This window comes from Micromonospora sp. NPDC047620 (assembly GCF_043205005.1).
Lineage (GTDB): Bacteria > Actinomycetota > Actinomycetes > Mycobacteriales > Micromonosporaceae > Micromonospora.
Window position 1 is genome coordinate 280,528 of sequence record NZ_JBIDDG010000002.1, and the last position, 54,182, is coordinate 334,709.

Here is a 54,182-nt window from a genome sequence, read left to right on the forward strand (position 1 = left end):
ACGGCGGCAGTCAGCACCGGTGTAACGAGCCATCTCTCTCTAACCTCTCAGACCCGGCGACGCTTCGGCGGACGGCACCCGTTGTGCGGCTGCGGGGTCACGTCGGAGATCTGACCGACCTCCAGGCCCACGGCCTGCAGCGAACGGATGGCGGTCTCCCGGCCGGAGCCGGGGCCCTTGACGAACACGTCGACCTTGCGCATGCCGTGCTCCATCGCCCGGCGCGCGGCGGCCTCGGCGGCGAGCTGCGCGGCGAACGGGGTCGACTTGCGGGAGCCCTTGAAGCCCACCTGGCCCGCGGAGGCCCAGGAGATGACCGCACCGGTCGGGTCCGTGATGGACACGATGGTGTTGTTGAAGGTGCTCTTGATGTGCGCCTGCCCGTGGGCGACGTTCTTGCGTTCCTTGCGCCGGACCTTCTTGACAGCGGCTCCGGCACGAGCCTTCGGTGGCATAAGTCTGTGCGCTCCTATTTACTTCTTGCCGGGCTTCTTCTTGCCGGCCACGGTCCGCTTCGGGCCCTTGCGGGTCCGCGCGTTGGTCCGGGTCCGCTGGCCACGCACGGGCAGGCCCCGGCGGTGCCGGATGCCGGCGTAGCAGCCGATCTCGACCTTGCGGCGGATGTCAGCGGCGACCTCGCGGCGCAGGTCGCCTTCAACCTTGTAGTTGCCCTCGATGTGGTCGCGGAGCTGGACCAGCTCCTCGTCCGTGAGGTCCCGGGCGCGCTTGTCCGGCGAGATGCCGGTGGCGGCGAGCGTCTCCAGGGCGCGGGTCCGACCCACGCCGAAGATGTAGGTGAGCGCGATCTCCATCCGCTTCTCGCGGGGGAGGTCGACGCCGACTAGACGTGCCATGTGCGGGCGTGCTCCTCGTGGTGTTCTGGCGGAGGTGTGGACCCGTCCCACCCCGCTACCGACCGTTCCGCCTCCGGCGTCGTGCGCCGGCGACCGGAAACGGTCGCTGCCCGAGCGGGCCCCGGCCTCCGACCGGGGGTCAACCACGAAGAGGTACGCGACGCGCACCGCCCGCGGCTGGGACGAGCAAATGATTCGTTGTCTGGATCCGCGGCCCGGACCGATTACGACCGACCGTTGTCACACGGCCGGTCGGAACTGGTTCAGCCCTGGCGCTGCTTGTGGCGCGGGTCGGTGCAGATGACCATGACCCGGCCGTGCCGGCGAATGACCCGGCACTTGTTGCAGATCCTCTTGACGCTCGGCTTGACCTTCACGGTTGCCTTACTTCCCATCTGGCCCGACGACGCGCCGAGGCGCGACACCGGACGTCGAAGACGGACACGGGGACGTCCCGGCCGTCGTCAGGCTTACTTGTAGCGGTAGACGATGCGCCCGCGGGTCAGGTCGTACGGCGAGAGTTCGACGACGACCCGGTCCTCCGGCAGGATGCGGATGTAGTGCTGCCGCATCTTGCCGCTGATGTGAGCCAGCACCTTGTGGCCGTTCGCGAGCTCCACGCGGAACATTGCGTTCGGCAGGGGCTCGATGACCCGACCCTCGATCTCGATGGCTCCGTCTTTTTTCGGCATGTCCTCCGCTGTCCTGACGTCGGTTACTCCGGACGGCCCACAACGTCTTACACGGGCGACCGATCAAGATCAGGAAGCCCGCGCCAGCCGCGGCTCCGACTCCCACCGAAGCGCGGGGTGGGCATGCCGGAGTGGACGCTGTGCGCCGATCAGAAAGTGTACGCCCGCCTGCGGGCCGTCGCCAAACCGGCCACCCTCCGGAGCGTCGGACCACCCGAAAGGCGACAATCAGGCATCCAGGTCACCCGCCCGGCGTTCCGGTCCGGCGGGCGCCTCGACCAGGAACAGGACAGGGCCCCGCCAGCGTCGCGAGCTCCGGCGCCGCCGGGGACGACAGGCGCCGGCGGGCCGCCGACGAGGGCGTCCCGCCGCCCGTACGCCCGCGGCGACCGCTCGTCGTGCTCGGGCGGTTCAGGCCGACCCTCGTCGGATCAGACGGCCGGCGAGTCGGCGGGCTGACGGGAGGTGACGAGTTCGCCGAGCCGGGCGCGACCGCCGTCCGGTGCGGTCAGCACCCAGACGCCGTCCGGGAGCAGCGCCATCGTGTGCTCGACGTGCACCGCCATCGACCGGTCCCGGGTGACCACGGTCCAGCCGTCGGAGAGCTCCACCGTCCGGGGCGAGCCCATCGTGATCATCGGCTCGATCGCCAGCGCCATGCCCGGCACCAGGCGGGGGCCCTTGCCCGGGCGTCCGTGGTTGAGCACGTGCGGGTCCTGGTGCATCTCGGTGCCGATGCCGTGGCCGCCGTAGCCGTCGACGATGCCGTACCGGCCGCCCTTGCGGACGGCGTTCTCCACCGCGTGCGAGATGTCGGTGAGCCGGCCCTTGCCGCTGGCCGCCCCGCGGGCGGCGGCGGCGATGCCCGCCCACATGGCGTCCTCGGCCACCTCGGCCATCTTGAGCAGCGCCGGGTCGACCTCGCCCACGCCGACCGTGATCGCGGCGTCGCCGTGCCAACCGTCGAGCACCGCGCCGCAGTCGATCGAGATCAGGTCCCCGTCGCGGAGCACCTGCTGCGGTGCCGGGATGGCGTGCACGACCTGCTCGTTCACCGACGAGCAGATCGATGCCGGAAAGCCGTGGTAGCCCTTGAACGAGGGGACGGCGCCGGCCTCGCGGATGGTCGACTCGGCGATGGCGTCCAGGTCGGCGGTGCTGACCCCGGGGGCGACCGCCTCCCGCATCCGACGCAGCGCCTCGGCGACCACCAGCCCGGCGGCCCGCATCTTCTCGATCTGGTCAGGGGTCTTCAGCTGGATGTCCAGCTGGGGACGACGCATGGAGCCGTTACCTTTCGTTGCCGAAGCCGAAGAGCGGGGCACGTCGGACGCACCCCGCTCTTCGCACTCTATCCGCCGGAGCCCGGCGGGACGTCAGCCGCCGTACGACCGCAGGGCGTCGATGGCGCGGAGCGTGACGTCCTCCACCGGGCCGGTGGCGTCGATGCCCACCAGCTTGCCCTGGGCGCCGTAGTAGTCGACCAGCGGCGCGGTCTTGTCCGCGTACTCCCGCAGGCGGGTGGCGATGGTCTCCGGCTTGTCGTCGTCGCGCTGGAACAGCTCGGCGCCGCACCGGTCGCAGATGCCCTCGCGGGTGGTCGCGTCGAACTCGACGTGCCAGATCTTGCCGCAGCCCCGGCACGTACGCCGGCCGGAGAGCCGCCGGATCACCTCGTCGTCGTCGACCACGAGTTCCAGCACCAGGTCGAGCGCGGTGCCCAGGTCGGCGAGGAGCTTGTCCAGCGCGGCGGCCTGCGGCGTGGTGCGCGGGAAGCCGTCGAGCAGGAAGCCCTCGGCGGCGTCCGGCTCGGCGAGCCGGTCCCGCACCATGTTGATCGTGACCTCGTCGGGCACCAGCTCGCCGGCATCCATGTAGCGCTTCGCCTCGATCCCCAGCGGCGTGCCCTGGGAGACGTTCGACCGGAAGATGTCACCGGTCGAGATCTTCGGGACCGAGAGGTGCGCGGCGATGAACTCGGCCTGCGTACCCTTGCCCGCACCCGGCGGGCCAACCAGAACGAGTCTCATCTACCGCAGGAACCCTTCGTAGTTCCGCTGCATCAGTTGGCTCTCGATCTGCTTGGTGGTCTCCAGACCGACGCCGACCATGATCAGGACAGCGGTGCCGCCGAACGGGAAGTTCAGGTACTGCTGCTTGTCCAGCCAGATGAAGAAGAAGTTCGGCAGGATCGAGATGATGCCGAGGTAAAGGGCGCCCGGCAGGGTGATCCGGCTGAGGATGAAGTCGAGGTAGTCGGCGGTCGGCTTGCCGGGGCGGATGCCCGGCACGAAGCCGCCGTACTTCTTCATGTTGTCCGCGACCTCGGTCGGGTTGAACGTGATCGAGACGTAGAAGTACGTGAAGAAGATGATCAGCAGGAAGTAGACCGAGATGTAGATCGGGCTGGTCGGGTCGACCAGGTTGTTCTGGATCCACGTCTGGGTCTTGCCCGGGTTGGTCTGGTCGAAGAACTGCAGCGCCAACTGGGGCAGGTAGAGCAGCGACGAGCCGAAGATGACCGGGATGACACCCGCCTGGTTGACCTTCAGCGGGATGTAGGTCGAGGTGCCGCCGTACATGCGCCGGCCGATCATCCGCTTGGCGTACTGCACCGGGATCCGGCGCTGCGCCTGCTCGATGAAGGTGACCGCGGTGATGACCACCAGGACCAGCGCGATGACGAGGACGAACTTGCCCCAGCCGCCGGTCTGCTTGATCTGCCAGCCCTCGCTGGGAAGCCGGGCCGCGATCGAGGTGAAGATCAGGACGGACATGCCGTTGCCGACGCCCCGGTCGGTGATCAGCTCACCGAGCCACATCACCACGCCGGTGCCGGCGGTCATCGTCATGACCAGGAGGGTCAGCGTCAGCCAGTCCGGGATCCCGGTGCCCTCGGGGATGATCGGGAACTGGTCGCACTGGTTCTGGAACAGTTGCCCGGAGCGGGCCAGCGCCACGAACGCCGACGCCTGGAGGACGCCCAGGCCCAGCGTCAGGTAGCGGGTGTACTGGGTGATCTTCGCCTGCCCGGCCTGGCCCTCCTTGCGGAGCTGCTCGAGCCGGGGGATGACCACGGTCAGCAGCTGCAGGATGATCGACGCGGTGATGTAGGGCATGATGCCCAGCGCGAAGACCGAGAGCTGCAGCAGCGCGCCGCCGGAGAAGAGGTTGAGCAGGTTGAGGACCCCGGTGGAGCCGTTCTCCAGGGTGTCGAGGCACTTCTGCACGTTGCCGTACGAGACACCCGGGCTGGGCAGCGTAGCCCCGAGCCGGTAGACCGCGATGATGCCTACTGTGAACAGCAGCTTCTTGCGCAGGTCAGGCGTACGGAACGCACTGAGAAAGGCGGACAGCAACTTCTTCCTCCTGCGCGCGGCGGGCCGCCGGTGAACCCGGGCGGGTCGGGGTGGGTGCCGGGCGAGCGCCCGATATCCATAGCTGGGAAGGGACTCTAACAGCCCGATCCCGGTCCGGGCAGATGTGCCCGGCTACATAAACCGAATCCGATGTTACCCGGCGCACACATGCCGGGGAGACCATGGCGCCCGCCCAGTTGGGACAACTGAGCGGGCGCCATGTGTCGTACAGCTCTTACAGCTCGGTGACGGTGCCACCGGCGGCGGCGATCTTCTCCTTGGCCGACGCGCTGAACGCGTGCGCCGACACCTGGAGGGCGACCCCGCCGAGGTCCCCGGTGCCGAGGACCTTGACCGGCTGGCCCTTGCGGACCGCGCCGGCCTCGACGAGCTCCAGCGGGCCGACCTGGCCGCCGTTCGGGAACAGCTCGGCGAGCCGGTCCAGGTTGACCACCTGGAAGACCACCTTGAACTTGTTCTTGAAGCCCTTCATCTTCGGCAGGCGCATGTGGATGGGCATCTGCCCACCCTCGAACGCCGCCGAGATGTTCTTGCGGGCCTTGGAACCCTTGGTACCGCGACCGGCGGTCTTGCCCTTCGAGCCCTCACCGCGACCCACGCGGGTCTTCGCGGTCTTGGCACCGGGCGCCGGGCGCAGGTGGTGGACCTTGATCGTCATTACTCGACCTCCTCGACCTTCACGAGGTGGTTGACCGCGAAGATCATGCCGCGGATCTCCGGACGGTCCTCCTTGACCACCACGTCGTTGATCCGCTTGAGACCGAGCGAGCGCAGCGAGTCACGCTGGTTCTGCTTGGTCCCGATCTCGGACCGGACCTGGGTGACCTTCAGGCGAGCCATCAGGAAGCCACCCCCGCCCGCGACGCCAGCATGGCGGCCGGCGCGACGTCCTCGACCGGCAGGCCACGACGGGCGGCGACGGCCTCGGGGGACTCGAGCCCCTTCAGCGCCGCCACGGTGGCGTGCACGATGTTGATCGGGTTCGACGAACCGAGGCTCTTGGAGAGCACGTCGTGGATACCCGCGCACTCCAGCACGGCACGCACCGGACCACCGGCGATGACACCCGTACCGGCGGAAGCCGGCTTGAGCAGCACCACACCGGCCGCAGCCTCACCCGTCACCGGGTGCGGGATGGAGGAGGCGATCCGCGGCACCTTGAAGAAGTGCTTCTTGGCCTCCTCGACGCCCTTGGCGATCGCCGCGGGCACCTCCTTGGCCTTTCCGTAGCCCACACCGACGGTGCCGTCGCCGTCGCCCACGATCACCAGGGCGGTGAAGCTGAAGCGACGACCACCCTTCACGACCTTGGCGACGCGGTTGATCGCGACGACCCGCTCGAGGTGCGGGGTCTTCTCGACGGGCGCGTTTCCGCGGCCGCCCTCACGGCGGTTGTCGCGGCGACCACCCTCGTTGCCACCGGACCCGCCGCCACGGCGCTGTTGACCTGGCATCAGCAGCCTTCCTTCTCTCTCGTGACGGGGTTTCTAGAACTCGAGCCCGGCTTCGCGGGCGGCGTCGGCAAGCGCGGCGACCCGCCCCGCGTACCGGTTGCCACCGCGGTCGAAGACGACCTTGGAGATGCCGGCGGCCTTGGCCCGCTCGGCGAGCAGGGCGCCGACCTTGCCGGCCAGGGCGCTCTTGTCGCCCTCCGAGCCGCGCAGCGAGGCGTCCAGGGTCGAGGCCGACGCCAGGGTGTGACCCTTGGTGTCGTCCACGATCTGGGCGACGATGTGCCGCAGGGAGCGGGTGACCACGAGGCGGGGACGCTCGGCGGTGCCGCTGATGTTCTTGCGGACCCGGAAGTGCCGGCGCGCACGCCCGACGGCACGCTTGGCGGCGACGCCGCGGCGGCGCTTGAGCAGCGTGGCGCTCACTTCTTACCTGCCTTTCCAGCCTTGCGGCGGATGACCTCGCCCTGGTACTTCACGCCCTTGCCCTTGTAGGGCTCCGGCGGGCGGATCTTCCGGATGTTGGCGGCAACCTCACCGACGAGCTGCTTGTCGATGCCGGCCACGTGGAACAGCGTCGGCTTCTCCACCGTGAAGGTGATGCCGTCCGGCGCCGGAACCAGCACGGGGTGCGAGAACCCGAGCGCGAACTCCAGGTCCTTGCCCTTGGCGGTCACGCGGTAACCGGTGCCGGCGATCTCCAGGCTCTTGCGGTAGCCCTCGGTGACGCCGACGATCATGTTGGCGACCAGGGTACGGCTGAGGCCGTGCAGCTCCTTGGCCTTGCGCTCGTCGTTCGGGCGGTTGACGTTCAGCTGCCCGTCCTCGGCCCGGTCGATCGTGATCGGCTCGGCCAGGGTGTGCGAGAGCTCGCCCTTCGGGCCCTTGACCTTGACGGTCTGCCCGTCGATCGTGATGTCGACGCCGGCTGGCACCGGGATCGACTTACGTCCAATACGCGACATTTCTACCTGTCTCCCGTTACCAGACGAAGGCGAGGACTTCCCCGCCAACGCTCCGCTTGCGGGCCTGCCGGTCGGTGAGCAGCCCCTGGGACGTCGAAATGATCGCCACGCCCAGCCCGCCGAGCACCCGCGGGAGCCCGTCCGACTTGGCGTAAACCCGCAGACCGGGCTTGGACACACGCTTGATGCCGGCCAGGCTCCGCTCCCGGTTCTGGCCGTACTTCAGCTCGACGACCAGTCGCTTGCCGACGGCGCCCTCCTCGGGCTCCTCGACCGACCAGGTGGCGATGTAACCCTCGGCCTTGAGGACCTCGGCGATGTTCGCCTTGATCTTCGAGTAGGGCATCGTCACCCGGTCGTGGTACGCCTGGTTGGCGTTACGCAGACGCGTGAGCATGTCTGCGATCGGGTCGGTCATCGTCATGGAATTCGTCAGCCTTTCTCGCCGGGGTTCCCGGGGCGGTGAGCCCCGGGCCTACGGCGAAGAGCAATAGCTATTACCAGGAAGCCTTGGACACGCCGGGCAGCTCACCGCGGTGGGCCATCTCCCGGATGCACACCCGGCAGAGACCGAACTTGCGGTAGACCGCCTTGGGACGCCCGCACCGCTGGCAGCGGGTGTACGCGCGAACCGAGAACTTCGGCTTCGCGGCCGCCTTGAGGATCAGCGCCTTCTTGGCCATCTCAGTTCTCCTTGAACGGGAAGCCCAGGAGCTTGAGCAGCGCCCGGCCCTCGTCGTCGGTCGTGGCGGTCGTGACCACCGTGATGTCCATGCCCCGCTGCCGATCGATCTTGTCCTGGTCGATCTCGTGGAACACCGACTGCTCGGTCAGACCGAACGTGTAGTTGCCGTGCCCGTCGAGCTTGCGCCCGTCGAGACCGCGGAAGTCGCGGATACGCGGCAGCGCGATCGACAGCAGCCGGTCCAGGAACTCCCACATCCGGTCGCCGCGGAGGGTCACCTTCGCGCCGATCGGCATGCCCTCGCGGAGCTTGAACTGCGCGATGGACTTGGTCGCCCGCCGCACCTGCGGCTTCTGGCCGGTGATGGTGGCCAGGTCCCGGACGGCGCCGTCGATCAGCTTGGCGTCCCGGGCGGCCTCGCCGACACCCATGTTGACGACGATCTTGACCAGCCGCGGCACCTGCATCGGGTTGCCGTACTTGTGCTGCTCCTGCAGCTGGGCCACGATCTCGTTGCGGTACCGCTCCTTGAGGCGCGGCATGGTCTTGGTTTCGGTAGCCGTGGTCATCACAGGTCCTTACCGGTGCTACGCGCGATGCGGACCTTCTGGCCGTTTTCGTCGATCCGGTAACCGACGCGGGTCGGCTTGCCGTCGGAGTCCAGGACCTGCACGTTCGAGACGTGGATCGGGGCCTCCTGGGTGACGATGCCACCGGTCTTGGCGCCACGCTGGGTGGTGCTGATGCGGGTGTGCTTCTTGACCCGGTTCACGCCCTCGACCAGGACCTTGTCCTGCCGCGGGTAGGCCGCGATGACCTTGCCCTTGGCACCCTTGTCCTTGCCGGCGATGACGACGACCGTGTCGCCCTTCTTGACCTTCACGGTCACAACACCTCCGGCGCGAGAGAGATGATCTTCATGAACCGCTTGTCCCGCAGCTCCCGACCCACCGGGCCGAAGATACGGGTGCCGCGCGGGTCCCCGCCGTCCTTGATGATGACGGCGGCGTTCTCGTCGAAACGGATGTACGAACCGTCCGGCCGCCGCCTCTCCTTGGCGGTGCGAACGACGACGGCCTTGACGACGTCGCCCTTCTTCACACCGGCACCCGGGATCGCGTCCTTGACGGTGGCCACGATGACGTCGCCGATGCTCGCGTAGCGCCGACCGGAGCCACCGAGAACCCGGATGCACAGGATCTCCCGAGCACCCGTGTTGTCGGCGACGCGCAGTCGCGACTCCTGCTGAATCACGTCTATCTCCTATGTCTGCCGGTTCTCCGGCCGCACGAGGCGGCCGGAGCCTGGCGGAACCCGCGCCCGACTGACGCCGGGCGAGCTTGAGCCTTCGCTACTTGGCCTTTTCCAGGATCTCCACGAGCCGCCACCGCTTGGTGGCGGACAGCGGCCGGGTCTCCATGATCAGGACCCGGTCGCCGATGCCGGCGGTGTTCTGCTCGTCGTGCACCTTCAGCTTGCTGGTACGGCGCATGATCTTGCCGTACAGCGCGTGCTTGACCCGGTCCTCGACCTCGACGACGACGGTCTTTTCCATCTTGTCGCTGACCACGAGGCCCTCACGCACCTTGCGGCGGGCCCGCGCGGCGGCGGTGGTGTTCTCGCTCATGATGCAGTCACCTCAGTCGGCGCGGCCGAGAGACCCAGCTCGCGCTCACGCATGATCGTGTAGATCCGGGCGATCTCCCGACGGATGACCTGCAGCCGCCGGTTGTTGTCCAGCTGCCCGGTTGCGGCCTGCACGCGGAGGTTGAACAGCTCCGCCTTGGCCTCGCGCAGCTTCGTGACCAGCTCCTCCTCGGAGAGCTCACGCAGCTCGGAGGCCTTAACGCCCGCTGCCATCAGGATTCACCCACTTCGCGCGTAACAATGCGGCACTTCATCGGGAGCTTGTGGATCGCGCGACGCATCGCCTCTCGCGCGATCTGCTCGTTGGGGAAGGACATCTCGAAGAGGACCCGCCCCGGCTTCACGTTGGCGACCCACCACTCGGGCGAACCCTTACCGGAACCCATCCGGGTCTCGGCCGGCTTCTTGGTGAGGGCCTGGTCCGGGAAGATCGTGATCCAGACCTTGCCACCACGCTTGATGTGGCGGGTCATCGCGATACGTGCCGACTCGATCTGGCGGTTGGTCACGTACGCCGGCTCGAGAGCCTGGATCCCGAACTCGCCGAACACCACCCGGTTACCACCCTTGGACGCGCCGTGGCGGTCCGGGTGGTGCGGCTTGCGGAAGCCCTTCGGGGGCTTGCGCGGCATCAGCATCTGTCAGCCCTCCTGCTGCGTTTCTGCCGCGGCGGAGACGGCGGCGGGATCCACCGCGTCACCACTCGGCGTCTCGGCCTGCTGCGCGATGGTGGTCGCGGCGGCCCGGCCGGCCTCGGTGCCACCGGCGGTCGTGCCGGCCGAGCCGGACCGACCACGGCGCGGCCGCTCGGGGCGGTCGCCGCGCTCACGGCGCGGGCGCGACGGAGCCTCGGCCGGGGTCTCCCGACCCGGCACCGCGTCGCCCTTGTAGATCCAGACCTTCACGCCGATCCGGCCGAAGGTGGTACGGGCCTCGAAGAAGCCGTACTCGATGTTGGCCCGCAGCGTGTGCAGCGGGACCCGGCCCTCGCGGTAGAACTCGGTCCGGCTCATCTCGGCGCCGCCGAGACGGCCCGAGACCTGGACCCGGATGCCCTTGCAGACCGGGTTCTTCATCGCGGACTGCATGGCCTTGCGCATCGCCCGACGGAAGCTGACCCGGCTGGACAGCTGCTCGGCGACGCCCTGGGCGACGAGCTGCGCGTCCGACTCGGGGCTCTTCACCTCGATGATGTTCAGCTGGACCTGCTTGCCGGTCAGCTTCTCGAGCTCGCCACGGATCCGGTCGGCCTCCGCACCCTTACGGCCGATGACGATGCCCGGCCGGGCGGTGTGGATGTCGACGCGGACCCGGTCCCGGGTGCGCTCGATGTCGACCTTGGAGATGCCGGCACGCTCGAGGCCCTTGGACATCATGCGGCGGATCTTGACGTCCTCGCCGATGTAGTCCTTGTAGAGCTTGTCCGCGAACCAGCGGGACTTCCAGTCGGTCGAGATGCCGAGCCGGAACCCGTGCGGGTGAACCTTCTGACCCATTACTCGGCGCCCTCCGTCTTGCTCTGCGTCTCAGCCGGCTCCGCCTGCTTCGCCGGGGCCGCCTTCTTCGCCGCGGCCTTCTTCGGCGCGGCCGGCGCCACGGCCTCGACCGCGACGGTGATGTGGCAGGTGCGCTTGCGGATCCGGTACGCCCGGCCCTGCGCCCGCGGCTGGAACCGCTTCATGGTCGGGCCCTCGTCCACGTACGCCTCGCTGACGAGCAGCGCGTCGGGGTCCAGCCGCTCGTTGTTCTCCGCGTTGGCGATCGCGCTCGCGAGCACCTTGTACACCTGCTCGCTCGCAGCCTGCGGCGCGAACTGCAGCACCGTTAGCGCCTCCTTCGCGGGCAGGCCGCGGACGAGGTTGACCACCCGGCGCGCCTTCATCGGCGAGATGCGCACGTGCCGCGCAACCGCCCGCGCGCCCGGAAGCACCGGAGCGTCGCCCTTTCCTGGCATCGCTGTAACCCCTTGTTCCTCTATCCGTATGCCCGCGGCGTCAGCGCCGACGGCTCTTCCGGTCGTCCTTCTCGTGACCCTTGAACGTGCGGGTCAGCGCGAACTCGCCGAGCTTGTGCCCGACCATCGCCTCGGTCACGAACACCGGGACGTGCTTGCGTCCGTCGTGCACGGCGATCGTGTGACCCAGCATCTCCGGGATGATCGTCGAGCGCCGCGACCAGGTCTTGATGACGTTCTTCGAGCCCTTGTCGTTCTGCGTCTCCACCTTCTTGAGCAGGTGGTCGTCGACGAACGGGCCCTTCTTCAGGCTGCGAGGCATGTCTTATCTCCCTCAGCCGCGCTTACGCGTGGCGTAGCGGCGGCGGACGATCAGCCGGTCACTCGGCTGGCCCTTACGACGGGTGCGGCCCTCGGGCTTACCCTGCGGGTTGACCGGGTGGCGACCGCCGGAGGTCTTACCCTCACCACCACCGTGCGGGTGGTCGACCGGGTTCATCGCGACACCACGGACGGTCGGGCGCTTGCCCTTCCACCGCATCCGGCCGGCCTTGCCCCAGTTGATGTTCGACTGGTCGGCGTTGCCGATCTCGCCGATGCTGGCGCGGCAGCGGACGTCGACCCGCCGGATCTCACCGGACGGCATGCGCAGGGTCGCGTACGCGCCCTCGCGGCCGAGCAGCTGGATGCCGACGCCGGCCGAGCGGGCCAGCTTGGCGCCGCCGCCCGGGCGCAGCTCCACGTTGTGGATGGTGGTACCGACCGGGATGTTGCGCAGCGGCAGGTTGTTGCCCGGCTTGATGTCGGCGCCCGGACCGGACTCGACCGCGTCGCCCTGCTTCAGGTCCTTCGGCGCGATGATGTAACGCTTCTCGCCGTCGGCGTAGTGCAGCAGCGCGATGCGCGCGGTGCGGTTCGGGTCGTACTCGATGTGGGCGACCTTCGCCGGCACGCCGTCCTTGTCGACCCGCTTGAAGTCGATCAGACGGTACTGGCGCTTGTGACCGCCACCGTGGTGCCGCGTGGTGATCCGGCCGTGGGCGTTGCGTCCGCCCTTCTTCGGCAGCGGAGCCAGCAGCGACTTCTCGGGCGTCGACCGGGTGATCTCGGCGAAGTCGGCGACGCTCGAGCCACGCCGGCCCGGCGTCGTCGGCTTGTACTTACGGATAGCCATTGTCTACACCCCTCAGCTGACCGGGCCGCCGAAGGCCTCGATACGGTCACCGTCAGCCAGCTTCACCATCGCCCGCTTGGTGTCCTTGCGCTTGCCGAACCCGGTGCGGGTCCGCTTGCGCTTGCCCTCGCGGTTGAGCGTGTTGACCGTCAGGACGCGGACGTTGAAGATCTGCTGGATAGCGATCTTGATCTCGGTCTTGTTCGCGTCCGGGTGCACCAGGAAGGTGTACCAGTTGCGGTTCAGCTCGCTGTAGCTCTTCTCCGAGACGACCGGCGCCACGATGATGTCGCGCGGGTCGGCGATCGTGCTCACTTGCCACCCTCCTCGGTGGTCTCGGCGGGAACACCGAGGAACTCGTCCAGGGCGTCCTTCGTGAAGACCACGTCGTCGGCCACCAGCACGTCGTACGTGTTGAGCTGGCCGGCTTCGATCAGGTGCACCCGCGGCTCGTTGCGCAGCGACACCCAGTTCAGCTCGTCGGTGCTGCTCAGCACGACCAGGACCCGGCGGGCCTCGGTCAGCTTGGCCAGCGTGGCCAGGGCGGCCTTGGTCGACGGCTTCTCGCCCGAGACGAACGCCTCGACGACGTGCACCTGCCCGGCGCGGGCCCGGTCCGACAGGGCGCCACGCAGGGCGGCGGCCTTCATCTTCTTCGGGGTGCGCTGGCTGTAGTCGCGCGGCACGGGACCGTGCACCACGCCACCGCCGGCGAACTGCGGCGCGCGGATCGAGCCCTGCCGGGCACGACCGGTGCCCTTCTGCTTGTACGGCTTCTTGCCGCCACCGGCGACCTCGCCGCGGGTCTTGACCTTGTGCGTGCCCTGCCGGGCCGCCGCGAGCTGGGCCACCACGACCTGGTGCATCAGCGCGACGTTGGCCTGGACGTCGAAGATGTCGGCGGGCAGCTCGACGGCGCCGCTCTTGTTGCCTTCGACGGAGAGGACGTCAACGGTGGTCACTTGGCCACACCGCCCTTCTTCACCTTGGTCTTGGCCGCGGTGCGGACCAGGACCAGCGCGCCCTTGGGGCCGGGGATGGCGCCGCGGACGAGCAGGAGGTTGTTCTCGGTGTCGACCGCCTGGACGGTCAGGTTCTGGACGGTGTAGCGCACGCCACCCATCCGGCCGGCCATCCGGGTGCCCTTGAAGACACGACCCGGGGTGGCGCAGGCGCCGATGGAGCCCGGCGAGCGGTGCTTGCGCTCGACACCGTGGCTGGCGCGCAGACCGTGGAAGCCGTGACGCTTCATCGGGCCGGCGTAGCCCTTGCCCTTGGTCTTGCCGGTCACGTCGATCGAGACACCGGCCGGGAACTCCTCGACCGTGATCTCCTGGCCGAGCGAGTAGTCCGCCGCGTCGGCGGTGCGCAGCTCGACGATGTGCCGGCGCGGCGCGACGTCGGCCTTCGCGTAGTGCCCGCTGATCGGCTTCTTGACCTTGCGCGGGTCGATCGTGCCGTACGCCAGCTGGACCGCGGAGTAACCGTCCTTGTCGGCGCTACGAACCTGGCTGATGACGCACGGGCCGGCCTGAACCACGGTCACCGGGACAACGCGGTTGTTGTCCCAGACCTGGGTCATGCCGAGCTTTGCGCCCAGGATCCCCTTGACTTGCCTGTCCATTTGTCCGGTCCCTACAGCTTGATCTCGATGTCGACGCCAGCCGGCAGGTCGAGGCGCATGAGCGAGTCGACCGTCTTCGGGGTCGGGTCGATGATGTCGATCAGCCGCTTGTGCGTGCGCATCTCGAAGTGCTCGCGCGAGTCCTTGTACTTGTGCGGCGAGCGGATAACGCAGAAACGGTTGATCTCCGTGGGCAGCGGCACCGGGCCCGCGACCTGCGCCCCGGTACGCGTCACCGTCTCGACGATCTTCCGAGCCGAGGAGTCGACGACCTCGTGGTCATAGGCCTTGAGCCGGATGCGGATCTTCTGTCCCGCCATGGTGGCTTCTGTTCCTTCTCTCGATGCCGCTGTGTTGCGGGCGCCTGTACCGGCTGGTACAGGCCCTCTTCGCCGACCCCCGCGGTCGGGCGTGTCGCGCTCCCGGGCCAGGCTCCGCCCCGGGACTCCGGAGCGATTCTGACCGCGCGGTGGGTCAAGGCGCCGATCGCACTACCGCGACCTGAACGCCGTGCGAGGGTGGTTGGCGGACGCGCCGCCAACCACCCTACGCCCGACTGTCCTGCAGCCCGGAGGTTCGACGAAAGCCGAACACGGGCAGCGAACTGTCGTTACGCAACCTGACTAGTATGCCGCACGACTGGCGGCGGGTCTAATCGGGGTTACCCAGCTCACTTGATGATCTTGGTGACGAACCCGGCGCCGACGGTGCGGCCACCCTCGCGGATCGCGAACTTGAGGTTCTCCTCCATGGCGATGGGCTGGATCAGCTTCACCGTCATGGTGGTGTTGTCACCCGGCATGACCATCTCGGTGCCCTCGGGGAGCGTGACGACACCGGTGACGTCCGTGGTCCGGAAGTAGAACTGCGGACGGTAGTTCTGGAAGAACGGGGTGTGCCGGCCGCCCTCCTCCTTGGAGAGGATGTAGACCGTCGCCTCGAACTCCGTGTGCGGGGTCGTGGTGCCCGGCTTGATGACGACCATGCCGCGCTCGACGTCCTCGCGCTTGATGCCACGCAGCAGCAGACCGACGTTCTCACCCGCGCGGGCCTCGTCGAGCAGCTTGCGGAACATCTCGATGCCGGTGCAGGTGGTCTTCATCGACTTCTCGCGGATGCCGACGATCTCCACCTCCTCGTTCGGCTTGAGGATGCCACGCTCGGCGCGGCCGGTGACCACGGTGCCGCGGCCGGTGATCGTGAAGACGTCCTCGATCGGCATGAGGAACGGCTTCTCGGTCTCGCGCTCCGGCTGCGGGATCGCGGTGTCGACAGCGGTCATCAGGTCCAGCAGCTTGCCGGTCCACTCGGGGTCGCCCTCGAGGGCCTTCAGCGCCGAGACCCGGACGACCGGCAGGTCGTCACCCGGGTACTCCTGCGACGAGAGCAGCTCGCGGACCTCGAGCTCGACGAGCTCCAGGAGCTCCTCGTCGTCGACCATGTCGCTCTTGTTGAGCGCCACGACGATGTAGGGCACGCCGACCTGGCGGGCCAGCAGCACGTGCTCGCGGGTCTGCGGCATCGGGCCGTCGGTCGCCGCGACCACCAGGATCGCGCCGTCCATCTGCGCGGCACCGGTGATCATGTTCTTGATGTAGTCGGCGTGACCGGGGCAGTCGACGTGCGCGTAGTGCCGCGCCTCGGTCTGGTACTCGACGTGCGCGATGGAGATCGTGATGCCGCGGGCCTTCTCCTCCGGCGCCTTGTCGATCTCGTCGAACGGCGTGTACGGGTTCAGGTCCGGGTACTGGTCGTGCAGGACCTTGGTGATGGCCGCCGTCAGCGTCGTCTTACCGTGGTCGATGTGACCAATGGTGCCGATGTTGACGTGCGGCTTAGTCCGCTCGAACTTCGCCTTCGCCACTGGTGTCCTCCTGTGGACTTCTTGGTTCGTTCGCCCCGGCGCGCCGGTCGGCGCTTAGGACTCTGTCGACAGCCTTTCCGGCCTAGCGGCCGGAGAGCTTTGGTGGGTTCTGCGGCGATGAAGCCTACAGGCCCGGTCTCACGCATCCCGACCGAGGTGGCCGCGGGCGGGGAGCACCCTCCCGCGACCGCCCCGGATCATCGGAGCACGTCAGGTGAGGTCACTCACCCGTCGCCTTGGCGATGATCTCCTTCGCGACCGAGGCCGGAACCTCGGCGTAGGAGTCGAACTGCATGCTGTAGCTAGCCCGGCCCTGGGTCTTCGACCGCAGGTCGCCGACGTAGCCGAACATCTCCGACAACGGCACCAGGGCCCGGACGACGCGGGCGCCGCTGCGCTCCTCCATCGCCTGGATGATGCCACGGCGGGAGTTGAGGTCGCCGATGACGTCACCCATGTTCTCCTCGGGAGTGGTGACCTCAACGGCCATCATCGGCTCGAGCAGCGCGGGGTCGGCCTTGCGGGCCGCCTCCTTCATCGCCATCGAGCCGGCGATCTTGAATGCCATTTCCGACGAGTCGACCTCGTGGTACTGGCCGTCCACCAGGGTGAGCTTGACGCCCACCAGGGGGAAGCCGGCGAGGATGCCGTACTGCATGGCGTCCTGCGCGCCCGCGTCCACCGACGGGATGAACTCCCGGGGGATGCGGCCACCGGTCACGGCGTTGGCAAACTCGTAGGTCGGGGCGTCGTTGCCCAGCGGCAGCGGCTCCAGGCTGATGATCACCCGGGCGTACTGGCCGGAACCACCGGTCTGCTTCTTGTGGGTGTACTCGACCTTCTCCACCTTGCGGCGGATGGTCTCGCGGTACGCCACCTGCGGCTTGCCGATGTTGGCCTCGACGTTGAACTCGCGGCGCATCCGGTCGACCAGGATGTCCAGGTGCAGCTCGCCCATGCCGGAGATGACCGTCTGGCCGGTCTGGTCGTCCAGCTTGACGCGGAAGGTCGGGTCCTCCTCGGCCAGCCGCTGGATGGCGGTGCTGAGCTTCTCCTGGTCGGCCTTGGTCTTCGGCTCGATGGCGACCTCGATGACCGGCTCCGGGAAGGTCATCGACTCCAGGATGACCGGGTTCGCCGAGTCGCACAGGGTGTCACCGGTGGTGGTCTGCTTGAGACCCTGCACCGCGATGATGTCGCCGGCCTGGGCAGAGCTGCGCTCTTCCCGCTTGTTGGCGTGCATCTGGTAGATCTTGCCGATCCGCTCCTTGCGGTCCTTGGTGGAGTTGACCACCTGGGAGCCGGACTCGAGCGTGCCGGAGTAGATCCGGACGTAGGTGAGCTTGCCGAGGTGCTTGTCCGTCTGGATCTTGAAGGCCAGGCCGGAGAACGGCTCCGAGACGGACGGCTTGCGCTGCATCGGCGTCTCGCCGTCGGTGGCGGTGCCCTCGATCGCCGGGATGTCCAGCGGCGACGGCAGGTACGCGATGACCGCGTCCAGCATCGGCTGGATGCCCTTGTTCTTGAAGGCGGTGCCGGTGAGGACCGGGTTGGCCTTGCCGGCGATGGTGGCCCGACGGATGGCGGCCTTGATCTCCTCGACGGAGATCTCCTCGCCCTCCAGGTACTTCTCCATCACCGCGTCGTCGACGTCGGCCAGGGTCTCCATCAGCTTCTCGCGCCACTCGGCGGCGGAGTCGGCGAGGTCGGCCGGGATCTCCTCGACCGCGTAGTCCTCGCCCTTCTGGGTCTCCCCGCGCCAGGTCAGCGCCCGCATCTCGACCAGGTCGACCACGCCGATGAAGTCGGACTCGGCGCCGATCGGGATCTGGAGCACCAGCGGGGTGGCGTTGAGCCGGTCGATCATCATCTGCACGCAGCGGAAGAAGTCGGCACCGGTCCGGTCGAGCTTGTTGACGAAGCACATCCGGGGGACGTTGTACTTGTCCGCCTGCCGCCAGACGTTCTCCGTCTGCGGCTCCACGCCGGCGACGCCGTCGTAGACCGCGACCGCGCCGTCCAGCACCCGCAGCGACCGCTCGACCTCGACCGTGAAGTCGACGTGGCCGGGCGTGTCGATGATCTGGATCGTGTGGCCCTTCCACTCACACTTGGTAGCAGCGGAGGTGATGGTGATACCACGCTCCTGCTCCTGCTCCATCCAGTCCATGACGGCACCGCCCTCGTGGACCTCACCGATCTTGTACGTGATGCCGGTGTAGAACAGGATCCGCTCGGTGGTGGTGGTCTTACCGGCATCGATGTGGGCCATGATGCCGATGTTGCGTACGTTGGCGAGCGCGTCTGCGGCGGCCACTTCAATCCCTACTTATCGTCGTCTCGACACAACTGGTGGCGGTTCCGGCGTCACGCGGACGCCGGAACCAGGGTGTTACCAGCGGTAGTGCGCGAAGGCCTTGTTGGACTCGGCCATCTTGTGCGTGTCCTCGCGCCGCTTGACGGCGGCACCGAGGCCGTTGCTCGCGTCCAGCAGTTCGTTCATCAGCCGCTCGACCATGGTCTTCTCGCGACGGGCGCGGGAGTAGGTGACCAGCCAACGCAGGCCCAGGGTGGTCGCCCGGGCCGGGCGGACCTCGACCGGGACCTGGTAGGTGGCGCCACCGACGCGGCGGCTGCGCACCTCGAGGGTCGGCTTGACGTTGTCCATCGCCCGCTTGAGGGTGACGACCGGGTCGGTGCCGGACTTCTCGCGGCAGCCCTCGAGGGCCGCGTAGACGATGCGCTCGGCGAGCTGGCGCTTACCGCGCAGGAGGATCTTGTTCACCAGCTGGGTGACCAGCGGCGAGTTGTACACCGGGTCAGCGACCAGCGGCTTCCGCGGAGCGGGTCCCTTACGCGGCATCTCAGCTCTTCTCCTTCTTCGCGCCGTAGCGGCTGCGAGCCTGCTTGCGGTTGCGGACACCCTGGGTGTCCAGCGAGCCGCGAACGATCTTGTACCGCACGCCGGGAAGGTCCTTCACACGGCCGCCGCGGACGAGCACGATCGAGTGCTCCTGCAGGTTGTGGCCGACGCCCGGGATGTAGGCGGTCACCTCGATCTGGCTGCTGAGCTTGACACGAGCGACCTTGCGGAGCGCCGAGTTCGGCTTCTTCGGGGTGGTGGTGTACACGCGGGTGCACACGCCGCGCCGCTGGGGAGACCCCTTGAGCGCCGGGGTCTTGGTCTTGGTCGTCTTGGCCTGACGGCCCTTTCGGACCAACTGCTGAATGGTGGGCACCGGGCTTCTCCGCTCCCTTCGGCCGCTGTGTGGCGGCCGCGCCTTCTGCCGTAGCCGACCTGATGACCGGCTCTCCTACATTCCGGCCAGGGCCACCTCGCGGAGGTCCCGGCACCCGCGGTCGGGCGTGTCGCCCAGCTCACGGTCCCGGCGTCGGCGCTCGCGCGTGTCGACCGGGGTCTTTCACCGGCACACGGCAGGCCGCGCGCCGGGTCTTTGGCTTTGTCGTGCTCCCGCGCGATCTCCGGCTCGCCGGATCCAGCGCACGCACGAGTCGCCCGGGCTTGCCCGGGCACAAGGGGAAAGAGTACCTACCACAACCGCACAGGTCAAAACGGAGTGGCCGGCGTAGCGTCTCACCCGCCCGCCGATCGAACCCGTCGCGCCTGCCCGCCCGTGATGGGCACCTACGGTCACAAGTGTACCGGCTTCCCCAGGAACCGGCCCGTCGACCCCGGGGCGGCCCCGCTCACGCCCGCCGTCGCGGCTCCGCGTCACGCCAGCGCCACCAGCAACGCCAGCCCCAGCCCGAGCAGGCTGAGCAGCAGTCCCGCCCCGCCGCAACTCACGCCGGCCACCGCCAGCCCCCGCCCGGCGAACCGGACCGCCGGCGGCGGCGCCGCACGGCGGATCTGCCGCAGCCCGAACAGGCCGGCGACGACCGCGCCCGCCCCCGCCAGCACGCCCAGCACGGTGAAGGCGCCGGCCGCCCAGGCGCCGCCCATGCCGGCGACCGCGCCGAAGCAGACCACCAGCAGCGCGACGAGGATCGAGACTATCCCGGCCACCAGAGAACCGACGGCGAGGCCGGAGGTGACCGGGGGCACGTCCAGGTGCACCACGCCGAACGGCGTGCCGGCGACCGCCTCGACCCGCTTCGGCGGCCGGCCCGGCTCCCGCGGCGGCGGAGGCGGAGGCGTCAGTGCCGGGAAGGCGGAGCCGCCACCCCAGCCGGGACCCGAACCGGGAGCCACGCCGGGACCCGGGCCCGGAGGCGCACCCCAGCCGCCAGCTGCGGGCGGTGGCGGGTGTCCCGTCGGGGCGGGCGGGGCAGCCGCGTCGGGCCGCGCCCACTGCCCCGCGTCGGACGGGGCGGCGTCCGGGTGCGTGGCGGGGGGCGCCGCGGGGTCGCTTCCCGGGTAGCGCGCCGGTTCCGTCACGGGTCCTCCTGTCGACGTCTCGGCGTCCACCGCCGCGCGACGGACACCGGGCCAGGCTACCGCCGGCGGGCGGGCAGCCCACTCCCGGCGGGACCCGTTCCCCCGGGCGGTCAGTCCACGTTCGGCGCGAAGTCCTGCCCGTAGGGCGCGTCGGCGAGGCGGACCACCCCGACCACCACCGCGGCCACCACGGTGACCGCGACCAGGACCAGGCCCGTCCAGGCCAGCCGCTCCCCCTGGCGCAGCCAGGCCGCACCGGTCAGGAAGCCCCCCGACGCGTACGCCTCGCGGCGCGCCTGCCGGGCGAGCTGGAGCGCCACCGTGGCGGGCACCACGCCGCCGACGAACAGGCCGGTCAGCGCGCCGATCAGGCCCAGCGCGAAGACCGCCTTCGCCTTGGTGGCCCGGGCCGGGTCCGGGTCGAGCGGGTGGCGCGGCGGCACCGGCGGGGCGACGGGCGCCTGCCCGGGTGCGGTCGTCATGCCCTCCATCATGCCCCGGCCCCGCCGGATCGGGCCGGCCGATCCCCGGGACACGACGAGGCCCCCGGCGGCTGCCGGGGGCCTCGTCGTCCGTGCTGTTTAGCGGTACGACCCGAAGTCGAAGTCGTCCAGCGGAACCGCCTGGCCGCTGGCCGGCCCGAAGCCGTAGTCGGTCTCCGGGTAGCCGGTCATCGAGTAGACCTTGGCCTTCGCCTCCTCGGTCGGCTCGACCCGGACGTTGCGGTACTTGCTGATGCCCGTACCGGCCGGGATGAGCTTACCGATGATCACGTTCTCCTTGAGGCCGACGAGCGAGTCGCTGCGCGAGTTGATCGCCGCGTCGGTCAGCACCCGGGTGGTCTCCTGGAAGGAGGCCGCCGAGAGCCAGGAGTCGGTGGCCAGCGAGGCCTTGGTGATACCCATCAGCACCGGGCGACCGGCGGCGGGCTCGCCGCCCTCGGAGACGAGTCGGCGGTTCTCCGACTCGAACAGCGCCCGGTCGACCAGCACACCCGGCAGGAACTCGGTCGAGCCGGAGTCGATGACCGTCACCCGCTTGAGCATCTGGCGGATGATGATCTCGATGTGCTTGTCGTGGATGAGCACACCCTGCGAGCGGTAGACCTCCTGGACCTCCTGGGTCAGGTGGACCTGGACCGCACGCGGGCCGAGGATGCGCAGCAGCTCGTGCGGGTCGATGGTGCCCTCGGTGAGCTTCTCGCCGACCTCGACGTGGTCGCCGTCGTGGGTCCGCAGCCGGACCCGCTTGGAGATCTTGTCGTAGACGATCTCGTCGCTGCCGTCGTCCGGCACCACGATGATCTTCCGCGACCGCTCGCCGTCCTCGATCCGGATCCGACCCGGGGTGTCGGCGATGGGCGCCTTGCCCTTCGGCACCCGGGCCTCGAAGATCTCCTGGACACGGGGCAGACCCTGGGTGATGTCCTCACCCGCGACACCACCGGTGTGGAAGGTACGCATCGTCAGCTGCGTACCCGGCTCACCGATCGACTGGGCGGCGATGATGCCGACCGCCTCGCCGACGTCCACGGTCTTGCCGGTCGGCAGCGAGCGGCCGTAGCACGCACCGCAGACGCCCAGCTTCGACTCGCAGGTGAGCACGCTGCGCACGCGGACCGTCTCCACCCCGGCGGCGACGATCTTGTCGACCAGGATCGAGTTGATGTCCTGGCCCCGCTCGGCGACGACGGTGCCGTCCGGCCCCTTGATGTCGTCGGCCAGGGTCCGGGCGTGCACGCTGGTCTCGGCGTGCTCGTGCACGACGAGCTTGCCGTCGAGCCGCTCGCCGATCTGCATCGGGATGGCGCGGTCGGTGCCGCAGTCCTCCTCGCGGATGATGACGTCCTGCGAGACGTCCACCAGACGACGGGTCAGGTAACCCGAGTCGGCGGTACGCAGGGCGGTGTCCGCGAGACCCTTCCGGGCGCCGTGCGTGGAGATGAAGTACTCCAGCACGGAGAGACCCTCCCGGTAGCTGGCCTTGATGGGCCGCGGGATGATCTCACCCTTCGGGTTGGCCACCAGACCACGGATCGCCGCGATCTGCCGGAGCTGGAGGAGGTTACCGCGGGCACCCGAGTTGATCATCTTCCACAGCGGGTTCTCCTGCGGCAGCGCGGTGTCCATCTCCTTGGCGACCTCGTTGGTCGCCTTGGTCCAGATCTCGATGAGCTCGCCGCGGCGCTCCTCGGCGGTCATCAGACCACGCTGGTACTGCTTGTCGATCCGGTCGGCTTCCTTCTCGTACCGCTCCAGGATCTCCCGCTTGCGCGGCGGAGCGATGACGTCCTCCATGCCGATCGTCACGCCGGACCAGGTGGCCCAGTGGAAACCGGCCTCCTTGAGCCCGTCCAGGGTGGCCGCGAGGGCCACCTTGGGGAAGCGCTCGGCGAGGTCGTTGACGATCGCGGAGAGCTGACCCTTGCGGATCTCGTAGTTCACGAAGCGGTAGCCCTGCGGCAGCGTCTCGTTGAACAGCACCCGGCCGAGGGTGGTCTCCACGGTCAGCGGGTCGCCCTCGACCCAGCCCTCCGGGGCGGTCCACGGCTCGGCGCCGGCGCCGTTGTCGACCCCGACCACGCCGCGCAGCCGGATCTTCACCGGGGCCTGCAGGTGCAGCTCGCCGTTGTCGAAGGCCATCCGGGCCTCGGCGTCCGAGCTGAACGCCCGGCCCTCGCCCTTCTCACCGGCGGTGAGGTGGGTGAGGTGGTAGAGGCCGATGACCATGTCCTGCGTGGGCATGGTGACGGGCTTGCCGTCGGCCGGCTTGAGGATGTTGTTCGACGACAGCATCAGGATCCGCGCCTCGGCCTGGGCCTCGGCGGAGAGCGGCACGTGCACCGCCATCTGGTCACCGTCGAAGTCGGCGTTGAACGCGGTGCAGACCAGCGGGTGGATCTGGATGGCCTTGCCCTCGACCAGCTGCGGCTCGAAGGCCTGGATGCCCAGGCGGTGCAGGGTCGGCGCCCGGTTCAGCAGGACCGGGTGCTCGCCGATGACCTCTTCCAGCACGTCCCACACGACCGGCCGCTGCCGCTCGACCATCCGCTTGGCGGACTTGATGTTCTGCGCGTGGTTGAGGTCCACCAGCCGCTTCATCACGAACGGCTTGAACAGCTCCAGCGCCATCTGCTTGGGCAGGCCGCACTGGTGCAGCTTGAGCTTCGGGCCGACCACGATGACCGAACGGCCGGAGTAGTCGACGCGCTTGCCCAGCAGGTTCTGGCGGAACCGGCCCTGCTTGCCCTTGAGCATGTCGGACAGCGACTTGAGCGGGCGGTTGCCCGGGCCGGTGACCGGCCGGCCGCGACGGCCGTTGTCGAACAGCGCGTCGACGGCCTCCTGGAGCATCCGCTTCTCGTTGTTGACGATGATCTCGGGCGCGCCGAGGTCGATCAGCCGCTTGAGGCGGTTGTTCCGGTTGATCACGCGGCGGTACAGGTCGTTCAGGTCGGAGGTCGCGAAGCGGCCACCGTCGAGCTGCACCATCGGGCGCAGGTCCGGCGGGATGACCGGGACGCAGTCCAGCACCATGCCGAGCGGCGAGTTGCGGGTGTTCAGGAACGCCGCGACGACCTTGAGCCGCTTGAGCGCCCGGATCTTCCGCTGGCCCTTGCCGGAGCGGATGGTCTCGCGCAGGCTCTCGGCCTCGGCGTCGAGGTCCATGTTCTGGACCAGCGCCTTGATGGCCTCGGCGCCCATGCCGCCGGTGAAGTACTCGCCGAACCGGTCCCGCAGCTCGCGGTAGAGCAGTTCGTCGGTGACGAGCTGCTTCGGCTCCAGCTTGCGGAAGGTGTCGAGCACCTCGTCCAGGCGGTCGATCTCGCGCTGGGCCCGGTCGCGGATCTGGCGCATCTCGCGCTCTCCGCCCTCCTTGACCTTGCGCCGGACGTCCGCCTTGGCACCCTCGGCCTCCAGCTCGGCCAGGTCGGCCTCGAGCTTGGCGGCCCGCTTCTCGATCTCCGAGTCGCGGCTGTTCTCGGCCTGCCGCTTCTCGGCCAGGATCTCGTTCTCGATCGTCGAGAGGTCGCGGTGACGCGCCTCGGCGTCCACGCTGGTCACGACGTACGAGGCGAAGTAGATGATCTTCTCGAGGTCCTTGGGGGCGAGGTCCAGCAGGTAGCCCAGCCGGCTCGGCACGCCCTTGAAGTACCAGATGTGGGTCACCGGAGCGGCGAGCTCGATGTGGCCCATGCGCTCGCGGCGGACCTTCGACCGGGTCACCTCGACGCCGCAGCGCTCGCAGATGATGCCCTTGAAGCGGACCCGCTTGTACTTACCGCAGTAGCACTCCCAGTCCCGCTGCGGACCGAAGATCTTCTCGCAGAAGAGCCCGTCCTTTTCCGGCTTCAGGGTGCGGTAGTTGATCGTTTCAGGCTTCTTGACCTCGCCGTGCGACCACTGACGGATGTCGTCGGCGGTGGCGAGGCCAATGCGCAGCTCGTCGAAGAAGTTGACGTCGAGCACTATGTCCCCTATGTCGTCGTCTGTACTGCTAGCTAGTGGGTGGGGTCGGGAGCCGGCGAGCCGGCCCCCGACCGCTCACCTCAGACCTCTTCGACCGAGCTCGGCTCGCGCCGGGACAGGTCGATGCCCAGCTCCTCCGCGGCCCGGAACACCTCGTCGTCGGTCTCGCGCATCTCGAGGGCCACACCGTCGCTGGAGAGCACCTCGACGTTGAGGCACAGCGACTGCAGCTCCTTGAGCAGCACCTTGAACGACTCGGGGATGCCCGGCTCGGGGATGTTCTCGCCCTTGACGATCGCCTCGTAGACCTTGACCCGGCCGAGGACGTCGTCGGACTTGATCGTCAGCAGTTCCTGCAGGGCGTACGCGGCGCCGTACGCCTGCATCGCCCAGCACTCCATCTCACCGAAGCGCTGGCCACCGAACTGCGCCTTACCACCCAGCGGCTGCTGCGTGATCATCGAGTACGGGCCGGTCGACCGGGCGTGGATCTTGTCGTCGACCAGGTGGTTGAGCTTCAGGATGTAGATGTAGCCAACCGCGATCGGGTCCGGCAGCGGCTCGCCGGAGCGGCCGTCGAACAGCCGCGCCTTGCCGCTGGAGCCGATCAGCTGCTTGCCGTCCCGGTTGGGCAGGGTCGACGCGAGCAGACCGGAGATCTCCTCCTCACGGGCGCCGTCGAAGACCGGGGTGGCCACGTTCGTGTCCGCCTCGGACTCGTGGGCCTCGATCGAGCGGAGCTGGCGCTTCCAATCGGCGTCGTCGCCCTCGACCTTCCAACCCGTCTTGGCCACCCAGCCGAGGTGGGTCTCCAGCACCTGGCCGATGTTCATCCGGCTCGGCACACCCAGCGGGTTGAGCACGATGTCGACCGGCGTGCCGTCCTCCAGGAACGGCATGTCCTCGATCGGCAGGATCTTGGAGATGACGCCCTTGTTGCCGTGGCGGCCGGCGAGCTTGTCACCGTCCTGGATCTTCCGCTTCTGGGCGACGTAGACCCGGACCAGCTCGTTGACGCCCGGCGGCAGCTCGTCGCCGTCCTCGCGGGAGAAGGTACGCACGCCGATGACCGTGCCGGTCTCGCCGTGCGGCACCTTCAGCGAGGTGTCGCGGACCTCGCGCGCCTTCTCACCGAAGATCGCGCGGAGCAGCCGCTCCTCCGGGGTCAGCTCGGTCTCGCCCTTGGGCGTGACCTTTCCGACCAGGATGTCGCCGGGGACGACCTCGGCGCCGATCCGGATGATGCCGCGCTCGTCGAGGTCGGCGAGCATCTCCTCGCTGACGTTCGGGATGTCGCGGGTGATCTCCTCCGGGCCCAGCTTGGTGTCCCGGGCGTCGACCTCGTGCTCCTCGATGTGGATCGAGGTGAGCACGTCCTGCTGCACGAGACGCTGCGACAGGATGATCGCGTCCTCGTAGTTGTGCCCCTCCCAGGTCATGAACGCCACGAGCAGGTTGCGCCCGAGCGCCATCTCGCCCTCGTCGGTGCACGGACCGTCGGCGATGACCTGGCCGGCCTCGACGCGGTCGCCCTCGAAGACCACCGGCTTCTGGTTGACGCAGGAGCCGGCGTTGGAGCGGCGGAACTTGTGCAGCAGGTACGTGCGGCGGTGGCCGTCGTCCTGGTGGATGGTGATGTAGTCGGCGCAGAGGTCCTCGATGACGCCACCGACCTCGGCGACCACCACGTCACCGGCGTCGACCGCGGCACGGTATTCCATGCCGGTGCCGACCAGCGGCGACTCGGCCTTGACCAGCGGCACCGCCTGGCGCTGCATGTTCGCGCCCATGAGCGCCCGGTTGGCGTCGTCGTGCTCGAGGAACGGGATCATCGCGGTCGCGACCGAGGTCATCTGCCGCGGCGACACGTCCATGTAGTCCACGGCCGCCGGCGGGACGTCCTCGGTCTCGCCGCCCTTACGGCGGACCAGGACGCGATCCTCGGCGAACGACCCGTCGGCCGTCAGCGGCGCGTTGGCCTGCGCCTTGACGAACCGGTCCTCCTCGTCCGCGGTCAGGTAGTCGATCTGGTCGGTGACCCGACCGTCGACGACCTTCCGGTACGGCGTCTCGATGAAGCCGAACGGGTTGACCCGGGCGAAGGTGGACAGCGCGCCGATCAGGCCGATGTTCGGGCCTTCCGGCGTCTCGATCGGGCACATCCGGCCGTAGTGGGACGGGTGCACGTCGCGGACCTCGAAGCCGGCCCGCTCCCGGGACAGACCACCCGGGCCGAGCGCGCTCAGCCGACGCCGGTGGGTCAGGCCCGCCAGCGGGTTCGTCTGGTCCATGAACTGGGACAGCTGCGAGGTGCCGAAGAACTCCTTGATCGCCGCCACGACCGGGCGGATGTTGATCAGGGTCTGCGGCGTGATCGCCTCGACGTCCTGGGTGGTCATCCGCTCGCGGACGACCCGCTCCATCCGGGACAGCCCGACCCGGACCTGGTTCTGGATCAGCTCGCCCACCGTACGCAGGCGCCGGTTGCCGAAGTGGTCGATGTCGTCGGCCTCGTAGCCCTCCTCACCGGCGTGCAGCCGGCAGAGGTACTCCACGGTGGCGACGATGTCGTCCTCGGTCAGCGTGCCGGTGGTGATCGGCACGTCCAGCTCGAGCTTCTTGTTGAACTTGTAACGACCGACCTTGGCGACGTCGTACCGCTTCGGGTTGAAGAAGAGGTTGTCGAGCAGGGTCTGGGCGTTCTCGCGGGTCGGCGGCTCGCCAGGGCGGAGCTTCCGGTAGATGTCGAGAAGCGCCTCGTCCTGGCCGGCGATGTGGTCCTTCTCGAGCGTGGTCATCATCAGCTCGGACCAGCCGAACCGCTCGCGGATCCGCTCGGCCGACCAACCGATGGCCTTGAGCAGCACCGTGACGGCCTGCCGGCGCTTGCGGTCGATGCGAACGCCGACCGTCTCGCGCTTGTCGATGTCGAACTCCAGCCAGGCACCCCGGCTGGGGATGACCTTGACGCTGGAGAGGTCGCGGTCGGAGGTCTTGTCCGGCTGCTTGTCGAAGTAGACGCCCGGGGACCGGACGAGCTGGCTGACCACGACGCGCTCGGTGCCGTTGATGATGAAGGTGCCCTTCGGCGTCATCATCGGGAAGTCACCCATGAACACCGTCTGGCTCTTGATCTCGCCGGTGGTGTTGTTGGTGAACTCCGCGGTCACGAACAGCGGGGCGCAGTAGGTCAGGTCCTTCTCCTTGCACTCCTCGATCGAGGCCTTGACCTCGTCGAAGCGCGGAGCCGAGAAGGAGAGCGACATGGTGCCGGAGAAGTCCTCAATGGGACTGATCTCGTCGAGGATCTCCGCGAGACCCGAGCGTGCGTGCGGGTCGTCCGCCGACCGGCCCTGCCAAGCCTCGTTGCCGACGAGCCAGTCGAAGGACTCGTTCTGGATGGCGAGGAGGTTGGGGACCTCGAGGTGTTCGGTGATCCTGCCGAATGAGACTCGGCGGGGAGCGAATGCGCTCGACGTACGACTGGTCTTCGCAGGGCGGGAAGCTGCCAAGATGCGTCCTTCCGAGGACCGGTGCTGCAGAACGGCTGGTACGCGTGCACTCCAATGACCCCGCCAGAATTATCCGTAAACGGACATTTCCGAGCAGGGGTCAAGTCGGAAGGCAGCGCAAACTAGCAGTGTAGCCGAGAGGCTAACCGCTGTCCAGCCCACCCCGCAGGTCGTCGCGGAACGCGCCTCGGGACCCCCTGAAACCGGGTCTCACCGGGCCGCTCGGAACGCGACGTTCCTGCCGGGCCGCTCAGGTGTCGCGGCCGATGGTGCTGCCGCTGCCATTACCCAAGTGGTGGCCGTTGCAAGCGCGGAAGGTCTTGCTGGTGTCAGCGTGCCTGTCGGCCCGGGGCCGCGTCAAGGGCCGGCATCCGGGTCGCCCCGTCTTTCCCACCCACGGGCTACCGCCACACACCGCGTACGCGCCGACGCCAGGCGTGGACGCCCTGCTCACCGCGCTGCGCCGGGCCACCAAGACGGCGGGCGGCGATCCACTGTCGGATCACCGCCCGCCGTGACGCGGTGTGCCCCGGCTCACGTGAGCCGGACGCGCGCCTGGTCGACCTCAGGTCACTTGAGGGTGACCTTGGCGCCCTCGCCCTCAAGCTTGGCCTTGGCCTTCTCGGCGGTCTCCTTGTTGGCCTTCTCCAGGACGGCCTTCGGAGCGGCCTCGACCAGGTCCTTGGCCTCCTTGAGGCCCAGGCCGGTCAGCTCGCGCACGACCTTGATGACCTGGATCTTCTTGCCGCCGTCAGCCTCGAGGATGACGTCGAACTCGTCCTTCTCCGGCTCGGCCTCGGCCGGAGCCGCACCCGGGGCGGCGGCGGCAACGGCGACCGGAGCCGCGGCGGTGACCTCGAAGGTCTCCTCGAACTGCTTCACGAACTCGGAGAGCTCGATCAGCGTCATCTCCTTGAACGCGTCGAGCAGCTCGTCGGTGCTGAGCTTCGCCATGTCTGGCGTCCTTTCCTGAATCTGTTAGGTAAGAACTGGGTGCGCCGCGGGGCCTCAGGCCGCCTCGGCGCCCTCCTTCTCGCGCTTGTCCGCCAGAGCGGCCGCCGCACGGGCGGCCTTGGAGAGCGGAGCCTGGAACAGGGCCGCGGCCTTGCTCAGGTTGCCCTTCATCGCGCCGGCCAGCTTGGCCAGCAGCACCTCACGGGACTCCAGGTCGGCGAGCTTCGTGACCTCGGCCGCGGAAATGGCCTTGCCCTCGAAGACACCGCCCTTGATGACGAGCTTCGGGTTGGCCTTCGCGAAGTCGCGAAGGCCCTTCGCCGCCTCGACGACGTCGCCCGAAACGAAAGTCAGCGCGGTAGGACCGGTGAACATCTCGTCGAGACCGGAGATGCCAGCGTCGGACGCGGCACGCTTCGCGAGCGTGTTCTTCGCGACCGTGTAGCTGGTCTCCTTACCGAGCGAGCGCCGCAGCTGGGTGAGCTGGGAAACCGTCAGACCGCGGTACTCGGTCAGCACCGTGGCACCCGCGTTGCGGAAGCTCTCGGTCAGCTCAGCGACGGCCGTGGCCTTGTCGGCCCGGATCGGCTTGTCCGCCATGTCCCTCCTCTCTCGTTGCTCGAGGCTGGTCACCGTCGTCGGCCGGAGCTTTCGACGGGAGCGGAGGCATCACGAGAACGAGAAAGCCCCGGCGCAGGGCGCACGGGGCGAGGTCCGGGACACGGGCACAGTCGGCGGACCGTGCTCAGCACCGATTTTCGCTTACCGCCCTGCGCGGGTCGCCCGTCGTCGCGGGACCTTCGACCGTGCCGGGGCACGGTGACCAGCGGTCTCTGGGTGGAACTTCGCGCCAAGGTTACGCGAAGAGTGCCCTGACCACCAAATCGCCCCCGGGTGCACCACGTCACCCCTCCGATGGGACCCCGGGAGCGGGCCGCCGGTCAGGGCCGGGTGCGACGCCGCCACAGGTAGGCCGCCCCGGCGCTCGCGCTCCACGCCGCGGCCCAGCCGGTCAGCAGCGCCACGGTCGGCGCGGCCAGGTCACCGGCGGCGGCCCGCGCGGTCGCCATCACCGGCGGCGCCAGCCACGGCGCCACCGAGCCGCTCAGGCCGAGGGCGACCGCGCCGACCCCGCCGAGCGCCAGCACCGCGACGCCGTAGCCGGCGCTGCCCGCGCAGGCACGGCTGGCCAGCGCCCCGAGCGCCACCGCGGCGGGCACAGCCAGCAGGTGCGCCCACAGGCCGACGGCGATGCCGAGGGGCACCGAGCGGTCGTCCGGCCCCACGGGGCCGGCGACCCCGCCGACCAGCCAGGGGAAGACCAGCGCGACGAGCACCGTGCCGAGCCCGGCCACGCCGGCGGCGAGCAGGCCGGCCAGCCGCTCCCGGCGCACCCCGACCAGCGCCTGGGCCAACCGGCGCTGCACGTCGGGCTCCACGTCCAGCAGCACCTTGGTCTGCCAGGCCAGCACCGGGAAGAACACCACCGCCGAGACGCCGTACGCCTCTCCCGGCTGGGCCCGGCCGCCGCCGTAGAGGACGCCGAGGGCCACCAGGCCCGCGAGCAGCGGCGCCAACGCCCGCCCCGTCCGCAGGAAGCCGGCGAGCCGCAGCCGGAGCAGGGCGGTCACCGCGCTCCCCCGGTGGCCAGACCGGTCGGCTCCGCCACGCCGACCTCCGCCGTCCCCTCGGCGGTCGCGACCCCGTCCGGCGTGTCGGACGGGGCCGGCGCCTCGGGGCGTACGCGCAGGACGTGATGGCCCTCGGCGCGCAGCCGGGCGACGGTGCCGGCGACACGCGCGGCCGGCACCGCGACCTCGACCACCGCCATCGCCGCGTCGGCCGGTGGCGCGCCCTCGGTGGCCGTGCCGTCGGCCACCGTCCAGCGGCGGGCGTCGGGCAGCCGGGCGATCTCGCCGCGGTGGTCGCTGACCAGCACCGACCCGCCCGTTGCCAACACCTCGGCGATCACCGCGGGCACCAGTTCCCGGGTGGCGGCGTCGAGGCCCTCCCACGGCTCGTCGAGCACCAGCAGGCCGGGGGTACGCAGCATCGCCTGGGCCAGGCCGACCTTCTGGGCGGTGCCCTTGGACAGCTCCGGCAGTCGGACCCGACGGAACCGGGCCAGGCCCAGCCGGTTGGTCCAGTGGTCGACCGCCCGGCCCGTCGCCGCCGAATCGAGGCCGGCGACCCGACCCATGGCGGTGAGGTAGCGCTCGACGGTGAAGGGCTGGTCGGCCGGGAAACGCTCCGGGACCCACCCGACGTGTCGGGGCCGGTCGATCACGCGCCCCCGGCTCGGCCGCAGCACCCCGGCCGCCACCTGGAGCAGGGTCGACTTGCCCACGCCGTTGCGGCCGAGCACGACCACGACCTCACCGGAACCGACCCGCACATCCGTCGCCCGCAGCACCCACGGCCCGCGCCGCCGGTACCGCAGCCAGACGTTCTCCAGTCGCACCCGGCCGAGCATGCCACAGCGGAAAGGGAACGGGGCGCCGCCACGATGTGGCGACGCCCCGTCACGGGTGCGGGTGCTCAGCCCTCGGCCGAGCCCTCCTGCAGGTTCTTCACCAGGTTCGGGTCGACCGGGACGCCCGGGCCCATCGTGGTGGTGAGGGTGACCTTCTTGAGGTACTTGCCCTTCGCGGCGGACGGCTTGGCCCGCAGGACCTCGTCGAGGACCGCCGCGTAGTTGTCGATCAGCTGGGTCTCGGAGAACGAGGCCTTGCCGATGATCAGGTGCAGGTTGGAGTGCTTGTCCACCCGGAAGGTGATCTTGCCGCCCTTGATGTCCGAGACGGCCTTGGTGACGTCCATGGTCACCGTGCCGGTCTTCGGGTTCGGCATGAGACCGCGCGGGCCCAGGATCCGCGCGATCCGGCCGATCTTGGCCATCTGGTCCGGCGTGGCGATCGCCGCGTCGAAGTCGAGCCAACCACCCTGGATCCGGGCGACCAGCTCGTCGGTGCCCACCTCGTCCGCACCGGCGGCGGCGGCCTCCTCGGCCTTCGCGCCGGCGGCGAAGACGATCACGCGGGCGGTCTTACCCGTGCCGTGCGGCAGGTTGACCGTGCCGCGGACCATCTGGTCCGCCTTGCGGGGGTCGACGCCGAGGCGCATCGCGACCTCGACCGTGGCGTCGAACTTGACGTTGGTGGTCTCCTTGGCCAGCTTCACGGCCTCGGCGGGGGTGTAGAGCTTGGACCGGTCGATGACCTCGGCGGCCTTGCGGTAGCTCTTGCTGCGCTGCATGGTCTGGTAACTCCTGTGGTCTATGGCGGGCCGCGGCGTCCGCGCGCCCTCCCACGAACTGGATCTGGGGGTGACCGGGGTCAGTCGGTGACGTTGAGGCCCATCGACCGGGCGGTGCCGGCGATGATCTTCTCGGCCTGGTCGACGTCGTTGGCGTTGAGGTCGGCCATCTTCTTCTCGGCGATCTCGCGCACCTGGGCACGGGTGACCGAGCCGACCTTCTCCTTGTGCGGGACGCCCGAGCCCTTCTGCACGCCGGCGGCCTTGATCAGCAGCCGGGCGGCGGGCGGGGTCTTCAGCACGAACGTGAAGCTGCGGTCCTCGTAGACGCTGATCTCGGCGGGGACGATGTCGCCCCGCTGGGACTCGGTCTGCGCGTTGTAGGACTTGCAGAACTCCATGATGTTCACGCCGTGCTGGCCGAGCGCGGGGCCGACCGGCGGCGCCGGGGTGGCCTGGCCCGCCGGCAGCTGAAGCGTGAAAGTCTTGACGAGCTTCTTCTTCGGAGGCATGTCTCTTCCTGGGGCTTGGAACTGGGAAAGGTGCCGGCCGCGGGCGCGCACGGTCAGCGCGATGCGACAGCGGCGACGTTCTAGGGTAGCGCAGCGTCCCGCCGCCCCTCCCGCCGAGGTCGCACGGGCGGGTGGAACGAGTACGCCGGCGGCGGACTGCTGCCCACCGCCGGCGACCGGGACCTCAGATCTTGGCGACCTGGTTGAAGTTGAGCTCCACCGGCGTCTCGCGGCCGAAGATCGACACGAGCACCTTGAGCTTCTGCTGGTCGGCGTTGATCTCGCTGATCGTCGCCGGCAGCGAGGCGAAGGCACCGTCGGTGACGGTGACCGAGTCGCCGACCTCGAAGTCGAGGACCTTGATCTCGGGCTTGGCCTTCTTCTGCTCGGTCTCGACGGCCGGCGCCAGCCACTTCAGCACCTCGTCGAGGGAGAGCGGGGCCGGGCGGTCGGCCCGGTCCGTCGCGCCCACGAAGCCGGTCACGCCCGGCGTGTTGCGCACGCAGGAGTAGGACTCCGCGGTCAGCTCCATCCGGACCAGGATGTAGCCCGGGAAGACCTTGGCCTGCACCTGCGACCGCTTCCCGTTCTTGACCTCGACCTCTTCCCGGGTCGGCACCTCGACCTGGTAGATGTAGTCCTCCATGTCGAGGCTCGTGATCCGGGTCTCGAGGTTGGTCTTGACCTTGTTCTCGTAGCCGGCATACGAGTGCACCACGTACCAGTCGCCCGGCGCGTAGCGCAGCTTCTGCCGCAGCTCGGCGACCGGGTCGAAGTCCTCGTCCGGGGCGGGCTCGGTGGTGGGGAACTCCGGCTCGCTGGCGGCCTCGACCGACTCGTCACCAGCCGCCGTCGCCACCGTGGACTGCTCGTCCGTGGTCTCGGCGGTCTCGTCGTACTCAGGCACGCTCGCTCACTTCCGTCACTATCGGCTCAGTCGGCCGGTCAGCTGGGGTTGCCGAAGACCCACAGCACGCCCTTCGCGAAGGCGAAGTCCAGGCCGGCCACGATCGTCAGCATCACCGTGACGAAGGCGACCACCACGGCCGTGTAGGTCAGCAGCTCCTTGCGGGTCGGCCAGATGACCTTACGCAGCTCGGCCACGACCTCGCGGATGAATCGGGCGATGCGGCCGAACAGACCCACGCGATCGGTGTCCGTCTTGGTCTTGGGCCGGCTGTCGGCCGACTCGGCCTTCGCCCGCGACCGCGTCGCGGTGCCGCCCCGGGAGACCGGTTCCTCGGCGTCGGTGGCGTCGTCGTCGGCCACGTCGTCGACGACCTCGTCGTGCAGACGGTCGTCGCCGGCGTCCTCGCCGCGCCGCTTCTTGTCGGCCACTTCGCCCTCCGTCGCGGGATGTCGGGTCGCACGCGGTGGGCGTGCGCAGCGCTTGGTCACGCCGGCCGGACCAACCGTCCCGCGACGGGCCGCGGCCGGTGGACCGGCCGGACGGACCCGAATGCCTCGGAACCACCCCGCCGATACCACCACCACGGGCCGGACGCCGCCCTACGGCGGCGCGACCCACGGGAACGGTCAGGCCTGAGGCGCAGGGGTGACAGGACTTGAACCTGCAGCCTGCGGTTTTGGAGACCGCTGCTCTGCCAATTGAGCTACACCCCTGTGCGGCAACGCTCACCCCGCCCGGTCACAGGACCGTGCAGGGGTCACTTGCCCCACGGCGGACCAGTGTACGGGTAGTCGCACGACTTTCCCAACCGGTCTGCCTATCGCGCGTCGCGGGCCTGGTCAGCGGGCCGTCCGGACGGTCGCCCGGGCCTGCGAGAGCACCTTCTCCCCCCGGCAGGTCGCGGTCACGTCGAGCCTGGTCAGGCCCTCCTCGGTGACCTCCCGGACGACCGCCGTGACCTCGATCTCGGTGCCCTCGTCGTCGTCCGGGACGACCACCGGCCGAGTGAAGCGGACGTTGTAGTCGACCACCGCGTCCGGCCTGCCGGCCCACTCCGTCAGCGCGCGGCCGACCAGCGCCATGGTGAACATGCCGTGGGCGATCACGCCGGGCAGACCCACCTTGGTGGCGAACCGGTCGCTCCAGTGGATCGGGTTGAAGTCCCCCGAGGCGCCGGCGTAGCGGACCAGGTCCGCGCGCGTCACCCGGAACGTCTTGGCTGGCAGCTCCATCTCAGCCCTCCCCGCGTACGACGAGCTTCGACCAGACGGTCACCACCGGCTCCCCGGCCGGCGTGCCGACCTCGGTGCGGGTGGTCAGGAAGTCGTGCCCGCCGCGGCTGCTGACGTCCTCGATGACGCAGACGCAGACCAGTTCGTCTCCCGCCACCACCGGACGGGTGTAGGCGAAGCGCTGGTCGCCGTGGACGACCCGGCTGTAGTCCACGCCGAGGGCCGGGTCGTCGATGATCTGCTGGCTGGCGGCCATGCTGACCACCACGGGGAAGGTCGGCGGGGCGACCACGTCCGGGTGGCCGAGCGCGCGGGCGGCCTCCGGGTCGTGGTGGGCCGGGTCGGCGGCGCCGATCGCCGTCGCGAACTCACGGATCTTTTCTCGGCCCACCTGGTAGGGGGCGGTCGGCGGGTACGTCCGGCCGACGAAGGACGGGTCCAGGGACATGCCGCGAACCTACACGCAAAACAAGATCGCCGATCCGTACGGGGCGGCGACGGCCGGAGCCGCGCCGTCCTGACGGACCGGCGATCGGGAAGTGCGGGGACCGGGCCGGCGGAGCCGGCCGTGGGTCAGCGGGTCTCGCGGTGGACCGTGTGCTTGCCGTCCCGCGGGCAGAACTTCTTCAGCTCGATGCGGTCCGGGTCGTTACGACGGTTCTTGCGCGTGATGTAGTTGCGCTCCTTGCACTCCACACACGCCAAAGTGATCTTCGGCCGGACATCGGTCGCCTTCGCCACGGCGGAGTGCCTTCCTCGCTACGGATAACAACTACGGCGCATCAGCCTACGCGCTGACCACGCGGACATGCAAAGTGGGCGCCTATGGCGCCCATCCCACCGGCCACCGGGATCGAGCCCGGTGGACGAGAGTAGCGGTGGCCGGACTTGAACCGGCGACACAGCGATTATGAGCCGCTTGCTCTGCCATCTGAGCTACACCGCCGTGGCGGGTCCAGCCGGACCCTCTGAGCCCCCTTACGGAATCGAACCGTAGACCTTCTCCTTACCATGGAGACGCTCTGCCGACTGAGCTAAGGGGGCCTGCGCGATCTCCCCGGGGGGTGACGCGCAGGGGATACATTACACGGCCGCGCGGCGGAGATGAAATCGGATCCCCCAGAGCCGCATTTCCACAGCTCAGGGCACGACACGCAGCCGGGGCAGCTCCCCGGCGGAGATCGTCTCCGGATCCACCTGGGCGCCGAACCAGGCCTCCAGCCGCTCGTACGGCAGTGGCCGGCTGAACAGGAAGCCCTGGCCGATCTCGCAGCCGATGTCCTGGAGCAGCTCCAGGGTCAGCTCGCTCTCCACACCCTCGGCGACCACGGCCAGGCCGAACTGCTGGGAGAGAGTGACCACGGCGTTCACGATCGCCAGGTCGCCCGGATCCGTCGCCATGCCCTGCACGAAGGAGCGGTCGACCTTCACCTCGTGCACGGGCAGCCGGCGCAGGTGCGCCAGGGACGAATCCCCCGTGCCGAAGTCGTCCACCGACAGCCGTACGCCGAGGTCCCGCAGCCGCCGCAGCGTCGGGATGGGCCGGTCGGTGCCGTCCAGCACCCCGGCCTCCTTGATCTCCAGCGTGAGCCGTTGCGGCGGTACGCCGTACTCGTCGAGCAGCTCCTGCACGCGGGCCGGGAAGTGCTGGTCGGTGAGCGTACGGGCGGAGAGGTTGACCGCGACGGAGAGCGGCTGGCCGGCGTGCGACCAGTCCCGGCTGCGCCGCAGCCCCTCGCGGAGGACGATCTCGGTGAACCGGCCGAGCTGGCCGGTGTGCTCGGCCACCGCGACGAAGTCCTCCGGGGCGACCGACCCGTGGGCCGGGTGCTCCCACCGGGCCAGGCACTCCACGCCGACCAGCCGGCGGTCCCGCAGCGTCACCTTCGGCTGGAAGTAGACCTTCAGCTCGCCGTCGTCCAGCGCCCGCCGCAGGTCACCGGCGAGGCCCAGCCGCCGCAGCGACCGGGACTCCAGCGCCGGGCTGAACAGTTGCACGCTGCCCGGCACGGACTTGGCCGCCGTCGCCGCCAGGTCCACCCGTTGCAGCAGGGAGGCGGCGTCGCTGCCGTGATCCGGGTGTACGGCGACGCCGACCGCCGTGTCCACGTCCAGGGTGAGGGCGTCGAAGACCATCTCGTCGCGGATCTGCTCGCGCAACTGCGCGGCCAGCTCCGCCGCCGCCTCGGCGCTCTCCAGCCGCAGCGTGACCAGGAACTCGTCCCCGCCGGCCCGGCCGACCAGGGCCGACGACGGGGCGCAGGCGCGCAGCCGGTCGGCGACCTCGGCGAGGACCTTGTCGCCGGCCGCGTGCCCCAGGGACTCGTTGACCTGCCGCAGCCGGTCGACGTCGAACAGCAGCAGCGCCACCACCTCGCCGGGCGCCCGGATCTTGACCGCCTCGTCCAGCGCGCCGGTGATCCGCCGCCGGTTGGGCAGCTTGGTCAGCGCGTCGTGGTACGCGTCGTGCCGCAGCCGGTCGACCAGCCGGGAATTCTCCAACGCCACCGCAGCGTGCGCCGCCACCGTCTCGAACAGGGGCACGTCGGTGCGGACGAAGTGGTTGCTGTCACCGAGGCGGTTGGCAACCTCCAGCGTCCCGATGACCGCCTGGCCGGATCGCAACGGGATGACGATCACGTCCTTGACGCGCTCCGCCGACAGCGCCGCGCGCAGGTCGCCGTCGGTCATCAGGCCCCGCCCGACGGCCACCGTACGGCCCTCGTCGCGGGCGCGTTCGCGCAGCGCGGCCGGCGTCTTGGCGAAGTCGAGCAGGCCCGGGTCGTCGTTGCGCGCGGTGAGCAGCACCTCCGGATGCCGGCCCTGGGCGGGCAACCAGAGGGTGGCGTACTCGGCCTGCATCAGGGCCCGTACCCGCCCGAGGAGGGCGTCGGGCAGGGTGCCGTACTGACCGCTCTCGCTCACCGCGCGGCTCAGTTCGTACATGTCGGCGAGCGTGCGGTGCTGCCGGAAGAACTGGGCGTACGCCCGGTAGACGAGCGCCAGCGCGGCGACCAGGACCGCCAGCAGCAGCAACGACCACCAGGTGGCCGCGATGAGGATCAGGACGATCATCCCGCAGGCGATGTTGATCGCCGCAGCCAGCAGTCCCGGCGGGGACTTCCGGAAGACCTCGCGCCCGGCCTGCCAGCCCTGGAGCAGCGTGTGCACCCCGGCGATCGCGGTGAGGCTCACCAGGTTCACCATGCTCGCCGCGACGAACAGGGTCAGCCAGGTGGCCGGACCCACGCCCTGCACCGGTGGGAACGCCTGGAGCACCAGGACGGCCAGCGACGAGCCGGCGGCGGCCCGGGCCACGTTGAACCAGAACTTCGTGGCGGTGGAGGGGTGCCGCAGGTGGGTGATGATCGCCGAGAGCGTGTAGATGGCGACGACCGTGAGCGGCCGGACGAGGAAGAACGCCAGGACGAGCGGGATCTCGTTGAGCGTCATCCCGATGGACTGCCGCCGGACCGTGAAGTTCAGCACCGGCATGCCGGCAGCCACCATGGCCACCAGCAGCAGCACTGCCAGTGGCCATTCGCCGAACGGTTCCGGGGCGACCAGGCCGACGACCGTGGCGCAGACGACCGCGAGCATCGCCAACGGCCCGGTGATCAGCCAGGCGTACTCCGTCGAGCGGGGACCGGTGCGGCCTCGACCCGCCATGCCGCTCCCCTCACCGGCCGCGCCGGCTCACATCATCGACGTGGTGGTTCGTCAGAGCTTGGGCATGTTCCAGACGAAATCCAACAACTGGGCGTCGCCGACGTTCGAGGCGTCACCGACGAAGACGCCACCAGCCACAGCGGCGAGTACGAAAAACGAGCCAAGCAGCCGGCCCAGCCTTCGACCAGACATGTTTGCTCCTGTCGGGGAAGTGTCACGGGGATGGTGGAGGTTCCACGATCGTGCCACAAGGCAGGTACCCAGAAAAGCCGTGCGCCTGCCGCCGGCCCGAGCGTCGGTGACGTTCCGCCGTTCGGACCGCCATTCTCGTCGCAGCAGGCCAGATCACGAGCCTGCGACGGCCACCACCCACTTCGCACAGTGCCGAATACGACCTTCGGCGCATTCCGCTCGGCGGCCGGCCGGCAGGGGCCGGTCGACCGTACGGAACCACCCATCAGTCGCCCGGGAGGCCGCACCACCCATCCGGACACGCGCCCAGGGCATCGACCACCATACCCGGTCTGCGCCGTCGCACCAGTGTCGAGACACCATGCGTCCGATCGGTGGAGGGCAATGCGGCCGGAGCGGCGGATTCGGACAAGCCGGTCACGAACGGGACCGCGGGAGTGAGCGCCTTCCGTCCGGCGCCGCACGCGCTTCGCCGGCCGTCCGGATGTGCATCGTCTCCCCGTCGATGCAGTTGGCGTAGACCCGAAGCTTCGGGCTGGGGCGGCGCGGTGGCCGACGCCCGCGCAGCACAGCGATGCCGTGCCCCAGACGCCGGGCAACCGCCGCCGACGGACGCCGACATCCAGCCAGAGCGAGGCCGCCGCATGACGTAGGTCGACCTAGTGTGCCGGGGAGGGCGCCTCGGGGGGATGGCCAGCGGCGTGGCGGGCGTCGGCGAGGGCGACGGCGAGCAGCACGAGCGCGGCCACGACCGCAGCGGCCAGCGGTGGGGCGAAATACAGGGGGACGGCGGCGACCGCCAGGGCGGCGATGGCGACGACGCGGCGGATGGAAAGTCGGTCGAACACGATGCGTTCCAGACGGATGCGGCCGTAGAGGAACAGTGCTGGACCGCCGAGGATCGCGACGAGCCACACCGGCTCGGGCCGGCCGTCCGGGTGTTTCAGTACGATCTCGAAGCCGACGGCGGTGGCGACGATGCCCGTCACCATGACGACGTGGGCAGTGCCGGTGGCGTGGCCGGCGGCATACCGGTCCCCCGCCGCGGCGACGGCTTCGGCGAGGATCTGGCCGGAGCGGTAGAAGTAGATGCGCCACAGCAGCACCGTCGACAGGAACGCCACCACGAGCCCCGCGGCGGCCGTCGCGGTGACCGGCTGGTTGGTCAGCGTGGTGCCGACGGCGAGGACGGTTTCCCCGAGGGCGATCATCAGGAACTGTTGGTAGCGCTCGGGCAGGTGATGGCGGCTGTCCATGGCCCACGCACTGACCTGCGCTGGCCGGGCCATCCCCGGCACCGGCCAGCGCAGCTGCCCGGCGACGATGTCGATGGTCACGGCGATCCCCCACAGGGCGGCCCGGGTACCGCCACTGACGGCCGCGCCGGCGAGCCAGATCACCGCCGTGGCCGCGTACCACAGCACTGACCGGAGGTAGAGCTGCCGAAGGGGGTGCCCGCGCAGCGCGGGCATCAGGATGAGCGGCCGGCCGAGCTGCAGGATCACGTACGGCAGCGCGAACGCCCACCCGCGGCCCACGAACGCGTACGGGAGCGAGGTCGACATGACCAGCAGCCCGAAGGCACTGGCCAGCACAATCCACTGGATCTTGCGGCGGCGGGGGTCGAACCAGCTGGTGATGTGCGCGGTCGTGATCCACAACCAGATCAGCGGCAGCGACAGCACCAGCAGGAAGGCCATCGACCGCCACCGGACGACAGCGTCTTCGCTGACGATGTCCCGCGCGACGCGGCTGACCACCCCGGCCAGGGCGAACACCAACACCAGGTCGACGAACAGTTCCAGGAAGTTGGCCTGCCGCACGTCCTCGCGACGTTGCAACAGGTCCTGACCTTGTCCACCGCCTTCCGGATGTCCCATACCGCTCATACTCACCGCCACCCGCCCGGCTCACCGGGGGTTGGACGTCGTACACCCGGAGGGAAGCCGCACACCGGTGACCGGCAACGACTCCTGGCCCGACCAGGATCTCGTACGAATGGGCGACGACTGGCTGAGGCGGGACGATCGCCATCGGTGTTGCTCTCCGTCGAGGGCGGGGCGATCGCTGCCGCGCAGCAGAGTTGCTTGCCTCCGAGTCACGCGGGCACTGTCCGCGGTTCGAGGACGATCAGGACCAGGGCGTGAGCCATCCCCCGGGTGCCCCGATCCTCTACGCCACCCGGCCGGCGTCAAGGGCGCTGCGCGTCGGCGCGCCGATGGCCTACGGCCACCCTCGACCCCGACCGGGCGCCGCAGTCCTTGGCACCTATCCGGGGGATGGGAGCAGACTGTCGGCCACCTTCCGCAGGGAGGCCGGACGGTCTACGACTGCCTCAGACCGGGCCGGTGACGAGAAGGGCTTTGTGATGGCTCCAAAGCCACTGTAGGTACTGCTGCACTTCCTCCGGCGTGGCGACCCATCCGTTGTCCATGTAGTTGAGGATGCGCTTGATCTCGCCGGGTACGAGGTCGTAGGCGGTCGCTCCAGTTTCCGGGACGGATGTGTCAGGGGGGACGGCCACGGGAAGCGGGATCATGGGGAGGCGAAGTCCAGTCCTGGTGAAGGCTTTGAGGACCGTGAGGTAGACGCGGGCCAGGTGGTACGGGGAGACAGCGAGCGCGAGACTGGCGATCCTGCGGGCTTGGACCTGGTTGACGATCCATGCGGCCTGCAAGCCGGTGTTGGGGGCCGGGTCGGCTTGGAGGAAGACACCATTGGTGCGACGAAGGCCGAGGCTCCGCAGGTAGTCGAGCGTGATCTCGACGTAGGTCTCTTCATCCGGATTCCCATTCGCCACCAGAAGGTAGCGAAGCGCTGGGTTCGCCTCCCAGTTGCGGATCGCATGAGTGAGACGCCATTCCTCGCCCTGACCGGTGGCTACCACGAGCGCGTCGACGTGGTCGGCGGCTGACTGGGGCAGGGTCAGGATCACCGTGAGGGCTTTCATCACCCCCACACACTGGCCCGCTGTGAAGCCGGCCAGATCCTCCTCCGCCACAACCCGAGGAGCCGCCTTGTTGGGATTCACCGAACCACCCCGGCCGGCTCGGGAAGGCCCGTGACCAACACCAGGGACACCAGGTCGTCAGGTTGAGGGAGGGAGATCATGCACGCGATCTTTCCAGCCCTCAGGCCGGCCTGCGTGCCCGATACGTGCCCAATGGGCCGGTCGATCAGGCGCAACGGCGGTCAACAACGGCAGTCAACGACAAAGGCCCCTGATCCACGTTTACGCAGGTCAGAGGCCGTGTCGCTGCCTGGTGGCGGGTAGAGGATTCGAACCTCTGTAGCTTTCGCGACGGATTTACAGGGCGTCCGGAATCTTGGCCGACTCAGCGTCTGTCACCTGGCGTTTTGCTCGTCGGGGCAGCAACGAAACGGTCAGCCGCCCACCATCTGCCCACGCCCGCCAGGTTCGCCCGAGCTCTCACGACGCCGAGGGCAACGGCGAATCAGACGGCATCCCAGCCTCATCCGACGAGGTAGGAGAAGCGGTGGGCGCAGGCACCGAAACGGAAGGCGCCACCGCCGGAACGTTTCCCTGTCCAGAGGACCAGACCAGGGGCACAACGATCGCGACGATCGCGACCAGTAGAGCAAAGATCGCAACCACCGCCGAGATCCAAGCCACACGCCGGCTGTCCTTGGCCACCCCGAGAGCCTCAAGCTCTCTCTGCTCGGCGCGCTCAAGTCGTTGCTGGTCGTCAGCCCGGTCGTGCTCGACCTTCGACACGAAGTCCGCGAACTGCTGCGCCAAGGCAGCGTTCCACTTCAGGAGTTCCGTTTCACGTTGCTCAGCCCGCTCGTGGCGCTCCGCCTCCTCAGCTTCCCTCGCGGCTACGGACTCGGCAAGGTCTTCCATCATCCGTTCGGACTCGATGCGCCACTGCTCACGCTCGCGCGCCTGCCGCTCAATGTCACGCTGAAGATTCCTCGGACCAGCCAGGAAATTCATCGGATCAGCCACGAAGCTCCATTGTCCCTTCAGTCATGCCTTCTGTCCCACCAGGCTCAGCCCTGCGGGCAACAACCGGTCATCCGAGGGCATTCCCGATCTTGTCGTTCATGGTGTCGTCGCCGCCGTCGATGCAGTTGGCGTAGACGCGGAGCAGGACGGCGACGCCGTGGCCCAGGCGCCGGGCTACCTCGGTGGGCGGGACGCCAGCATTCAGCCAGAGCGAGGCCGCCGCGTGACGCAGGTCGTAGGGCCGGCGGACGAGCGGCGAGGCGACCTGCGATTCGGTCAGCGCCTTCTCTCGGGCGAGCTTCCACCACCGGTCGTAGACCGACTCGGAGAGCGGCCCGCCGTGCAGACCACGGAAGAACCGACCATCCGGGCCGACGCCGTGGTTCTCGACGTGCGCGCACAGCAGTTCGACGAGCCGAGGCGGGATCGGGACTGCCCGGGTTTCCTGCCGGCCGCGGTGCTTGAGTCCGCGTTGTTCGTGGGAGCCGCCGTCATCGGTCCAGTGGGACCCGACGCGCGGGGCAGTGCCGGCGAGCACCAGGCGACCCCAGCGGTACTCAATCTTCTCGTGGTCGCATGACGGGGAAGGCTTCACCACCGCCAGGTCGTCAAAGTCGGTCCCGCAACCAAGGCAGCGCCCGGGAAGGTCGCAGTCCTCCCGCCGTAGGTCGGCCGCTTCCGAGGGCCGCATGCCCGCGTAGTAGAGGCAGCCGAAGAAGGCTGTGACCTTGTCGGCGCGTTTGCCGAGAGATTTCACCGCCTCCAACAGCGTGGCGACCTGAGCGGGGTTTGCCACCACCCGCCGGTCGATGGACTGCGCGACCTCGGGGGCGGTCCACTGGACCCGGTCGACGGGGTTGGACGCGATCAGTTCCAGCTCGACGGCGTACCCGAGCGCGTTGTAGAAGGTGGCCCGCTTGCGCTGGACGGTGGAGGCAGCCGCGGGCTTGCCGTCGAGGCGTACACACAGGCTGTCGAGGACTCGGCGGACCATCGCGGGCGAGTCCAGCTCGACGACCGGTAGCGACGCGGTTTCCAGCCAGGCGAGTGCCGCCGCGTGGTCGGCCGGGATCTCGTCGGACCAGCGACGCGGGTTCAGCCCGTAGAGGTACAGCGCCTCACGGAGCACGGCGTCATCCGGTCGGCCCCGCTTCGTCGGCCGGGTCAGGGTCACCGTGATCGAGGTCAGCGCCTCGACGATCGACCGCCGGGTCTTGGCCGCCGCCCGGGGCCACTTCATCTCGACGTACGCGCGGCTGTGCGCGTACCAGGTGGTGGGGTTCTTGGTTCTGGCCTCAGAGACCGGGCGCCCGGTGGCCGGATCGAACGGCTCCCCCGCGTTGGCCGCCTGGACCAGCTCGGCGCGAAACGAGTGCGCCAGCGCCTTGGTACGGAACATCTCCTCGAAGCGCTGGCCGCTCACCGCCCAGCGGACCCGCCACGGCCGAGCCTTCCGGTCAGCGCGCTTGCCGATCTCCCAGATCTGAACCTCGTAGCTCTTCACGCGGCGTCCTGCTCCAGCTCACCGAGCCACCGGCCCAGCGCCGACCGGCGGACCCGCAGCTGCCCGTTCGGGAGCTTGATCACCCGCGGTCCCTTGCCGGTCTGCCGCCAGTAGAACCAGGTCGAGCGCGGTACGCGCAGCTCGGCGAGCACTTCCGGCACGGTCAACAACTCCTCGTTCACTGCGTTTCCTCCCCGTGGTGCTGTGCGCTGTGCTGAGTTGCCGAAAGATCTGAGGACCCCTGCGCGGCCCGGTCCTTGGCGGCGAGCAGTTCGGACCGCCAGCGGGCGCGTTCGCTGATCGACCGCATGAGCCGGTAGGACAGGGGTCCCACGTCGGGGTCGTCGGGGCGGGCGAGTTCCCAGGCGTGCCGGACCCGTTCGGTGGTGGCGCCCTGGTCGTCGACGGGCTGCCCGGTCTCGCCGGCTGTGCCGCTGTCGGTGGTGGCGCCGAGCAGTGCCCGGACCCAGGCCCGCGTGTCGTGTTTGTGGTCGGCGAGGGTCTTGCCGGACCAGTCGCGGGAGATGAGAATTCGCCGGCCGCCGATGCCGAGGGTGTCCCGCTGGTGCACCTTGCCCTTGCAGCGGCCCGGCTTGAGCTTCGCGTGCGCCTTCTTCGGCTGGACGCCGTAGAGCAGCCAGTTCGCGCACCGGTCGGTGCATGGCGTGAGCTGGAGTTGCTGCCAGAGCCGGTCGAGGTGCTTGCGCTGCCGGTCGGTGGTCGCCTTGTGGCAGTCGCCGGTGTGCTTGGTGATGTACTTCGTGACGTACCGGATGGTGCGCTCCGCGTCCTCGGTGCCGGGCATGACGCCGCGGGCGTCGACCTGGGCGCCAAAGCGGACGACGTGCACGGGCTCGGCGTCCGGGTCGTCGTCGATGGCGTCGAGTGCTTCCGTCCAGGTGGTCAGAGGCTCGCGGGTGTCGGGGTCGACCCATGCAGCCGCCTGCTCGTCCCAGACCGGGAGCCGGTCGAGGGTGTACCGCTGGACTTCGACCGAGGGCCACCACACCTGGTGATAGGTCGCCGCCGCCACGGTACGCAGCACATCGCGGGGGATGGTGCCTCGGATGGCGAAGTGGGCGTGTGGGGCGAGACGACGTTGCGGCTCGACGCAGCCGGCGTACTGGACGTTCCAGCCCTCGCAGCGACGTAGGTTCTGCCAGAACCGGTCGAGCAGCCGGGGGAAGTGCACGGCGTCCCAGGCGGCGCGGCGGTAGTCGTACCGGTCGGGGTTGACCGGGGTGCCGTCGGGGCGGACCGGCCCGTACGAGTCGAGCGTGAGCGTGAGCCACATGGACGGCCGGAAGGTCGAGCCGTCGGGGGCGGTGTAGGTCTTGCCGACGGTGCGCCGCTCGACCTTGCGCCGGGGCAGGTCGGGGGCATCCTGGCGCCGCCTGGTGGAGCGCTTGCGCCGGCGGCCGGGCTCGTCGTCCTGGTCCTCGTCGACGTTGCCTTGGGGAGGCCCGACGCGCCCGCGCAGGCCCTCAGCGGCGATGGCCTCTTCCACCTCGCGGATTGCCTCGTCGAGATCGGCGACCTGGTCGTACTGACTGGCCCGGCATGCTTCGTCCCGGGCGAACTCGAAGTGCGCCCGAAGCAGGATCAGCGATTTCTGTTCCTCGGTCGCGGGTTCCGGGCCGGGTAGTGGCTCGTCGTCGCGGTGCCAGCCCTCCCGGATTTGGGCCTGGCGCAGCCGGCGGTTCTTCTTCGCGCACGGCGCGCACTTGTCTTCGCGGGTCGCCCCGCAGGGCAGGTCGATGACCTCGGTCAGGCCGGTGTCGAGGTCAGTGCGGCGCATCGCCAGCGGGCGGACGCAGACGCCGTACTCGGCCGCGATCTCTTTCAGCACGTCGACCGAGCGGGGTAGCGCCATGCGGGCCGCCCGCGACCCCGGCCGAGGAGCAACCGGGGTCGGGGCGGCGGGGGCGAGACCGGGCAGGGTCGGAGCAGTCATCGGATGATCCCGACGACCTGGGGCCGGTTGGGCTGGACGACGCCGAGCGGAGGCAGCACCGCCGACGGGGCCGGGCGGACCGCTGGGGCGGGCACGGTCGGCTCAGCCGGTCGCTCCGGTTCAGGCTCGGTGACGACCTGCTCCGGGACCTCATAGGTCCAGTCGATGCGCGGTTGGTCCGGCTCAGGAGCCGGGACGGTCGCGGGTGCGCTGGACAGGACGACCTTCACCAGGGCGAGAAACGCCAGCGACGGAACGGCCGCCACGATCCAGCCCCACACCGACGGTTCGGCTTCCGCGACCTGGGCGGCGAGGGAGAGCAGCGCGAACGCGACCAGGAGCACGCCGACCAGGCCGACGGGACGACCGGCGCGACGGCGGGCGCGGATCTCCAAGCCAAGGTAGATCGCCATCAGCTCGACGGCTACAGCGTTGGCCCAGCCGATCCAGTCGGGCTGGCCGTGGGCAACGGTCAGGTCGTGGACATGGGTGAAGGCGGCAGCACCGGCCATGGTGCCGATGGCGAGGAGGATCAGCACCCGTACGCCGGACTCGGCCCGGTGGCGGATCATCGGCCACCCCGGGGGCTGCGGACGGTGAGGGTAATGCTGATGCGCTGCCCATCGAGGTCGCGGCGGCGGTTGACCATGTGCGCCAGTCCGTGCAGGGCGGCGGCGAGCCGGTCCGGGGAGTCGTTCAGCTCGATGTGCAGCGGCTTGAGTCGGTGGGTGCCGAGGAAGAAGCGCTTGAGGGACGTCATCGGGTTACCTCCGGGCCGGGGTGACGCGGGTGCGGATGTGGTCGGGCGGGTCGCCGAGGGAGGCCACCGCTTCGGAGAGGCAGCGCCACAGCGCCCACGCCTCGTCGGGAGTGAGGTACATGCGGCGCCGGCCGCCACCGACGGCGAGATAGAGCGGGTACGGGTCGGGCCGGTCCGGGTCGACGCGGACGGATACCGCCGTCGGGCCGGTCGGGTTCGGTGCGCGCAGCCGGTAGAAGCGCCGGCTGTCCGTCGGGGCGGTCACCGCGGCTCACCCCCGTCGGCGTCGAGGATGTTGCGCAGCGCGTCGGGCAGCAGTGGCCCGCGACGCGGCCGGGGCAGGGACGGCCGGACCGGTTCGGTGGTCGACTCGCGGCCGACCTGGGCGAGGATGTCCGCCGCGTCTGCCGGGGCCGGGTATTCCCGGGCAAGGTCGCGGATGTGGTCATCGGTGATGTAGGAGAACCGGACCCGCAGGGGTTCGGGGGTGCCGTCAAGGATCACGTAGCCGACGCCCTTGGCCCAGCGGGGCATCTGGTCGGCCAGGGCGCCCCGGTTGCGTGCGCCGTCGCCCAACACGAGGTCGACCTGTGCCGCTTCGGTCAGGCCGAGCGCGATCCGGGTCGGGAACAGGTCCCGGAACGGCAGCACCTCCTTGCGGGGGTCCTGCAACGCGGCCACGACCAGCACGCCGACCCCGGCACCCTGGGACAGCAACAGGCCCAGCGATCCTGCGATGCGCTTTCGCAGGTCGACGTCTTGCAGGTACGCGGTGAGCGCGGCCATCTCGTCGATGACGACCACGACCAGGGGGTCAGCTTCGGTCGGGGTGTGCACCCGGACGGTTCCGGCGAGCCGGGTCTGTCGTTCCCGCATGACCGTCACGGCCTCGTCGAGGAGGTCGGCCATTGCCTCGAAGGACTTGCAGGCGAACCGGGCGAACAGCGGCCGGCCCATGGCGAACTCCATCCCGCCCTTGGGGTCGATCACCCAGAGCCGGACCAGGCCGGAGGTGATGCCGCCGGCCAGCGACCGAACCAGCGACCAGAGCACCGAGCCCTTGCCGGACCGGGTGGCCCCGCCGATGAGGACGTGCGTGGCGAGCAGGTGCAGGGACCATGTGCCCAGGTCTTCCCGCCGCGCGAGGGGAAGAGCGGTGAAGTCCGGGACGGCCGGAGCGTCGAACGGCGCCACGACCGGCCGCAGGGCGTCGGTGCGGACGAGCACCAGGTAGACCACGGTCGGCCGGTCACGGAACCGCACCCGGTCCACCAACCCGAGCACCAGCGCCCAGTAGCCGGTACGGGTCGGCGGGTCCTCGGGCCGCTCGGAGTACACCCGGGCGTGCCGCCGGCCGAAGGCGTACGCAAGGTTCGCCGTGACCTTCTGGAAGTCGGCCGGGGTCTGCCCGCGGACCATGCGGATGGTCAGCACGTCGAGGGCCTGATCCGAGCGCACGCGCAGCAGCTCGGGCAGGACCGCCCGATGGTCGTACGTCTCGGCGAGGCCGCACAGGGTCATGGCCTCACGCCACGCCCGCCGGTACACGAAGACCTGACGGAACCGGCCGAGCAGCGGCCCAGCGCACCACCGCCACCAGGACGCTTCGTCCCGCCACCGCCACACGGCCGACACCGCCGACGCCAGGACCAGCGGCACGACCAGGCCCGCCCAGCCGTGATCGGCGTAGAGGACGACGGCGAGCACGGCCAGGCCCACGGTGACCGGGTGGCGCAGACACCACCAGCAGCCCCGGGCGAGCCAGCGCAGCACCAGGCCGAGCACGACCACCCACATCGGCAGCTCGAACCGCTTTGGCCGAATCACCATCAGATCCCCGGCGGTCGTCATCACCACCTCGCCACGCGGCCGGCGCATCATCGCGCACCCCGCAGCGACACGAACCGACCCGACGAGTCCCGGACCGGAGGAAGGGGAAGAACGAGTTGCCCGACGCAGAGCGGGCAGCGGTCAGCCGCGCCGCCGGCCGGGTCGAACCGGGACTGACAGACGCCGCACCGAGGCTGAGCCGGGGCAGCCGAACGCCTACGCTTGGACACGTCACTACCTCTCTCGACAGAGCAGGGGAAAGAGACAGAGGGCGGGGCTGCCGTCCGCCAAGACCTGACAGCCCCGCCCCCACCTGATGCGGCTACGCCGCCGCCTTCTTGGCCACGCCCGCCGGCGCACGCATCCCGGTCGCCCGCAGCGAGTACGCCATCCGACCGTTGTTCGACACGTACGGCGTGACCGTCATGCCCTCGAACTCGACCGCCTCGAACGGGGCGCCCGTCGGCGGAACCGGCTGGTAGTCCGCCGAGATCTTCACCGTCGTCTCCCGGGAGCGCTTGCCAAGCTCCGGGTCGAGGTCCATCACCCGCACCTGCCACACCCGCTGGCCGGTCAGCTTGTCCTTCGCCGGCGACCGCCGACCCGTCTTCTCGTCGTAGTCCTCCACCTCACCCAGCGACTCGGGCACCAACGCGCACCCCGCCGGGAACACGTCCTCACAACGCACGGCGAACCTCGTACCGCCACGCAGAGCCATCGCTCAACCTCCAGGTTGTTGGCATGTCTGCCAAGTTGAGGCTCCAAGGTAGACGGCACTTGGCAGACAAGTCAACAACCTTCGTGGGCCCCGGGAATGCCGTTAGCGATCGCCTACCTGGACCCTCACTGGTGGGCCGCCCTCAGCTGCGCCCGAGCGACGGCGAAGCTTGCAAGGAGGCGTGCTTGCTAGCAAACTTGCTTGCAAGCAGAGTTGCTAGCGGTATCGGATTGCACGCGCGGAAGCTGGATGCGAATCCAGCGCTCCGGTCGCGCGATTCAAACCGGTGATCGGAAAGCTGCAACAGAGGCCAGCAACTAAGTAGATCAGTAGATACTGCAAGTGTGGCGTGCATAGAACGCCATGTGTGACGTGTGTAGAGTGCACTTCTATAAGCTGAGGTTTGGAAGTTGAGGTGCGTTGCACGTTCAACGCATCGAGCTTCCACCGAAGATGTGGTGACCTGTCGTGAAGAGCGGGAGGTTCCCATGCAGGAACGGGCCCCCGCCGTGCCCTAGGAAGCGAAGGCGGGAGCCCGTCGGGCGGTCGGCCTACCTAACCAACTAGGTGGGCCGGCCCCCATCCCCATCCCTGAACATTTCCATGATCAGCGATGCCATGATGGGCGTGCTGAGCTTAAAGAACCAGCTGAGCGCGTCCACCAGTCGGCGACGCCGGCAGGAATCGTTCCTACGGACCCGACCCCGCGCCTTGCGGGGCCTGGGCCTCTTGGGGGACCTGGTCATACTCCACCTCCTCGCGGCGACATGAACGGATCGCCTCCGACGTTGAGGAGGCGACCGGGCTGCTTGCGCGTCGCAGGTCGGTCGAGTCTGACTCGGAAAGAATCATAGCCATACGGGCGGGAATAATTGCAAGCGACACTCCTCGAATTGACGCCAAACTCTGATCTTGGGAGGGCGATTCTTTGAGGTACCGCGTGGCTCCTTGACCAGGACCGGCATCTCCTGTAGCTGCGCCATTCGCGCTGACGCACTCCGCAGCCCCACGCTTTAAGCTCTCGCCACTGGGTATAGGCACCGCCATGGCGGATAAGCAGGGGAGCCAGGCTGTCGACGAAGGCCACTCGCGGCCGGCGGGCGTGGACGACACGACCGTCGAGGCGCTAGGCGAGTTGAGTAAGGCGCTGGAGACGATCCACCGAGTGCGGGGTCACCTGTACTCCGCGCACCAGCTCGTCGGCGGCGCGGATCTCACCCTCGACCGGGTGGTGAAGCTGCTCCGCGAGGCCAGACACGACGCGATGGCCGACCGGGTCGAGCACGAACTGTTGGGGCGCAACGTGCTACCGGGCCGGTGGACCTTCCAGATCGTGGAGGAGTTCGACGACGGCTACTACGCCGCGTTCCAGGAGATCGAGCGGGATGCGCGGGAGAAGTTGGCCGGCGGGCGCCGGCACATCTACGAGGCAGAGATGAAGCAGCGGCGCCGCACCCATGGCATGCCGGGGCACGAGGCTACGCCAGAGGCGTGAGCGGTAGGCCGTGCGGGAGCATTGAGGCCAGGGCGTTGGCTCTGGCCTCGATGATCCTCATGCGGGCCTGATACTCGGACGGTTCCCGGTGCGCGGCCTGGCTGGTGACCTGGCCGGGCCACTTGCGGTAGAGCAGGCCGTACTCGCGGGTGAAGTAACCTTCGCTGACCGCGTTGGCAGCGAGCAGGAGGCCGGTGTCCTCGCTGGCGGGCAGGGCCATCCAGCCACCCAGGGCGAAGACAAGATCCCGCCGCAGGCAGAGCGTCGCCGGATGCACCGATGCCCGGTAGTCGTTGGCGCGCCAGAAGGACAGGACGGAGCCGCGGGCGACGACTCCGCCGGCCGGGTCCTTCTCCCATCCGGCGGTTGACCCGTCGGGCAGCAAGTCGAGTACCCGCGAGGTGGTCCAGCCGATCTGCGGATGCGCGGTGAACGCGGCGATGTCCCGGGCCAGCGCACCGGGGGTCAACTGGTCATCAGCGTCCAAGACCTTGATGAGTTCCCCGGACACTCGGGACAGGGCCAAGGTGCGAGCCACACCAGGCCCACCGGGACGGCCGGAGCCGAGGCTGATCCGAGGATCGTCGGGCAGCGCGTCGACCAGGGCGCCGGTCTGCCCGTCTTCCTGGACAAGCCATTGCCAGTCCCAACCGGCAGGCATTTCCTGCTTAGCCAACGACTCGTAGGCGCCACCAAGGTGCTCGATGCTGGGCGCGTGGACCGGGGTAATGACCGAGACGAGCTGCGTCAAGTTTTCCACCGTTGGAGTTTGTGGGAGTAAACAAGCTCTGTGCGGTCACCCGGCATCACCGCGTCGGCGACCTCGACGACGCGGCCCGTGGTATCGACCGAGGTCTTCCGCACGGTGAGCACGGAGACGCCCGGGTCGATGTCCAGCAGCTCGGCCTCATCAGGTGACGGTGGCCGGGCCCGAACCTCGTCGTCAATCCGGTCCAGCTCGATGCCTAGCGTGTAGAGCTGGTGCTGCGTACCGCCAGGCCATGGCTCCTTGCTCTCGTCGAGCAGGTCCGGGTTCGCGGCCACCAAGTCGTACGGCAGGTACGAGTACGACAGCGTCAGCGGCGCGTTCTCGTGGCGGGAGGACGTCCAGTAGACCCGGCGCAGCAGCGGCGTACCCGGCTCGACCTGCAAGGCCGCCGCCATCTCCTCGTCCGCGTCGACGCGGGAGTACTCGGCGTGGAACTTGAGGTCGTCGACGGTGAGGCCGGTGTCGTGCTCGATAGCGCCGGTCTTCAACCGCTCGGCCTCGTCGAGCAGGACCCGGTCCTTCTCCCACTGGTACCGCTCGGTGTTGCGACGGCGCACCCGTTGGCGGGGTGCCCGCACGTAGGTGCCGCGCCCCTGCTCGGCCCGGACCAGGCCCCATTCCCGGAGCTGCCGGATCGCGTTGCGCACGCTGGTCCGGGACAGGCCGGACGTCTCAGCTAGCTCGGTTTCGCTGGGCATTAGCGTGCCGGGGGCTAGCTCTCCGCTCATGATTTTCGCCCGCAACTCCTCCGCGAGTTGTAGGTAGCGTGGGCGCCAGTCCCGGCCATGCACACCGGTCACCGTACCCCCTAGACGTTCCAACGTCTGCCAGGTGGTCCCCCCGGCCGGCCGCTCGGGAACCGGAGGGACCACTACCGCTGCCCGCGGCGACTGCACACGGCGCGGGCCGAGAGTGCGAGAGGGGGCTACACCCCGACGGTTGCTGCTGTTCACCGGATCTCCCCCGCCCGTTCGCGTCGACCAACGGGTGGCAGCATCGCCAGACGGGCATGCGTCAGCTCGTCAATGAGCCGGTCCACCTGCGCCGGCGACAGGAGCACTGTCTGCGTTGCGCCGTAGCGGGTCGCGTCGAGCTTCACGGCTAGGTCCCGGCGCGCGAACCGGTCGATTAGCAGTTGGAGGCTGACCCAGCCGGTCCGCTCCCGCCCGATGGTGGTCGGGAAGCCCCGATGCATCGGGTCGTTCGGTCCGCAGCCCCGGCACCACACCGGGCACACGACCGACACGATCGACGACGACGGCCGCTCCGTAACGGGTTCGCCCTCACTCATCGTCGGCCCCCTGATGGCCGCCAGCTTGCTTCATAAGCCCGCGGAGCTGCTCGACCAGTTGGGCAACCTGCGGCAGCGGCAACTCCGCCCAGGCGTTCCCGGCCCGGCACGTCGCATGAACCGCGATCAAGGGCGTCCGGGCGTCGGCACCGATGAGGTACGTAACGATGAGCCCACCCGCCCGGGTGTCACCGACCCGGTGCATCGGCCCGCGATGGCGGCGGGCCATGTGCGTCATCAGCGGCGGCACCAGGTGGCCGCAGCGATCCGGGGCACACCAGTCCGGGTGACTCGTGACGTCGGCCGGTTTGCTCGTGCGGCTCATCGCGGCCACCGCCCACCGTTGCCCCGGTAGGCCTGCGCCCGCGTCATCAATGGCGCATAACGCAGCGCGGGCAACTCTCGCGTCGGCCCCACGGACCACCGTTGCAAAGGCGGTACAGAAGCCGGGCGTGGACTCGACAGAATGTCGGTGCTGACGGCCCGGGTTGACGGGC

General features: G+C 69.3%; 67 protein-coding genes and 3 tRNA genes (1 of these 70 running past the window's edge). 2 read left to right on the forward strand and 68 right to left on the reverse strand.

Going from position 1 to position 54,182, the window contains the following annotated elements; translation table 11 throughout:
• The 37 genes from rpsD to ACGF5C_RS03775 form a co-directional block, all read right to left on the reverse strand.
• Positions 1–33 carry the beginning of a 30S ribosomal protein S4 gene (rpsD, locus tag ACGF5C_RS03595; protein ID WP_350711525.1) on the reverse strand. Its footprint begins 594 nt before the window's first position, so only the first 33 of its 627 coding nucleotides appear in the window; the start codon lies at positions 31–33; the stop codon falls past the left edge of the window.
• Between the two features lie 14 nt (positions 34–47).
• The gene (gene rpsK / locus ACGF5C_RS03600) at positions 48–455 is read right to left on the reverse strand and encodes a 30S ribosomal protein S11 (RefSeq protein WP_007073011.1); all 408 of its coding nucleotides are present in this window, start codon (positions 453–455) and stop codon (positions 48–50) included.
• Positions 456–473: 18 nt separating this feature from the next.
• Positions 474–854 carry a 30S ribosomal protein S13 gene (gene rpsM / locus ACGF5C_RS03605; protein WP_043965541.1) on the reverse strand — a complete coding sequence of 127 codons (381 nt, stop codon included), beginning with the start codon at positions 852–854 and terminating at the stop codon, positions 474–476.
• A 263-nt stretch (positions 855–1,117) separates the two neighbouring features.
• Positions 1,118–1,231, reverse strand: a complete 114-nt coding sequence (gene rpmJ / locus ACGF5C_RS03610; protein ID WP_012184307.1) for a 50S ribosomal protein L36 — start codon at positions 1,229–1,231, stop codon at positions 1,118–1,120.
• Positions 1,232–1,324: 93 nt separating this feature from the next.
• The gene (gene infA, locus ACGF5C_RS03615; protein WP_007073013.1) at positions 1,325–1,546 is read right to left on the reverse strand and encodes a translation initiation factor IF-1; all 222 of its coding nucleotides are present in this window, start codon (positions 1,544–1,546) and stop codon (positions 1,325–1,327) included.
• A gap of 431 nt (positions 1,547–1,977) precedes the next feature.
• Positions 1,978–2,829, reverse strand: coding sequence for a type I methionyl aminopeptidase (map, locus tag ACGF5C_RS03620; protein ID WP_350711527.1), 852 nt, complete (start codon positions 2,827–2,829; stop codon positions 1,978–1,980).
• A gap of 93 nt (positions 2,830–2,922) precedes the next feature.
• The gene (locus ACGF5C_RS03625; RefSeq protein WP_350711529.1) at positions 2,923–3,576 is read right to left on the reverse strand and encodes an adenylate kinase; all 654 of its coding nucleotides are present in this window, start codon (positions 3,574–3,576) and stop codon (positions 2,923–2,925) included.
• On the reverse strand, positions 3,577–4,905 hold the full coding sequence (secY, locus tag ACGF5C_RS03630) for a preprotein translocase subunit SecY (RefSeq protein WP_393296350.1): 1,329 nt from the start codon (positions 4,903–4,905) through the stop codon (positions 3,577–3,579).
• A gap of 235 nt (positions 4,906–5,140) precedes the next feature.
• The gene (gene rplO / locus ACGF5C_RS03635) at positions 5,141–5,584 is read right to left on the reverse strand and encodes a 50S ribosomal protein L15 (RefSeq protein ID WP_350711532.1); all 444 of its coding nucleotides are present in this window, start codon (positions 5,582–5,584) and stop codon (positions 5,141–5,143) included.
• Positions 5,584–5,766, reverse strand: coding sequence for a 50S ribosomal protein L30 (gene rpmD / locus ACGF5C_RS03640; protein WP_007073018.1), 183 nt, complete (start codon positions 5,764–5,766; stop codon positions 5,584–5,586). The genes rplO and rpmD overlap by 1 nt, the downstream gene beginning before the upstream one ends.
• Complete coding sequence (rpsE, locus tag ACGF5C_RS03645) at positions 5,766–6,380, reverse strand: 30S ribosomal protein S5 (protein ID WP_007073019.1); 615 nt, start codon at positions 6,378–6,380, stop codon at positions 5,766–5,768. Before rpsE ends, rpmD begins: the two co-directional genes overlap by 1 nt.
• A gap of 33 nt (positions 6,381–6,413) precedes the next feature.
• Positions 6,414–6,803, reverse strand: a complete 390-nt coding sequence (gene rplR, locus ACGF5C_RS03650) for a 50S ribosomal protein L18 (RefSeq protein ID WP_091102576.1) — start codon at positions 6,801–6,803, stop codon at positions 6,414–6,416.
• Positions 6,800–7,342 carry a 50S ribosomal protein L6 gene (rplF, locus tag ACGF5C_RS03655; RefSeq protein WP_350711533.1) on the reverse strand — a complete coding sequence of 181 codons (543 nt, stop codon included), beginning with the start codon at positions 7,340–7,342 and terminating at the stop codon, positions 6,800–6,802. Before rplF ends, rplR begins: the two co-directional genes overlap by 4 nt.
• A 16-nt stretch (positions 7,343–7,358) precedes the next feature.
• On the reverse strand, positions 7,359–7,766 hold the full coding sequence (gene rpsH / locus ACGF5C_RS03660; protein WP_013288624.1) for a 30S ribosomal protein S8: 408 nt from the start codon (positions 7,764–7,766) through the stop codon (positions 7,359–7,361).
• A 73-nt stretch (positions 7,767–7,839) separates the two neighbouring features.
• On the reverse strand, positions 7,840–8,025 hold the full coding sequence (locus ACGF5C_RS03665; RefSeq protein WP_007073023.1) for a type Z 30S ribosomal protein S14: 186 nt from the start codon (positions 8,023–8,025) through the stop codon (positions 7,840–7,842).
• 1 nt (position 8,026) lies between these two features.
• Positions 8,027–8,596, reverse strand: a complete 570-nt coding sequence (gene rplE / locus ACGF5C_RS03670) for a 50S ribosomal protein L5 (RefSeq protein WP_350681992.1) — start codon at positions 8,594–8,596, stop codon at positions 8,027–8,029.
• Entirely contained in the window at positions 8,596–8,916 is a 321-nt protein-coding gene (gene rplX, locus ACGF5C_RS03675; RefSeq protein ID WP_172896341.1) for a 50S ribosomal protein L24, read from the reverse strand. The genes rplE and rplX overlap by 1 nt, the downstream gene beginning before the upstream one ends.
• Positions 8,913–9,281 (reverse strand): 50S ribosomal protein L14, encoded by a 369-nt coding sequence (rplN, locus tag ACGF5C_RS03680; protein WP_007465279.1) that lies wholly within the window; start codon positions 9,279–9,281, stop codon positions 8,913–8,915. Before rplN ends, rplX begins: the two co-directional genes overlap by 4 nt.
• A gap of 97 nt (positions 9,282–9,378) precedes the next feature.
• Entirely contained in the window at positions 9,379–9,654 is a 276-nt protein-coding gene (gene rpsQ / locus ACGF5C_RS03685; protein ID WP_088998356.1) for a 30S ribosomal protein S17, read from the reverse strand.
• Positions 9,651–9,887 carry a 50S ribosomal protein L29 gene (gene rpmC, locus ACGF5C_RS03690; RefSeq protein ID WP_007073028.1) on the reverse strand — a complete coding sequence of 79 codons (237 nt, stop codon included), beginning with the start codon at positions 9,885–9,887 and terminating at the stop codon, positions 9,651–9,653. The genes rpsQ and rpmC overlap by 4 nt, the downstream gene beginning before the upstream one ends.
• Positions 9,887–10,312: a 50S ribosomal protein L16 gene (gene rplP, locus ACGF5C_RS03695; protein ID WP_073834927.1), complete on the reverse strand. Its 426-nt coding sequence runs from the start codon at positions 10,310–10,312 to the stop codon at positions 9,887–9,889. The genes rpmC and rplP overlap by 1 nt, the downstream gene beginning before the upstream one ends.
• A gap of 3 nt (positions 10,313–10,315) precedes the next feature.
• A complete protein-coding gene (gene rpsC, locus ACGF5C_RS03700; protein WP_393296352.1) occupies positions 10,316–11,170 on the reverse strand; it encodes a 30S ribosomal protein S3 in 855 nt (284 codons plus the stop codon).
• Positions 11,170–11,628 (reverse strand): 50S ribosomal protein L22, encoded by a 459-nt coding sequence (gene rplV, locus ACGF5C_RS03705; RefSeq protein WP_091102565.1) that lies wholly within the window; start codon positions 11,626–11,628, stop codon positions 11,170–11,172. Before rplV ends, rpsC begins: the two co-directional genes overlap by 1 nt.
• 40 nt (positions 11,629–11,668) lie before the next feature.
• Entirely contained in the window at positions 11,669–11,950 is a 282-nt protein-coding gene (gene rpsS, locus ACGF5C_RS03710; RefSeq protein WP_007073032.1) for a 30S ribosomal protein S19, read from the reverse strand.
• 12 nt (positions 11,951–11,962) lie between these two features.
• Entirely contained in the window at positions 11,963–12,802 is an 840-nt protein-coding gene (rplB, locus tag ACGF5C_RS03715; RefSeq protein ID WP_046567215.1) for a 50S ribosomal protein L2, read from the reverse strand.
• Positions 12,803–12,814: 12 nt separating this feature from the next.
• Positions 12,815–13,117, reverse strand: a complete 303-nt coding sequence (gene rplW / locus ACGF5C_RS03720) for a 50S ribosomal protein L23 (protein ID WP_076466668.1) — start codon at positions 13,115–13,117, stop codon at positions 12,815–12,817.
• Positions 13,114–13,764 carry a 50S ribosomal protein L4 gene (gene rplD, locus ACGF5C_RS03725; RefSeq protein ID WP_393296354.1) on the reverse strand — a complete coding sequence of 217 codons (651 nt, stop codon included), beginning with the start codon at positions 13,762–13,764 and terminating at the stop codon, positions 13,114–13,116. The genes rplW and rplD overlap by 4 nt, the downstream gene beginning before the upstream one ends.
• The gene (gene rplC / locus ACGF5C_RS03730) at positions 13,761–14,426 is read right to left on the reverse strand and encodes a 50S ribosomal protein L3 (RefSeq protein WP_357460245.1); all 666 of its coding nucleotides are present in this window, start codon (positions 14,424–14,426) and stop codon (positions 13,761–13,763) included. Before rplC ends, rplD begins: the two co-directional genes overlap by 4 nt.
• 11 nt (positions 14,427–14,437) lie before the next feature.
• Positions 14,438–14,746, reverse strand: coding sequence for a 30S ribosomal protein S10 (gene rpsJ, locus ACGF5C_RS03735; protein ID WP_007073037.1), 309 nt, complete (start codon positions 14,744–14,746; stop codon positions 14,438–14,440).
• Between the two features lie 350 nt (positions 14,747–15,096).
• Positions 15,097–16,290, reverse strand: a complete 1,194-nt coding sequence (gene tuf / locus ACGF5C_RS03740) for an elongation factor Tu (protein WP_357692539.1) — start codon at positions 16,288–16,290, stop codon at positions 15,097–15,099.
• A 220-nt stretch (positions 16,291–16,510) separates the two neighbouring features.
• A complete protein-coding gene (fusA, locus tag ACGF5C_RS03745) occupies positions 16,511–18,607 on the reverse strand; it encodes an elongation factor G (RefSeq protein ID WP_393264992.1) in 2,097 nt (698 codons plus the stop codon).
• A gap of 75 nt (positions 18,608–18,682) precedes the next feature.
• The gene (gene rpsG / locus ACGF5C_RS03750) at positions 18,683–19,153 is read right to left on the reverse strand and encodes a 30S ribosomal protein S7 (RefSeq protein WP_013735957.1); all 471 of its coding nucleotides are present in this window, start codon (positions 19,151–19,153) and stop codon (positions 18,683–18,685) included.
• 1 nt (position 19,154) lies between these two features.
• Positions 19,155–19,529 (reverse strand): 30S ribosomal protein S12, encoded by a 375-nt coding sequence (gene rpsL, locus ACGF5C_RS03755; protein WP_007465318.1) that lies wholly within the window; start codon positions 19,527–19,529, stop codon positions 19,155–19,157.
• A gap of 494 nt (positions 19,530–20,023) precedes the next feature.
• The gene (locus ACGF5C_RS03760) at positions 20,024–20,371 is read right to left on the reverse strand and encodes a hypothetical protein (RefSeq protein ID WP_393296493.1); all 348 of its coding nucleotides are present in this window, start codon (positions 20,369–20,371) and stop codon (positions 20,024–20,026) included.
• Between the two features lie 428 nt (positions 20,372–20,799).
• The gene (locus ACGF5C_RS03765) at positions 20,800–21,171 is read right to left on the reverse strand and encodes a hypothetical protein (RefSeq protein WP_357692544.1); all 372 of its coding nucleotides are present in this window, start codon (positions 21,169–21,171) and stop codon (positions 20,800–20,802) included.
• A 99-nt stretch (positions 21,172–21,270) separates the two neighbouring features.
• Positions 21,271–25,158, reverse strand: coding sequence for a DNA-directed RNA polymerase subunit beta' (locus ACGF5C_RS03770; protein WP_393296356.1), 3,888 nt, complete (start codon positions 25,156–25,158; stop codon positions 21,271–21,273).
• An 80-nt stretch (positions 25,159–25,238) separates the two neighbouring features.
• Positions 25,239–28,670 (reverse strand): DNA-directed RNA polymerase subunit beta, encoded by a 3,432-nt coding sequence (locus ACGF5C_RS03775; RefSeq protein WP_393296358.1) that lies wholly within the window; start codon positions 28,668–28,670, stop codon positions 25,239–25,241.
• A 326-nt stretch (positions 28,671–28,996) separates the two neighbouring features.
• On the opposite strand from ACGF5C_RS03775, the gene ACGF5C_RS03780 reads away from it, so the two are divergent.
• Complete coding sequence (locus ACGF5C_RS03780) at positions 28,997–29,188, forward strand: hypothetical protein (RefSeq protein WP_393296360.1); 192 nt, start codon at positions 28,997–28,999, stop codon at positions 29,186–29,188.
• 52 nt (positions 29,189–29,240) lie between these two features.
• On the opposite strand, the gene rplL is transcribed toward ACGF5C_RS03780, so the two are convergent.
• The 27 genes from rplL to ACGF5C_RS03915 all read right to left on the reverse strand — a co-directional run bounded on the left by rplL (position 29,241) and on the right by ACGF5C_RS03915 (position 50,130).
• Positions 29,241–29,624 carry a 50S ribosomal protein L7/L12 gene (gene rplL, locus ACGF5C_RS03785; RefSeq protein WP_393296362.1) on the reverse strand — a complete coding sequence of 128 codons (384 nt, stop codon included), beginning with the start codon at positions 29,622–29,624 and terminating at the stop codon, positions 29,241–29,243.
• Between the two features lie 54 nt (positions 29,625–29,678).
• Positions 29,679–30,224 carry a 50S ribosomal protein L10 gene (rplJ, locus tag ACGF5C_RS03790; RefSeq protein ID WP_091102532.1) on the reverse strand — a complete coding sequence of 182 codons (546 nt, stop codon included), beginning with the start codon at positions 30,222–30,224 and terminating at the stop codon, positions 29,679–29,681.
• Positions 30,225–30,565: 341 nt separating this feature from the next.
• Positions 30,566–31,255: a hypothetical protein gene (locus tag ACGF5C_RS03795; protein ID WP_393296364.1), complete on the reverse strand. Its 690-nt coding sequence runs from the start codon at positions 31,253–31,255 to the stop codon at positions 30,566–30,568.
• Positions 31,252–32,085 carry an ATP-binding cassette domain-containing protein gene (locus tag ACGF5C_RS03800; RefSeq protein ID WP_393296366.1) on the reverse strand — a complete coding sequence of 278 codons (834 nt, stop codon included), beginning with the start codon at positions 32,083–32,085 and terminating at the stop codon, positions 31,252–31,254. Before ACGF5C_RS03800 ends, ACGF5C_RS03795 begins: the two co-directional genes overlap by 4 nt.
• Before the next feature lie 77 nt (positions 32,086–32,162).
• Positions 32,163–32,879 (reverse strand): 50S ribosomal protein L1, encoded by a 717-nt coding sequence (gene rplA / locus ACGF5C_RS03805; protein ID WP_357692560.1) that lies wholly within the window; start codon positions 32,877–32,879, stop codon positions 32,163–32,165.
• 80 nt (positions 32,880–32,959) lie between these two features.
• Positions 32,960–33,391: a 50S ribosomal protein L11 gene (gene rplK, locus ACGF5C_RS03810; RefSeq protein WP_350711556.1), complete on the reverse strand. Its 432-nt coding sequence runs from the start codon at positions 33,389–33,391 to the stop codon at positions 32,960–32,962.
• 184 nt (positions 33,392–33,575) lie between these two features.
• Positions 33,576–34,298, reverse strand: a complete 723-nt coding sequence (nusG, locus tag ACGF5C_RS03815; RefSeq protein ID WP_393296369.1) for a transcription termination/antitermination protein NusG — start codon at positions 34,296–34,298, stop codon at positions 33,576–33,578.
• Positions 34,299–34,336: 38 nt separating this feature from the next.
• Entirely contained in the window at positions 34,337–34,729 is a 393-nt protein-coding gene (gene secE, locus ACGF5C_RS03820; RefSeq protein ID WP_350681616.1) for a preprotein translocase subunit SecE, read from the reverse strand.
• Between the two features lie 212 nt (positions 34,730–34,941).
• A tRNA-Trp gene (locus ACGF5C_RS03825) sits at positions 34,942–35,014 on the reverse strand.
• 126 nt (positions 35,015–35,140) lie between these two features.
• A complete protein-coding gene (locus ACGF5C_RS03830) occupies positions 35,141–35,533 on the reverse strand; it encodes a MaoC family dehydratase (RefSeq protein ID WP_350681617.1) in 393 nt (130 codons plus the stop codon).
• A gap of 1 nt (position 35,534) precedes the next feature.
• On the reverse strand, positions 35,535–35,981 hold the full coding sequence (locus tag ACGF5C_RS03835; protein ID WP_393296371.1) for a MaoC family dehydratase N-terminal domain-containing protein: 447 nt from the start codon (positions 35,979–35,981) through the stop codon (positions 35,535–35,537).
• Positions 35,982–36,106: 125 nt separating this feature from the next.
• Positions 36,107–36,274, reverse strand: coding sequence for a 50S ribosomal protein L33 (rpmG, locus tag ACGF5C_RS03840; protein ID WP_013288652.1), 168 nt, complete (start codon positions 36,272–36,274; stop codon positions 36,107–36,109).
• A gap of 132 nt (positions 36,275–36,406) precedes the next feature.
• A tRNA-Met gene (locus ACGF5C_RS03845) sits at positions 36,407–36,479 on the reverse strand.
• A 25-nt stretch (positions 36,480–36,504) separates the two neighbouring features.
• Positions 36,505–36,577, reverse strand: a tRNA-Thr gene (locus ACGF5C_RS03850).
• 96 nt (positions 36,578–36,673) lie between these two features.
• Positions 36,674–39,202 carry a putative bifunctional diguanylate cyclase/phosphodiesterase gene (locus ACGF5C_RS03855; RefSeq protein ID WP_393296373.1) on the reverse strand — a complete coding sequence of 843 codons (2,529 nt, stop codon included), beginning with the start codon at positions 39,200–39,202 and terminating at the stop codon, positions 36,674–36,676.
• A gap of 51 nt (positions 39,203–39,253) precedes the next feature.
• Entirely contained in the window at positions 39,254–39,394 is a 141-nt protein-coding gene (locus ACGF5C_RS03860; protein WP_350711563.1) for a hypothetical protein, read from the reverse strand.
• A 659-nt stretch (positions 39,395–40,053) separates the two neighbouring features.
• Entirely contained in the window at positions 40,054–41,235 is a 1,182-nt protein-coding gene (locus ACGF5C_RS03865; protein ID WP_393296375.1) for a low temperature requirement protein A, read from the reverse strand.
• Positions 41,236–41,729: 494 nt separating this feature from the next.
• A complete protein-coding gene (locus ACGF5C_RS03870) occupies positions 41,730–42,425 on the reverse strand; it encodes a hypothetical protein (RefSeq protein WP_393296377.1) in 696 nt (231 codons plus the stop codon).
• A 399-nt stretch (positions 42,426–42,824) separates the two neighbouring features.
• Entirely contained in the window at positions 42,825–43,364 is a 540-nt protein-coding gene (locus ACGF5C_RS03875; protein WP_393296379.1) for a hypothetical protein, read from the reverse strand.
• Positions 43,365–43,431: 67 nt separating this feature from the next.
• A complete protein-coding gene (locus ACGF5C_RS03880) occupies positions 43,432–44,868 on the reverse strand; it encodes a tyrosine-type recombinase/integrase (protein WP_393296381.1) in 1,437 nt (478 codons plus the stop codon).
• A complete protein-coding gene (locus ACGF5C_RS03885; RefSeq protein ID WP_018784531.1) occupies positions 44,865–45,050 on the reverse strand; it encodes an AlpA family transcriptional regulator in 186 nt (61 codons plus the stop codon). The genes ACGF5C_RS03880 and ACGF5C_RS03885 overlap by 4 nt, the downstream gene beginning before the upstream one ends.
• Positions 45,047–46,822 carry a replication initiator gene (locus tag ACGF5C_RS03890; RefSeq protein WP_393296383.1) on the reverse strand — a complete coding sequence of 592 codons (1,776 nt, stop codon included), beginning with the start codon at positions 46,820–46,822 and terminating at the stop codon, positions 45,047–45,049. Before ACGF5C_RS03890 ends, ACGF5C_RS03885 begins: the two co-directional genes overlap by 4 nt.
• Positions 46,819–47,394, reverse strand: a complete 576-nt coding sequence (locus ACGF5C_RS03895; RefSeq protein ID WP_393296384.1) for a DUF2637 domain-containing protein — start codon at positions 47,392–47,394, stop codon at positions 46,819–46,821. Before ACGF5C_RS03895 ends, ACGF5C_RS03890 begins: the two co-directional genes overlap by 4 nt.
• A complete protein-coding gene (locus ACGF5C_RS03900; protein ID WP_393296386.1) occupies positions 47,391–47,582 on the reverse strand; it encodes a hypothetical protein in 192 nt (63 codons plus the stop codon). The genes ACGF5C_RS03895 and ACGF5C_RS03900 overlap by 4 nt, the downstream gene beginning before the upstream one ends.
• A 4-nt stretch (positions 47,583–47,586) precedes the next feature.
• Positions 47,587–47,847 carry a hypothetical protein gene (locus ACGF5C_RS03905; RefSeq protein ID WP_393296388.1) on the reverse strand — a complete coding sequence of 87 codons (261 nt, stop codon included), beginning with the start codon at positions 47,845–47,847 and terminating at the stop codon, positions 47,587–47,589.
• Positions 47,844–49,460, reverse strand: coding sequence for an FtsK/SpoIIIE domain-containing protein (locus ACGF5C_RS03910; RefSeq protein ID WP_393296390.1), 1,617 nt, complete (start codon positions 49,458–49,460; stop codon positions 47,844–47,846). Before ACGF5C_RS03910 ends, ACGF5C_RS03905 begins: the two co-directional genes overlap by 4 nt.
• 274 nt (positions 49,461–49,734) lie before the next feature.
• On the reverse strand, positions 49,735–50,130 hold the full coding sequence (locus ACGF5C_RS03915; protein WP_166456973.1) for a transcriptional regulator: 396 nt from the start codon (positions 50,128–50,130) through the stop codon (positions 49,735–49,737).
• A 1,033-nt stretch (positions 50,131–51,163) separates the two neighbouring features.
• Between ACGF5C_RS03915 and ACGF5C_RS03920 the strand changes: the two genes are divergently transcribed.
• Entirely contained in the window at positions 51,164–51,625 is a 462-nt protein-coding gene (locus tag ACGF5C_RS03920) for a hypothetical protein (protein WP_393296495.1), read from the forward strand.
• Here the strand turns inward: ACGF5C_RS03920 and ACGF5C_RS03925 are convergent.
• The 4 genes from ACGF5C_RS03925 to ACGF5C_RS03940 form a co-directional block, all read right to left on the reverse strand.
• Complete coding sequence (locus ACGF5C_RS03925; RefSeq protein ID WP_393296392.1) at positions 51,609–52,385, reverse strand: glycosyltransferase family 2 protein; 777 nt, start codon at positions 52,383–52,385, stop codon at positions 51,609–51,611. The genes ACGF5C_RS03920 and ACGF5C_RS03925 overlap by 17 nt on opposite strands.
• Positions 52,373–53,194: a GntR family transcriptional regulator gene (locus tag ACGF5C_RS03930; RefSeq protein ID WP_393296394.1), complete on the reverse strand. Its 822-nt coding sequence runs from the start codon at positions 53,192–53,194 to the stop codon at positions 52,373–52,375. Before ACGF5C_RS03930 ends, ACGF5C_RS03925 begins: the two co-directional genes overlap by 13 nt.
• Positions 53,195–53,343: 149 nt before the next feature.
• Positions 53,344–53,685, reverse strand: coding sequence for a precorrin-4 C11-methyltransferase (locus ACGF5C_RS03935; RefSeq protein ID WP_393296396.1), 342 nt, complete (start codon positions 53,683–53,685; stop codon positions 53,344–53,346).
• A complete protein-coding gene (locus tag ACGF5C_RS03940; RefSeq protein ID WP_393296398.1) occupies positions 53,678–54,010 on the reverse strand; it encodes a hypothetical protein in 333 nt (110 codons plus the stop codon). The genes ACGF5C_RS03935 and ACGF5C_RS03940 overlap by 8 nt, the downstream gene beginning before the upstream one ends.
• Positions 54,011–54,182: the final 172 nt, after the last annotated feature.

What these genes read in the sequence shown, in the direction of transcription:
- rpsK (WP_007073011.1), bottom strand. Translation starts at nt 455, where the DNA reads ATGCCACCGAAGGCTCGTGCCGGAGCCGCTGTCAAGAAGGTCCGGCGC.
- rpsM (WP_043965541.1), bottom strand. Translation starts at nt 854, where the DNA reads ATGGCACGTCTAGTCGGCGTCGACCTCCCCCGCGAGAAGCGGATGGAG.
- infA (WP_007073013.1), bottom strand. Translation starts at nt 1,546, where the DNA reads ATGCCGAAAAAAGACGGAGCCATCGAGATCGAGGGTCGGGTCATCGAG.
- map (WP_350711527.1), bottom strand. Translation starts at nt 2,829, where the DNA reads ATGCGTCGTCCCCAGCTGGACATCCAGCTGAAGACCCCTGACCAGATC.
- ACGF5C_RS03625 (WP_350711529.1), bottom strand. Translation starts at nt 3,576, where the DNA reads ATGAGACTCGTTCTGGTTGGCCCGCCGGGTGCGGGCAAGGGTACGCAG.
- rplO (WP_350711532.1), bottom strand. Translation starts at nt 5,584, where the DNA reads ATGACGATCAAGGTCCACCACCTGCGCCCGGCGCCCGGTGCCAAGACC.
- rpmD (WP_007073018.1), bottom strand. Translation starts at nt 5,766, where the DNA reads ATGGCTCGCCTGAAGGTCACCCAGGTCCGGTCCGAGATCGGGACCAAG.
- rpsE (WP_007073019.1), bottom strand. Translation starts at nt 6,380, where the DNA reads ATGCCAGGTCAACAGCGCCGTGGCGGCGGGTCCGGTGGCAACGAGGGT.
- rplF (WP_350711533.1), bottom strand. Translation starts at nt 7,342, where the DNA reads ATGTCGCGTATTGGACGTAAGTCGATCCCGGTGCCAGCCGGCGTCGAC.
- rpsH (WP_013288624.1), bottom strand. Translation starts at nt 7,766, where the DNA reads ATGACGATGACCGACCCGATCGCAGACATGCTCACGCGTCTGCGTAAC.
- ACGF5C_RS03665 (WP_007073023.1), bottom strand. Translation starts at nt 8,025, where the DNA reads ATGGCCAAGAAGGCGCTGATCCTCAAGGCGGCCGCGAAGCCGAAGTTC.
- rplE (WP_350681992.1), bottom strand. Translation starts at nt 8,596, where the DNA reads ATGACCACGGCTACCGAAACCAAGACCATGCCGCGCCTCAAGGAGCGG.
- rpsQ (WP_088998356.1), bottom strand. Translation starts at nt 9,654, where the DNA reads ATGAGCGAGAACACCACCGCCGCCGCGCGGGCCCGCCGCAAGGTGCGT.
- rpmC (WP_007073028.1), bottom strand. Translation starts at nt 9,887, where the DNA reads ATGGCAGCGGGCGTTAAGGCCTCCGAGCTGCGTGAGCTCTCCGAGGAG.
- rplP (WP_073834927.1), bottom strand. Translation starts at nt 10,312, where the DNA reads ATGCTGATGCCGCGCAAGCCCCCGAAGGGCTTCCGCAAGCCGCACCAC.
- rpsC (WP_393296352.1), bottom strand. Translation starts at nt 11,170, where the DNA reads ATGGGTCAGAAGGTTCACCCGCACGGGTTCCGGCTCGGCATCTCGACC.
- rplV (WP_091102565.1), bottom strand. Translation starts at nt 11,628, where the DNA reads ATGCCAGGAAAGGGCGACGCTCCGGTGCTTCCGGGCGCGCGGGCGGTT.
- rpsS (WP_007073032.1), bottom strand. Translation starts at nt 11,950, where the DNA reads ATGCCTCGCAGCCTGAAGAAGGGCCCGTTCGTCGACGACCACCTGCTC.
- rplB (WP_046567215.1), bottom strand. Translation starts at nt 12,802, where the DNA reads ATGGCTATCCGTAAGTACAAGCCGACGACGCCGGGCCGGCGTGGCTCG.
- rplC (WP_357460245.1), bottom strand. Translation starts at nt 14,426, where the DNA reads ATGGACAGGCAAGTCAAGGGGATCCTGGGCGCAAAGCTCGGCATGACC.
- rpsJ (WP_007073037.1), bottom strand. Translation starts at nt 14,746, where the DNA reads ATGGCGGGACAGAAGATCCGCATCCGGCTCAAGGCCTATGACCACGAG.
- rpsG (WP_013735957.1), bottom strand. Translation starts at nt 19,153, where the DNA reads ATGCCGCGTAAGGGACCCGCTCCGCGGAAGCCGCTGGTCGCTGACCCG.
- ACGF5C_RS03765 (WP_357692544.1), bottom strand. Translation starts at nt 21,171, where the DNA reads ATGACGACCGCACCCGGGCAGGCGCCCGTCGCCCCGCCGGTGCCGCCG.
- rplL (WP_393296362.1), bottom strand. Translation starts at nt 29,624, where the DNA reads ATGGCGAAGCTCAGCACCGACGAGCTGCTCGACGCGTTCAAGGAGATG.
- rplJ (WP_091102532.1), bottom strand. Translation starts at nt 30,224, where the DNA reads ATGGCGGACAAGCCGATCCGGGCCGACAAGGCCACGGCCGTCGCTGAG.
- rplA (WP_357692560.1), bottom strand. Translation starts at nt 32,879, where the DNA reads ATGCAGCGCAGCAAGAGCTACCGCAAGGCCGCCGAGGTCATCGACCGG.
- rplK (WP_350711556.1), bottom strand. Translation starts at nt 33,391, where the DNA reads ATGCCTCCGAAGAAGAAGCTCGTCAAGACTTTCACGCTTCAGCTGCCG.
- ACGF5C_RS03830 (WP_350681617.1), bottom strand. Translation starts at nt 35,533, where the DNA reads ATGGAGCTGCCAGCCAAGACGTTCCGGGTGACGCGCGCGGACCTGGTC.
- ACGF5C_RS03835 (WP_393296371.1), bottom strand. Translation starts at nt 35,981, where the DNA reads ATGTCCCTGGACCCGTCCTTCGTCGGCCGGACGTACCCGCCGACCGCC.
- ACGF5C_RS03855 (WP_393296373.1), bottom strand. Translation starts at nt 39,202, where the DNA reads ATGGCGGGTCGAGGCCGCACCGGTCCCCGCTCGACGGAGTACGCCTGG.
- ACGF5C_RS03860 (WP_350711563.1), bottom strand. Translation starts at nt 39,394, where the DNA reads ATGTCTGGTCGAAGGCTGGGCCGGCTGCTTGGCTCGTTTTTCGTACTC.
- ACGF5C_RS03890 (WP_393296383.1), bottom strand. Translation starts at nt 46,822, where the DNA reads ATGACTGCTCCGACCCTGCCCGGTCTCGCCCCCGCCGCCCCGACCCCG.
- ACGF5C_RS03895 (WP_393296384.1), bottom strand. Translation starts at nt 47,394, where the DNA reads ATGATCCGCCACCGGGCCGAGTCCGGCGTACGGGTGCTGATCCTCCTC.
- ACGF5C_RS03900 (WP_393296386.1), bottom strand. Translation starts at nt 47,582, where the DNA reads ATGACGTCCCTCAAGCGCTTCTTCCTCGGCACCCACCGACTCAAGCCG.
- ACGF5C_RS03910 (WP_393296390.1), bottom strand. Translation starts at nt 49,460, where the DNA reads ATGCGCCGGCCGCGTGGCGAGGTGGTGATGACGACCGCCGGGGATCTG.
- ACGF5C_RS03915 (WP_166456973.1), bottom strand. Translation starts at nt 50,130, where the DNA reads ATGGCTCTGCGTGGCGGTACGAGGTTCGCCGTGCGTTGTGAGGACGTG.
- ACGF5C_RS03935 (WP_393296396.1), bottom strand. Translation starts at nt 53,685, where the DNA reads ATGAGTGAGGGCGAACCCGTTACGGAGCGGCCGTCGTCGTCGATCGTG.
- ACGF5C_RS03940 (WP_393296398.1), bottom strand. Translation starts at nt 54,010, where the DNA reads ATGAGCCGCACGAGCAAACCGGCCGACGTCACGAGTCACCCGGACTGG.